We start from the raw sequence: 57671 nt of genomic DNA on the forward strand, positions 1-57671 counted from the left end.
CCTTCGGGTTCTGCCTAGGGGCGATAAACTCTTTGTTGCCTACATGGATGTAGGTAAGGGGCGTGAGCAGGACGCGGAAGCTTTACTCGATTTTTACTTAGCCCACTAGGTTACAAATCTCGCGCCGCGATTTAATCACCCCTAGATTGAACAAATTTCAATCCGCAAAGATCAACACGCCCTAACTACTCAATACACTCAAGGTTTTAGCTACACAATACAAAGCCAAGTATTAACAGTGCTATCCAAATGGTTTCGGCAACAATCATTATTATTGGCTTTAAACCTACCTCGGTGAGTTTGCCTAGGTTTGTTTTCATACCAATGGCGGCGATGGCGGCAATTAAAAAGAATCGAGAAAGCTCATTGGTGGTTTCAAGCACAATTGCTGGCAGGTTAAAGGTGCTGTTTATAATCATTAAAATTACAAAGCCAATTAAAAACCCCGGTACTTTTGGCAGCTCGCCATGGTTACTTTTGTTTGAGCGGTTAATCACAACCATCATAATAAGTACTACAGGCAACAGCATGGCTACTCGTACTAGTTTAGTCAGTGTTGCTATATCGCCTGCCTCGGGCGATACCGAATACCCCGCACCGACTACTTGGGCTACATCGTGTATGGTGCCACCTAAAAATACGCCGGCGTTGTGGGCGTCAAACTCAAGGTAGTTAACCACAATCGGGTATAAAATCATCGCTATGGTCGACATAGCCGTTACGCCAATTACAGTCAGTAACGTATCGCGCTCTTTATGCTCGCTATTAGGCATAATAGATGAAATAGCCAGTGCTGCCGATGCACCACAAATAGCGACTGACCCTCCGGTAAGTGCGCCAAAACGCTTTTGTAAACCAAATACTCGGGCAAGTACAACCCCTAAAATAATGGTGGTAAATATAGCGCCAGCTAGCATTAACGCGGTTTGCCAACCCAGTGTAATTAAATCACCTAACGCAATGCGAGTCCCCAGTAACACAATACCTACGCGTAAAACCGTGGTGCCGGTAAAGTCTATGCCTTTAGCGCACGGGCTATCACTTTGATATAAAAACGACACCGCCATGCCTAATAATAAGGCAAATAGCATAGCGGGTGCGCCATAGTGTTCACTTAAAAATAAAGCGGCAAGGCCAGTCATCGCTGCAATACTAGCGCCTTGCCATAACGGGGAAATTTTTACCTTTAGCGCATTGGTTAAGCTTTGCATTAGGCGTTAGCTGCAGTCAGAGCTACAAGTACTTGGCGTTTACGCTCGCCAGTAAATGGGCGACGGCCATGCATAGCCATTTCGTTATCAACTAAAGCTACATCGCCATCTTGCCAGGCTAAATCGAAGGTATAGTCTTTTGATAGCTCAACAATTTTCTCAAGTCCCGCTTTAGGAATAGCGCTGCCATCGCCAAAGGTAATAGCAACCGATGGATTTTCGCGTACGCCTTTCCAGCCCATGTAAGCGGCTATTAATTGGTTATAAAAAACCTGGACGCCGTTTTCTAGGGTAAGTACAGCGGGTAAAACAGGGGTAATTGCTTTTAAGGAGCCATCTTCTAGCCATTCCCACTCGTAACCTAGCTCAGTAAGTTTATTGTGCGCTTCTTCTTTGGTTTCAACACTTAGGGTGCTTTTCCAGCTGCGCCCTTGACCCGATGTAGCATCGTCGGCTGCGGGCATATAAGTGGTGTATTTTAAGCCTTTTTGCTCAAAGTCATCGGCTAATTGGCTATCATATTGCTTTAATGCGCTAAATAATTTATCTGAGCGACAAAGTGGCGTTGCGCCGCCTTCCTCAGCTGCCGATTTACAAAAAAAGAACAGCTTACTAGGCGAAATAGGTGTTTGCGCCATTTCGTGATGAAGGTAAATTTCTACATCTTTTGGGGCTTCATTAGCGGTAAATACACGCTCAGTAAAGTTAATACGTACCGCATTGGATAGCGACTCTTGGTACGTAAAGTTGTCGTAATCAAATCCTGCTGAAAACGTATCAAACGTCTCGGCGCTATTAATAGGAAAGCCTCTAAACAATACAGCGCCTGAGCTGCGAAGTTTTTTAGCCAGCTCACTTTTGTGAGCGCGAATAAAAGCTACCGCTTCTTCAACGGTGCTGGCGTTATTGTTATTAACCACAATGCACGGAAAAACCGAGTCATCAAACGTTAATTGTGTAGGCACTTGGGCATAGTTAAGTTCGGTAGCTGACATGTTATTATCCTAATCGTAAATAGGGTGAAAACGGTTAAAGGCAGCTTCACAAAAGTGCCCAGGGTCGTTAAAACGGCGATTGCTATTAAGCGCAGAAATTTGCGCCATTTCTTGCTCGGTTAATTCAAAGTCGAACAGCGCGAGGTTTTCTTTCATGCGCTCAAACTTAGAGGTTTTTGGAATAATGGCGGTGCCACGTTGCACGCCCCAGCGCAGCACAACTTGTGCGGGGGTTTTGCCATGGTTTTGCGCCGCAGCTTTTACAACGCTTTGCTCAAGCACCGACTCAGTTTGATCGGCCATTTCAAGCTCAAGGTACGAAAGCGCACCCAGCGGTGAAAACGCCGTAACCGGAATATCATACTGTTTGGCAAGCCTTACTAGTCGCTCTTGGGTTAAATAAGGGTGCGACTCAATTTGCAGCATCGCGGGTTTAATTGTGGCGTAGGTCATTAAATCGTGAATAAGTGCGCTTGAGTAGTTACACACGCCAATGCGTTTTGCTTTGTTGTTATGTACTTGCTCTTCCATTGCTTGCCACGTTAAATGCAGTGGCACTTTTGCCAGCTCCATTTGGGGATTTTGTGCATCTGGGTCTACAAACCATTCTGGCGGGTAGCGTGTTTCGATTGGCACAAACGTTTGCGCAATCGGAAAGTGAATTAAGTATAAGTCGAGGTAGTCGAGCTTTAAATCGCTCAAGGTTTTATCAATGGCAAGCTCTACATGCTCTGGCGCATGAAAGGTATTCCATAGTTTTGACGTAACCCATAATTCTTCGCGGGTACATAGGCCGTCTTTTATTGCTTGGGCTATGCCATCGCCCACTTGTTCTTCGTTGCCGTAGTCTGATGCGCAATCAAGATGACGGTAACCTGCTTTAATAGCTTGGTACACTGTTTGCGCGCAATCTTCTTGTGCTACTTTCCATAAACCGAACCCGACTGGCGGGATGTTATTTAATGAACTCATTGGGAATTCCTGTTAAAATTGCATAATGACTTTGGTCTTGTATAAGACATAAGTTATTATACGAATCTAACAGTGTCAACACTATGTTAACGCGTAAGGAATAAATGAAAGGGGCTAAAAACCTACAGGCAGCAAAAAGGCAGCGTTTGCTGCCTTTAAAAAATATTTAATAAGTGCGCGTTAATATGAACAGTATCAATCAAGTTCAATTTGGTAGTGGTAGTGATCGCTACGGCATTTGCTCAAACGGTATTCTATGCGTTTACCTTCGATTGATTCGGTAATGCGCGATACCAACAACAGTGGGTCACCGGCTTTAATAGCGAGTAGTTTAGCGTCGGTTTCATCTGCTAAAACGGCTTTAATGCTGTCTTGGGTTTTATGTACGGTTTGGTTAAATTTGGTTTGGTAGTAATGATACAATGTATGCGGAATATCACTACTTTGATGTATATCAGGAAAGAAACTTTGCGGTAGGTATATAGTTTCGGTCATGCAAAATTCGTTATCGAGAATACGTCTGCGGACAAGCTTAGTAACTTTGTCTTTTTTATTAAGTTGCAGGGCATCGATTACATCTTTTGGTGCAGGGCAAAGTTCAACCGACAATAGCTCGGCTTTAGGTAAGTCGGCACCTTTGCCGTCAGCCTGCAGCGGGAAAAACCTAAACAGGGCATCTTGCGCGGTGTGCTCAGATACAAACGTACCAACACCTTGGCGACGAGTAACTATTTTATCGTCGGTTAATAAATTAAGCGCTTTACGAACAGTGCCTTGGCTTACGTTAAATTCTTCAGCAAGGCGAAACTCGCTTGGTAATACTTCTCCAGGCACCCAGCGTCTTTCAACAATGAGCTGTTTAATATAATCAGCCACTTGTAAGTAAAGTGGTTGAAAAGCCAAGCTTGGGCCACTTAATTTGTGATCAAACATAGAGTTACTCATTGTTATTTACCATTAAATTTAATCCACCTGTATTTATATCATAGGTGAAAACTTTTGCGCAGCTTTGCGCAAGCTCAATTAATTGTGAACTATTGCCGTGTAGTTTGTTTTTACATTATGCCTAAAAACAAATCGTTACACTACAATAGCGCACATCTAGGATATTTAAAGTGCTCAGTATTTCGTTAGAACTCATCTTGCTTATGGCGCTGTGCCTAAGCCTAGCCACCATAATGCAAACGCTAAGCGGGTTTGGCTTTGGGTTGTTGGTGGTTGCAAGCTTTACGCTGCTAGATGTTTTACCGCTCACCGCGACTACATTTTTAGTCAGCTTATTAGGCTTGGTTAACTCAACCACTGTGGTGGTAAAAAACCGCAGTGCAGTAAAACTGCCCGAGCTTAAACTTATGTTGTATACCGGTATTCCGCTAATGCTGTTAGGTTTTATATTGCTTGAATATATGTCGGCGCATTTAACGCAGTTTTTAAACTTTATTTTAGGGATTAGTATTTTATTATGCTGTGGCTTAATGCTAATTGGTCGTGATAGAGCCAATAAGCAAAGCGGGCGTGGCTCATTTTTAATTGCTGGCGGCGTAAGTGGTTTGCTAGGCGGGCTGTTTTCAACGTCGGGGCCGCCGCTGGTGTTTCAGTGCTATAAACAAAGTTGGTCTATTGAGGCCATACGCAGCACATTACTTGCGGTATTTACCATTGGTGGCATAGTACGTGTAGGTATTGCGCTATTTGGCACCTTACCCGAGCTCGATATTATGTTTTTAATTGCTGCGGCCATACCTCTTGTGCTTTTAGTTACACACTTTGCCCGTAAATTAACGCCTTATGTTGATGCAAAATGGATTCGTATAATAGCAATTACTTTGCTGGGTTTAAGTGGGGTTTCGCTGGTGGCTACATCGGCACCGAGTATATTTTAAATCAAGGGCGTAAATTAACTTAACTTGAATTTATTTACGTTGACATGGGGATTACAATTATTTAACTTGTGTCTTATACAAGACTAATAATTGGTTAAGGAACTCCCATGAATGCATTTGAATTACGTGAGCCAGACTGGAACGCTATAGAGCCAGCACGCTTAATTGCAGAGCCTAAGCTACAAGGCCATGTGCTAGTTTTACCGACCCAATTTGGCGAGGTTAGCGTTACCATAAGCCAGTTTGGTTTACGTTTAAATGCAGGCTCCACGCATGACGAGACGTTTAAAATATTAACCACCACCCCTTCTAACTTACCGCTTTCACTTAATACATTAGACCACGGCTTTGCAGCCACTGCCGGTGACTACCGCTTAGAATTTTACAGCGACCCGTTTTACTTTAAGCTTTATAAAAACGACAAATTAGTACAGCAATCAGCAACCGATGGCCACTTTGTGCGCCAGCATCGTTTACCACCACTGGCTAAAACCAATAACGGCTGGATTTTAAGCCTAGAGCTAAACTACGACGAAGCCGTATACGGCCTTGGTGAAAAGTGGGGCAAGCTTGATAAACGCGGCCAACTTATTCGCTCATACAACCATGATGCACTGGGCGTAAACGCCGAAAAATCTTATAAAAATACGCCATACGCTTGGAGCCCTGAGGGCTGGAATTTATTTGTACACACGCCAGCGCCCGTTACACATGGCGTAGGTTACGCACTTTGGTCGCAACGTGCTTATGTGTGTTTAGTAGAAGACGACGCATTAGATGTATTTTTATACCAAGAGCAAACGCCTGCACAAAGCATTAATCGCTACTGCGAGCTAACTGGTTTTGCGCCGGTGCCACCACAGTGGAGCTTTGGTGTTATTTTATCAAAAGCATATTACAAAGACGCCGACGAGTTATTAAGTGTAGCCCGCGAAGTACGCGCTAAAAACATGCCGTGCGATGTAATTACCCTTGATGGTCGCGCATGGCAAGACACCGACACCCGCTTTGCCTTTGAATGGGACCCAACACGTTACGCCGACCCAAAACCTGTACTTGATGAACTAAAAGCCATGGATTTTAAAATTTGTGTATGGGAATACCCGATGATCTCGGTAAACAACCCATTATTTGCTAAAGCGGCCGAAAACGGTTGGCTAATAAAAGATAAACGCACAGGTAAAGCGTACCAATACGAGTGGGATTTAAGCCCCTTTGGTGAAGTACTTACGCCATTACCAGAGTCGGGTATTTTAGATTTTACTCATCCCGATGCTTACGAATACTGGCTCGAATCGCACAAGCCACTGTTTGAGCTTGGCGTAGATATGATAAAAGCAGACTTTGGCGAACAGCTAGAAGATGAAAACATGGTATCGCACAGTGGCGACAGCGGTATAAGATTACACAACGTATACAGCATGTTATACAACCGCTGCGTTTATGAAGCCGCCGAAAAATACTGTAAAACAGGGCCATTTTTGTTTAGCCGATCGGCATGGACGGGCAGCCAACGATTCCCTGCACAATGGGGCGGTGACCCACAGGCCGATTGGCAAGGTTTAGCAGCGAGCATTCGCGGTAGCTTAGCGTGGGGCATGTCGGGCGGGCCATTTTTTGCAACTGACATTGGCGGTTTTTACAAAGATACGCGCGATGCAGAGCTTTATGTACGCTGGGCGCAAGCGTCGGTATTTAGTGCGCATATGCGCTTACATGGCATTGGCCCTCGCGAACCGTGGTCATACACCGAGCAAGCAAGTGACGCCGTATTTGCAGCGCTTAAATTACGCTATCAGTTAATTCCGTACTTACAAGCGTGTGCAGAGCAAGCGCAGCAAACAGGGCTGCCTATTCAGCGTGCCATGGCACTGGCATTTCCTGATGAGGTATTGGCACATCGTTTTGATCAGCAATTTATGTGCGGCGAAAAACTTCTTGTTGTGCCATGTGTGGTACCTAGCGGTAAAGTTAAATTTTACTTACCGCAAGGGGAATGGTTGAGCTTTCCTGATGGGCAAACTTACGAGGGCGGTAAGTATTACGAAGAAACACTTGAGCTTACACAAATGGCCGTATTTGTTCGTAAAGGCGATACGCTCATGCTCGGCCCAGAGGTTCAACACACAGAGCAAGACATGAGCCAGCTAACAGCTTGGCCAAAATAAAACTCGGTAAATAGCAAACACACACAACACACGTAACACACACAATAATAAAGATATTAGCTTACTTTTTACCGAGTAAAGTAAGCTAAAAGGGGCGCAAGATGGAAGGTATGAACATTACCATGACACTGCTATCGTGCCTGGCGTTTATGGCGCTGGTAGGATATATCTCGTACCAAAAAACCAAAGGGGAAGTTAACACCCAAGACGGCTACTTTTTAGCGGGGCGTGGTTTAACAGGTACATTTATAGCGGGGTCAATGATCCTCACTAACTTATCGGCCGAACAACTTATTGGCCTTAATGGCTCAGCGTATGGTTACAACCTCAGTTCTATGGCGTGGGAAGTAACTGCTGGGATATCCACCATTATAATGGCGCTGATCTTTTTACCGCGGTATTTAGCCGGCGCGTTTTCTACCTTGCCTGAATTTTTGCGGGATCGTTTTGACGATACCGTACGCCGCATGACGGTGATCTTATTTATGGTAGGGTATTGTTTTATAACGATCCCTTCTGTTTTGTACTCAGGATCAATCGCTGTTCTTAGGTTATTTGATGTACCTACCCTATTAAACTTAAGCTACCAAGCAAGCTTAATTGTCACCATTATTATTGTAGGCTCCGTGGGCGCTATATATGCGGTATTTGGCGGTTTAAAGGCGGTTGCGGTATCGGATACCATTAACGGGGTTGGGCTATTAATTATTGGTATTTTAGTGCCAACTCTTGGCCTTATTGCCCTTGGCGATGGTAACTTTGCCGATGGCTTAAGCACCCTAGTAAACACCGATACCGAAAAGCTCAACGCCATTGGTAGCAGCGACGATCCCGTGCCATTTGGTACCATTTTTACCGGTATGATCCTCGCTAATTTATTTTACTGGGGCACCAATCAGTACGTGATCCAGCGTACATTGGGCGCTAAAAACTTAGTAGAAGGCCAAAAGGGCGTGTTGTTTTCAGGGTACTTTAAAGTACTAGTCCCTTTTATGATGATGATCCCAGGCGTAATTGCGTATCACCTTTATAAACACGAAAGCTTACAAACCATAGATTTAGCCTACCCACATTTAGTAAAAGATGTACTGCCTCAGTACTTATCTGGGTTCTTTTTAGCGGTGCTATTAGGTGCGGTATTTAGCTCGTTTAATTCACTGTTAAATAGTGCTGCCACATTGTTTTGTTTAGATGTTTACAAGCCAATGAAAAAAGACCAAGTAAGCGACGAAAAGCTAATTAAAGTGGCTAAAACCACCAGTATTGTAATTGCTATATTATCGTTTATTACTGCGCCGTTACTGATGTTTGCCCCAGAAGGTTTGTGGCACATAATTCGTGTATTTACCGGATTTTACAACATTCCGGTCATCACAATTGTGTTAGTGGGTTTATTTACTCGTAAAGTGCCTGCACTGGGCGCTAAAGTGGCGATTGTATTTCATGTTATTGCCTACACTTTGCTTAAATTTGTGTGGGACGTAGACATTAACTTTATCCATATTTACGCCATATTATTTTTTATTGAGCTGGCCATTATGTTAGGTATTGGTTATTACAAACCTCTTACCACTCCGTGGAAATTTACCCGCAAAGCCGAGGTAAACCTAAGCCCTTGGAAATACGCGTTGCCTTGCGCCATTGTATTGGTGAGCTTAATTGTAAGCCTGTACATACTGTTTTCTCCCCTTGGGCTTGTTGGTGGCACCAGCGTTTACTTTGTACCGAGCTTAGTTGCCGTTTGGACTAGCGCCTTTGTGCTTAGCTGGTGGAGCGTACGCCGATGGCATAAACGCTACACAAGCAGCTTGGCGCATATTGGCTTAGAGCGAGCATAACGCGCCGTTATATTCTTTATATAAATTTTAAATCACATTTTATTCACATAATGTTTGCAATAAAGGGTGAGTTTGTTTAAGTTTATATCTCTTATATAAGACATAAGAGATATAAGGAAAATAACTACAACACTCTGGCACCGCTTTTTAGCAACCCACACACTTGCTAGCGCGGTAATTTAACAGCACACACGCACAATTTGGAGAATGACATGAGAGCTAAAAAGTCCGTCTTAAGCTTGGCAGTCACGTTAGCAATGACAACGGGTTTAGCGCTAAGCACGCAAGCACATGCGCAGCAAGAGCAAACTGAACAACAAGCAGAGCAAAACGATAACGATAAGTTTGAAAAAATTGTTGTAACCTCACAAAAACGAACGCAAAGCCTAAACGAAGTACCGCTAGCGGTGTCTGTACTGAATAGTGATCAGATAGATTCGGCATTTGCTAATAACATGGAAGGCCTGCAGTCACTTGTGCCTTCGGTCAGTTTTAGAAAAGGCACCACAACCCGTAACTCTGCGCTAACAGTGCGTGGTATTGGTACTATTTCGTTTAGTATTGCTGCTGAGCCAAGTGTAGCAACCGTGGTTGATGGCGTAGTACTTGGCCGCTCTGGTCAAGCCTTTGCCGATTTATACGATGTATCTCGCATTGAAGTACTGCGCGGCCCACAGGGTACCTTATTTGGTAAAAATGCTTCGGCGGGTGTGGTAAACATTACAACCAAAGATCCTTCGTACGATACCACCGGCAGCGTAGAAACCTCGTTTTATCAAGACAACGAATACCGCTTTAAAGGCGTGGTAAGCGGCGGCTTAACCGACGACTTAGCAGCAAGCTTAACCGTGTTTAAAGGTAAGTTTGATGGCTACATTGATAACGTTTACAACAACGAAAAAGTAAACGGTTACGACCGTGAAGGCGCACGTGCTGTATTTAAATACGAGCCAAGCGATGACTTAAACGTAAAATTTATTGCCGAATTTTATAACGCCGACGACGACTGTTGTGCCGATTTAGAAGCCCTGCCAAGTGGCCGTAACCCAGATTCAGACGCAGCCCCTAACAGCAACGGTATTGTTGATGGTGTGGCCGATATTGACCTAGACCAGCGCAAAGTTGATCACGACTATGAGTCGCGCACCATTGACGAACACAGCGCGTTTTCGGTACAGGTTGATAAAACTATTGGCGACTACACATACACCTCTATTACTGCGCAGCGCTCGTGGGATAACACCGAATACCGCGAAGGCGACTTTACCTCAATTGCCGGCGACAGTAACGAACCGGTATTTGGCGCGCCCTTTCAATTACACGATTTAGGAGCCCAGCAGTGGGATCAGTTTTCGCAAGAATTTAGAGTTACTTCAAACCTAGCGGGTCCGTTTAACTATGTGGCTGGCTTATTTTACTGGAACATGGACTCGCAACGTAACTTTACCCGTGACGCGAGTTGTCAAAATAACGGTGGCCAATTAGACGCTGCAATGGCGTATTACGCACAAAATAACTTAACCGGTGCAGAGCTTGATGCCGCATTGGCCGACTTAGACGGCTACACACAAAGCTTAGGTGTAAGCTGTAATGCTAACGATATTGTATCGGCAACCGCGTACATGAGCACCGAGTTTAACAACTGGGCAGCCTTTGCCGATGGTACTTACGATTTATCGGAAGACTTACGTGTACTGTTTGGTATTCGTTATACCGACGATGAAGTGTCGTACACACACCGCCGCGTAAGCAATGACGAATTTGGCCGCACCGGTGTAGGTGTACGCTCAGCAGCACTAAATACTGACGAATCAGGCAGTGCAGAAGAAACCAACGTGTCGGGTCGTTTAGGTATGCAATACGACCTAGGTGATGGCCAAATGGTTTACGGTACTTACTCGCAAGGCTATAAAGGCCCTGGTTTTAACGTGTACTACAACTTTAATCCAGATAACGATAGCCGCGAAATATCGCCAGAAGAGTCAGATGCATACGAGTTAGGCTACAAATACGCAAGTCGCGACTTTGTATTTAACTTTGCTGTATTTAGAACCGAAATTGAAGGCTTTCAAGCCAATAACTTTGACTGTTCAGACGGTACCTGTATTACCCGTTTAACCAATGCAGGTGATGTAAGTACACAAGGTGCTGAGGTTGACTTTATGTGGGCGGCTACCGATTCACTTACTTTAACCGGTGGTATTGCGTACATTCAGGCCGAAATTGACGAGTTTAATTGTCCGGCAGAGGTAGAAGCAGGTTCATGTACTGACCGCTCTGGCTTAGATGTCCCGTTTTCGCCAGATTTAAAATACTCACTAAGTGCTGATTACTTTATTGAAACAGAGCACGACTTTAATATTCATATTAACGGCTCTTACATTTACACCGACGAGCAATACTCAGACCTACCAAACAATGTAGGCGAGTTTAACCCAGCTGCGTTACTGCCAGATTACGGTATTTTAAACGCAAGTGTGGGTTTATCGTTTAAAGATGATGCATTTAGAGTATCGCTTATTGCTAAAAACTTAACCGATGAAAGCTACGTAACCACCTACAGTGGCGACAACTTCCGTTACCAAATTCCGCGTGATGCAGAGCGCTACTTTGGCGTATCGTTTAAGGCGCGTTTTTAATTTTATAAATATATCCCTGTGAAAATTGTGCTAAGCGCAGCGTTTAACCCGCTGCGCTTTTTTGTGTCTTAATTTTGTCATGGTTTAGTCATTGTTTTTTAATTAAAAGTACTCTTAGAGGTCACATCTATTTTCTATAGTGCAGCGGTTACTTATTTGAGGTTTACGCTTCAAGCAAAAAATAACCACTACACAATGGGAATAATAAAGGATGAAAATTAAAAAAGTTGCTGCGGCAGTTGGCTTAACGTTTATGTTAAGTGCTGCAAGTCATGCCGATGTATTACCACAAAGCCAAACAGACAATGACTGGTATACAAATGCCCAAACTACACTCGCCACAAAAACTGCGCTTGCACAAAGCCAGCAAACAACAAAAGCTAAAAACGTTATTTTGTTTGTAGGCGACGGCATGGGTGTATCTACCCTTACCGCAGCACGTATCTTAAAAGGACAAAGAGCGGGCGATTTAGGTGAAGAAGGTTATTTAAGCTTTGAAGAGTTCCCGTACTCAGCACAAGTAAAAACATACAACGTAGATGCACAAACACCGGATTCTGCAGGCACAATGACCGCGATGATCTCAGGGGTTAAAACCGATGTAGGCGTTATTGGTGTAGACGAAGACATAGAGCGCGGTGTGTGTTCAACTGTATCGGGTAATGAGCTTTTAACAGCAACTGAACTTGCTGAAATTAAAGGCCTAGCAACCGGCATTATTTCAACAGCGCGTATTACCCATGCAACGCCAGCGGCAACCTATGCTAAATCGGCAGACCGTAACTGGGAAGATATCTCAGACATGCCAGAAACCGAAACTGCCTGTGAAGATATTGCCTCGCAATTAGTTAATTTTGAAAAAAACCTAGAAGCACGGTTTGTAGGTACCGACGTAGACGGCCTTGATTTTGTAATGGGTGGCGGACGTCGTCACTTTCTACCAAAAGATGAAGCAGCTAATTCAGCAGATGCACTTAGCGCTGTAGAAGGCGATCGTACTGATGAGCGTAACTTAGTTACTGAGTGGCAAACACAATACCCACAAGGTACTTATGTTATGGACCAAGCAGGCTTTGATGCCATTGCTGATGATGCCACTAAAGTGTTTGGCTTATTTAACGAATCGCACATGCAATACGAAGCAGACCGCGCAAACGATATTGCCGGCGAGCCATCGCTGAGCGAAATGACCAGCAAAGCAATTGATGTATTAGGTAAAAACGAAAACGGCTTTTTCTTAACCGTTGAGTCGGGCCGTATTGACCACGCACACCACGCGGGTAATGCCTACAACGCACTTAACGACACCATTGAATTTGCTAAAGCCGTGCAAGCTGCGGTAGATAATACCAACCCAGAAGAAACCCTTATTTTAGTAACCGCCGATCACAGTCACGTATTTACTATTGCTGGCTACCCTAAACGCGGTAACCCAATTTTAGGCCAAGTAGTTGCGGTAGGTGAAACCACACCAAGCCTTGCTGCCGACGATATGCCTTACACCACAGTAGGTTATGCAAATGGTTTAGGGTTTAGAAATTTAGTTGATGAAACAGATGCCGATGCAGCATATACAACTGGCCCAGTTGCTGGACGTGTAGAGCTTAGTGGTGTTGATACTACCAATGTTGGCTTTCACCAAGAAACCACTGTCCCTCTTGGCTCAGAAACTCATGCCGGTGAAGATATTTCGCTGCATGCAAAAGGCCCTGGTGCACAGCTAGCTCAAGGCGTAATTGAGCAAAACGTAGTATTTCATTTAATTAATCAAGCTCTTGAACTAACTCAGCAATAATGGCGGCTAACATGAACAAATTAACAGTACTTTCTTTAGCAGTAATGGTCGCGCTAGCAGGTTGTAGTGACGACGACAAAGACGAAAATAATATTCTCGCGGTAGATAACACCATTGCAGTAGGCTCTGAGCAATGTGTTAATGGCGGCGTAGAAACCCAAACTGGCGTAGATACAAACGGCAACGGCGTGCTAGATAGCGACGAAGTTACCTCTTCTAACTTAGTGTGTAATGCACCTGCTACGTCACTTACCAGCGAGCAACTTGCCACCCTAACTACTAACGCATGGTATGGCGATGCACAAACAAAGCTTGCGGCAACACAGCAAGCTAATAGCGAAGTGGTTACTGAATCTGGCAAAGCGAAAAACGTTATATTATTTGTTGGCGACGGCATGGGTATTTCTACCGTAACAGCTGCACGTATTTTAGCAGGCCAGCTTGAAGGCGGTTTAGGTGAAGACTACCAGTTAAGCTTTGAGAAAATGCCGTACTCAGGTTTTGTTAAAACTTACAACGTAGATGCACAAACGCCAGATTCTGCAGGCACAATGACGGCAATGGTTTCAGGTGTTAAAACCGATGTGGGCGTAATTGGTGTAGATGAAGACATTGAACGCGGCGACTGTGCCACGGTAACAGGTAACGAACTGGTTACCTCATTAGAGCTTGCTGAAATAGCGGGTAAAGCAACCGGCCTTATTTCAACCGCACGTATTACCCATGCAACACCTGCAGCAACGTATGCTAAATCGGCTGACCGTAACTGGGAAGATAACTCTGATATGCCAGAGGGCACAGAAGCCTGTGAAGATATTGCATCGCAACTTGTTAACTTTGAAGCCAACCTAGAGTCGCGTTATGCGGGTATTGATGTTGATGGCATTGATGTTGTAATGGGCGGCGGACGTCGTCACTTTTTACCAAAAGATGAAGCAGCAAATTCAGCCGATGCAGTAAGCGCAGTAGAAGGCGACCGTACTGATGGCCGCAACCTAGTAACCGAGTGGCAAACAACTTATCCAAGCGGCACTTACGTTATGGACCAAACTGGTTTTGATGCAATTAGCGATGATGCCACTAAAGTATTTGGTTTATTTAACGAATCGCACATGCAATACGAAGCCGACCGTGCAAACGATGTAGCGGGCGAGCCTTCGCTTAGCGAAATGACCGAAAAAGCAATTAACGTACTCGATAACAACGACAATGGCTTTTTCTTATCGGTAGAAGCAGGGCGTATTGACCACGCGCACCATGCGGGTAATGCCTACAATGCCCTAAACGACACAGTAGAATTTGCAAAAGCTGTGCAAGTGGCAATGGAAAACACTAACCCAGAAGAAACGCTTATAGTAGTAACTGCCGATCACAGCCACGTATTTACTATTGCAGGCTACCCTAAACGTGGTAACCCAATATTAGGTAAAGTTGTTGCCGTAGGCGAAACCGAGCCAAGCCTAGCTGCCGACGATATGCCATACACCACAGTTGGCTACACCAACGGTGGCGGCTTTAGAGATTTAGGCGATGAAACCGATGCCGATGCAGGTTATGCATTTGCACCTGTTACTGGGCGTGTAGATTTATCAAACGTTGATACAACTGCACCGGGCTTTCACCAAGAGGCACTTGTACCACTTGGCTCAGAAACTCACGCAGGTGAAGATGTAGGCGTATACGCAATGGGCCCAGGCGCTCATTTGGTAACTGGCACTAATGAGCAAAGCTTTTTATTCCATGTAATGGACTTTGCGGCTGATTTAGTTAAAACAGCTGACGAAAAAGTAACGCAGTAACGCACATAGCATGTGTATTTAAAAACAACTCGTACCCTGTGCGAGTTGTTTTTTTATGTCATAAAAATGCCATTGTAAGTCGTTATTATATGGCTATTACAGTGATGTTTAAAAAGAGATAATTTAATGAAACTTGCATTATTTTTAATGGCAACGCTTGCCAGTACCAGCACGTTAGCGCGGCAATGTGATATTGATAGCGCACAGTTAAAAGCCGACTATAAAATTACCAATACTCATAACCATGAGCAAAGCACACAGTCACTAACGCTTTGGCGTAATAACTCGCAAGTTGCGCACCAACGTGAGGTTATTACCGAGCTTTGGCAGCACTTAGCTAACAAGCAAATACGCCCAATTCGTTATTTTAATGCCCAGCAACGGGGTATTGAGTATCAGCCATCTGAGGTACGTGGCATACAAAATTGGAGTGCTAAAAACCAGCTGGTGGATGCGCATTTAATCGAAAAAATGACCCTTTTAAACACCCAAGGCACAGGCTGCGATGAAGTTAAAAACTACGCACTTACACAAGGCGACAACCAATTTAAACTCGCTTTACTTACCAAGTCGAATTTGGTTAAAAGCTTTAGCGTAACCAATAAAAAAAACCACACTCACACTGCGCTTAACTTAAATAATGTAAGCAGTAATAAAGCAGAAATAACTGCACAGTTTGCCAAATGGGATCGCTTCCAAACCACCGACTACGCCGATATTGGCGATAACGAAAACGACCCGTTTTTAGCAAAAATGATCAACCTTGGTTTTATAGAACACAGCGCAACGGGGTTTTATAACCAGCAAGGTAAAGCGATTCAAGGTGGTCACCACCACTAGGTTTTAGACTGTTTAAATGTAGTAGCTCATAGCTGGAAGAGTGAGAGGTTATGGCCTACTTAATGGGGTTAATAAAGTCACAACCATCAAAACACCGTCAGGCTGCTTTCTCTTACCTCTAAAGTAACTCTCGATTTTCAACATATTTATAGTTGGTAATAATTTATACTATTTGATACTAATACAGGTTCATAGAAATGCTTTATAAAACTAAATGATAGAGCACTTAAATTTATTCATTAGTTTTTATACAAAGGCATTAATGCCTCTTTGAGTAATTTAGCATGAACACATTTAGCCAGAAGACACGAAAAAACATACAGGCTTGTTGTATGGCTCCATTTGTAGTTTTTCCTGCACTATTGGTGGCATTTCTAATTTTATATAGTTATTCGCTTGCTACAGGTTACGTGGTCTCTACAACTGGCTTTGAACCTTGGATTATAATGACTTTTGTTGGCTGGCTTTTAGCTGCATTTTTAACTCTTTTTTATGGTTTGCCGATAGCTTTGTTGCTTCAACATTTTAATAAATTCAAACTTCGCTTTTTACTCCCTTTAAGTTTAGTTCCCACATTCATAGTATTGTTAACCAGTAAATCAGAACTCGGGGTGTTATTTATCTATGCTTATAGTTCAGCTATTGTGGCTGTGGCCTACTGGTTTATATTCACGAGGAAAAAGTGTGGAGACTAAAATAATGAAAAAAGTGAATGTGCCGGTAGATTGGGTTGAAAATTCAAACCCTGTTCAGCCTGGTTTATACTTTGTTGCGTCTAGTTATAAAACTGGGTTCGGTTCTTACGATTACCTTAACTGGGATGGTGAAAAGTGGCTTAAAGCTGACTCAATAAGAGTTGTTGGTTGGGTTTCCCTTGGGGATTTTTTAGGCTTAATAGATGCTGGTTGGCCTATGGGTGATGAGCCAGATAAAGAGCTTGAAGAGTTGAGCAATAAAAATAAAGAAAAATTCAAAGGAGACGAAGGTGGATTCGTTGAAGCTGAGTAACATACAAAATTAATTATTCAGAAGTTTTGCCTCTGAACGAGGCAAAACCATTATCTCTAATAATTCAAAACCAACTATTCAATATGAGCATCATCAGGCTTTTTAGGTCTATCAGCTAGCTCTGTTAGGCCGTCTTCACAGTCGCCGCTGTCGCAGGTATTTAAATCACTTTGTGCCTGCTTGTCTTGCTGCAGCACTTGTTTTAAATCTTCCATACGTTGGCGCACGGCTACGCCGTAGCTGGCGTCGTCGCCCCACAGCTCGGCAAGTTGCACAACCGCAGCGCGGTCGTGGTCTCTAAATAGTTTTCCGGCGCGCTGGGCATCTTCTTTATTGTTACCTAACAGTTCAAGCGCCTCTACTGCAAGGTTAATGGCGGAGTCGACCGTTTCGCGATTAAAGGCATCTACTTTTAAGTTAAGCATTTGATACGCATGGCGGCGGTCGATAGCGCGGGCAACTATTTTTAGCTGCGGGTAGTTTTTATGTGCGAGCTTAATTATTTCTATAGTTTTATCTGGGTCGTCTATTGCTACCACCAACATTTGTGCCGTGTGTGCGCCTGCGGCTTCAAGGAGTTCTTGGCGTGCGGCATCACCATAAAATACGGTATTGCCAAAGCGGCGAAGGAGTTCTATTTGGCTTGGGCTGTGATCAAGTACAGTAATGTCGTAGCCTTGCGCGTGCAGTAAACGGCCCATAATTTGCCCAAAGCGCCCGTAGCCCGCAATAATTACGTGTTTTGCTGTGCTAATTTGCTCAGGCTTGTCGAACTCAGGCGCGCTGTTACTGGTGCGTTTTTGTAGCTGCTCGTAAACCATTAATAACAATGGTGCAACCAACATTGAAACAGCCACCACTAACGTCACTAGGCTTGTTTGCTCTGGCGTTAATATGCTTAATGTAGTGGTTACACTTAAAAGTACAAAGGCAAATTCGCCGCCTTGTGCCAGCGCTAAGGCAAACAGTAAACGCTGCTTTTTACTAATATTAAATGTGATGGCAAGGGCAAATAAAATGCAGGCTTTTACTACAATAAGCAGCGCAACGAGTGCAATAACGGTTGTAAATTCATCCGCTAGTAATTCAAAGTTGATTGATGCGCCCACGGTAATAAAAAACAACCCTAAAAGTAGGCCTTTAAAGGGTTCTATATCGGCTTCGAGCTCGTGTCTAAATTCGCTTTCGGCAAGCACTACACCGGCTAAAAACGTACCGAGTGCAGGTGATAAACCAATACTTTGCATCACGAGCGCTATGGCCACCACTAAAAATAGTGCAAAAATAGTAAATATTTCGCGCATGTGAGTTTGTGCAATGTATCTAAATAGCGGCGCTGATACATATTTACCGCCAGCAATAATGGCGGCAATAACCGCTACCGATACGCCTACTTGCTGCCATACCGGCCAGCTTGCAATAATGGAGTCGCTAATTTCTTTTGAGCTACTTTGCGGCGCAAAAGCCAGTAGTGGTAGAAGCGCTAAAATAGGAATAATGGCGATGTCTTGAAACAGTAAAACCGAAAACGCATTTTGCCCGGCTTCTTGTTTTAGCCAGCCTTTTTCTTCAAGGCTTTGCAGCACAATAGCGGTTGATGACAGCGCCAGCATTAAACCAATCGCGAGGGCGGTTTGCCAGTGCATGGCAAAAAACCAGTAACAAAACGCAAAAATAGCCGCGGCGGTAAGTACGACCTGTAAGCCGCCAAGCCCTAATATTGAATGGCGCAGCTTCCATAAACGGGCGGGTTGTAGCTCAAGGCCAACCAAAAACAGCATCATCACTACACCAAACTCGGCAAAGTGCATTACATCAGTTTGATCCCCCACAATACCTAAGGCGTAAGGGCCAATAAGTATGCCTGCAATTAAATAACCAAGTACCGAGCCAAGGCCGACTCGCTTGGCAATAGGTACAGCCACTATGGCCGCCGCTAAGTAAATTAAAGCTATTTCTAACACGCGTATATCCTAATAACATCAAGGCTTTTAGCATGGCTTAGTGGCTTTAAAAATACAATGGGTCATGTGGCTGAAAATGGATCATTTAGTCATAATTAATCGGCTACTTTTACAGGGCCGCTAATATTATCAATGCTTACATCGCCAGAGCCCGATTCGGTAATGGTAAGCCCTTTAGCATGATTTACACGAATATTGCCCGAGCCATCTTCAATGGTTACGCTTGCTTGCACGTGCTCGATAACTAAATCGCCAGAGTTATCGTCAACATCAACCGCGCCATTAATGTTATTAATGGCAATGCTGCCTGAACCGTCTTCAACAGTTAAGGTGCCGCGCACATTGCTAATGCGCATATCGCCCGAACCATCATCAATATCTAAATTTAGATTGCTTGGCACGGTTACAACTACATCTATATGTGGAGATTGGCCGCTGTAAAAGTTAATGCCATTTTGGCTTTTATTTTGGGCAACAAGGTTTGCCTGTTTTCCGTTTTGCTCAAGGGTAAGTGTGTATTCGTCTTCAATGTCGGCTGTGTAAATTGTGGCATCTACACTTATGCTGGTGGCATTAGGCGAGCCTTTAATTTCAAGTGAGCCTGCACCGCTCAACACATTTAAGTATTCTAGATTATTGCTGGGCAGTGAAAGCTGCTGAGTTTGTTTTACTGACGCAACGCTTGGCGATATATGAAATACACAGCCGCTTAATAATAAAATGCCACCAATAAGTGAAAGTGGTTTTGTAATGTTAGATACAGTTGATGAGCTCATGCTTAGTCCTTTGTGTTTGTTATTTATGCTTGTTTTGTATAAGCATAGTAGAGCAAAAACGAGACCAACTATAAGTTATTGATTTTATTAAGGTGATAGGTATGTTTAAAACGCTGGTTTACTAATGATTGGTTAAAAACACTAAAAATTAGCAAAAAGGATGCACATGGCATCCTTTTTAAGTATTTGCTTTTAGGTTAATTATTAAAAGCTGTAAGTAATGTTACCGTATAGGAAACGCCCGTCTAATCCGTACGGTGCATATGGCGTGTACGGGAATATTTGGCCAAAGTCAGAGTAACCAATGTTATCTACCGTTGCTTGCGGGTACTGATCGAACAAGTTGTTTGCACCTACTGCAAATTTCCAGTATTCGTCTGGGCGGTAGGCTACTTCTAGGTCGGTGATCCATTTAGGGTCAATGTACTCATCGCGATCGGCGGTAGTTGAAATATCAGCCACTTCACCGTAGCGCGTTGCACGAAGGGTGGTTTGCCATTCGTTAAAGTTCCACACTGCTGATAGATTCCATTTGCTATCTGGTGTGCCTTCTTCAAAGCGGCCTACTTCACGGCGTGCAAATACCACGTAGTCATCGCCGAGTGAGTTTAGCTCGCTTGGGTTGTCGTCTACGTGTGTTACTTCGGTATCGTTAAAGTTAGCGGCTACGTTTAAGCGTAAGTCCCCTAAATCGCTTAAATCTAAGTTGTAGGTAGCAACAATATCAACACCTTGCGTGCGCGAGTCGATAGCGTTAGTAAAGTAACGTACACTTTCTGTATTTAGCTCGCCGGCATTTTGCAGTATTTCTACTACAGCATCACCTTCTAGGTTTTCAGACAATACAATACGGTCATCAATATCAATGCGGTATGCATCTACAGTTAGGCTAAAGCTGCCTTGCGTGTACATAAAGCCAGCCGTTACGTTTACAGACTCTTCGGCATCTAACTGCTCTGCACCAAGTGCTTGCGCCGCTGTTGAATCGGTTGGGAATAAACCAACTTCAAACGGTTGGTTGTTCTCAAGTACGGTAGAGATTTGGCGGTACGAGCTTTGTGCAAGTGATGGTGCACGGAAACCTGTACTAATTGCACCGCGCAGCGATAGGTTTTCGTTAATGCTGTAACGCGACGCAAGCTTTGATGTAAACGTATCGCCAAAGTCGGTGTAGTCTTCGTAACGTCCGGCTAAAACTACGTTCCAATCTTCTGTTAGGTAAGTATCAAATTCTACAAATAAAGCAACATTATGGCGGCTTCTATCAGTAACGCTTTGCGGGCTAAAACCTGCAAGTACTTGTGCGCCACCGGCTGCGATTGGGTTGCCGTCGCTATCAAGCGCAGTAATGTAAGAGGCCTCTTCACCTTGCTCAATTTTGTAGCTTTCGTGGCGGTACTCTGCACCTACTGTAAAAAATACGTCGTCAGGTAAGCCAAAATCAAAGGTGGTATTTGCTGTGGTGTTAACTAAAAATTGGTCATAAACCAGTGCGCCGTTGTCAAATTCGGTTGGGCTGTCGGCACCTAACGATGTATTTATACTATTTACAACGCCAAAGCCAAAGTCATTACGGCCGTAGTTAGTACTTACATCCCAAGTCCATTCGCCTGTTTCGCCTTGTAGACCTAAGGCAAATGAGTAATCTTGTACGTCGGTTTCAATTTGCGGTAAAAAGCCGTCTGGGTACACTTCTAACACGTTGCGGCTGTCTTTTGCACGACGGTAAAAACCACCTGAGTTGCCTTCGCGCTTTGAGTAGCTACCAAACGAGTACAGGTTATAGCCGTTATCAAAGTCGTAACCCATGTTGTAAAACAGTGCGTAGTCTTCAAGATCTGCTTTACCAAAACGGTGATTGTATCGGTCGATGGTAAATTCGCGTGGGTCTAGGCTGCCATCTTCTAGGCGGTCGTATTGCTCGCGCGGGTCAAAACCAGAGCGCTGTGTAGAGTCGTTATCACGGTACTCAATAGATACGTTTACAAAGCCGTTATCTAAAAGCTCAAAACCCGAGTTTGCGCTAATTGTACGGCTTGCGCCGTCGTTTACTTCGCGGTCGGCACCGGTATTAAAAGCAAGGTTGCCATCGGCGTCGGCGTAGGTGCTTTCTAGCTGAGGTACACCTGCCATTTGCGTATCGTATTCACCGTAGGTTACGCTTACGCTGCCGCCTTCGGTGGCATCTTTAAGTACAATGTTAATTACACCGGCAATAGCATCAGAACCGTATTGCGCTGCTGCGCCATCACGTAGTACTTCTACGCGTTTAATGGCTGATGTTGGGATCATGTTTAAATCAACCGCTGTAGAACCACGGCCTACTGTGCCACCTAGGTTTAATAAGGCGCCTGAGTGACGGCGTTTACCATTAATAAGTACTAGGGTGTGATCGGGTGCTAAACCACGTAGTACAGCAGGTTTTGCGTGGTCGGTGCCATCTGCAAGTGTTGCACTTGGGTAGTTAAAACTAGGCACTTGGTTTGCTAATACTTGGCTTATTTCTAGCTGACCCGTACTTTGCATATCGCCGCTGGTAATAATATCTACAGGTACGGTACTTTCGGCAACACTACGCAGGCTTCTGCGGGTACCGGTAACCGAAATCACTTCAATACTTTCTTGTGCTTGAGTGTCTTGTTCTGCGGCAATTGCAGGAGAATAAGACGCGCCAAGCGCAGAGGTAACGGCCAGACTAAGTGCTACTTTTTTAGCTGATAATTGCTTTAACATGATGTTGATTCCCTTAAGGGCTGCTGACTATTGATTTTAAAAGGAGCGCATAATATAGAAGGCGCTACTTGTGTGCAAAGATAAAAACTGTCTAAGTTATTCTAAGTTGTTAACAACTAAAATGACAATTTACGCCCGCTGTAGATGTTTAGATCGCTCGAGTTGCAATCTTGTGTCGAATGGCTGCAAATTCAAGGTAAGTTGTAGGTTTTTTGAAAAAACAAAAAAGGCCAAGTTTTTAACTTGGCCTTAATTTACACTATAAATTAAGGCCAAGTTTTTAACTTGGCCTTAATTTATAGTGTAAATTGCATGAAAAATTATTCAGGCGCTACTTCAAGCGTAGTAAATAAAGAGTAACGTCCTGCGTCTACACCTTCTTCGTTTACTTTAACTTTGTTAGAGGTTTCGATTAGGTATAGGCCTGGCTCTTTCCATGTTGTGCTAAACATGCCGTTTTTGTCGGTTGTTACTTTTACTTCGCCACGTTCGTTACGGTAGCGTGTATCACCTTTTAAAATACTTACTTCAATGCCAGAGCCTACAGGCTTACCATCTTGTAGTAACTGAAAACGTGCTTGCTCGCCAACAAATAAATCGTTTGGATGTGTTGGGCCGCTAAGCTCAAGGCCTAAACCTAGTTGTGCAGGCTTAGAAGTACCGTTACGGCTTACAAATGTATCTACTGTAGAAATAACCTTAGTTGTGGTTACATCTTTTGCGTTGCTTGGTAATTTAGCATCTGACTTTTTACCAAATACGCGCTTGCGCTTACCTTCTTCGTTTTTGTAGAAGGTCATGTACATTGGTTTTTGCGTCATGGCAATGTGGTAAGTGCCTTCTTCTTTTAGGCTTACCGCTGCTGAGCTTTTACGCTTTAGGTAATAAGCACGAATGGTGTCAGATACTTTTTCACCGTTTGGTGCAAGGGCCATTAGTAGTGTGTCGTCGTACTCTGCGCCTTTTTCTTTTGGCTTAAAGGCTTTGTCGGGTGCAAATATTTCGTTAGAAATACTCGCGTCAATCATTACGTAATGTGCTTTATCACCAGAAAGTGACGTGTGAGATGGCAGTAACCAGCGGCTATGCGCGTTTGCCGATGTAGATACCAGCGCCGATAAGCTAAGTGCGCCAATTAAAGCCGTTTTTAATAAATTAATTTTCATTGTATTTCCTTAAATTCAAGTGATTAAGTAGCAGCTACTTAGTGCTTACGGTGACAAAACTGGTTGAAAATTCTTTTTTACCTTCAATGGTCACTTTGCCAGCTTGTGATAAATCAAGTTCTATACGGCTGTAATCACGGCCGCCTTCTTCGCGTACAACTTCAATGTTTAAAAGGTATTTGCCAGGTTTTACGGCATTGCCGTCTAAATCTTTACCTTGCCAGTCAATGGTGTAAGTACCAGCACGCTTAGTTGCACCGCTTATACCGTCAAAGTTAATGTCGGTTTTACCCGCTTTACGCCACCATTGGCGTAAATCTTTAAACCATTCTGCTTTTTGTACCCATAGCGCAAGCGTAGTTACGTGTTTACGCTTTGGCGTTTCTAGCCAAACAGCTACGTAAGGGCGGTGGTAAGGTTGTACATCTAAATCGGGTAGGGTGAGTTCAATCTCTAACTGTGGCGTTTGCGCCTGCGCAGTTGCTTGAAATAATGCGGCAACCATTAATAATGCTGCGCTTAGTACCGTACTTGCTTTTAACATTAAGACACTCCTTTAATTTGTGGCACCCAACATAGGTAAATAACCAAAGGCGTTGCAATGCCTAAAACGGTTATCCATATTCCTGCTAAGCGTTTTTTTCTGTTTTGAAATAAAATAATCATCCCAGTGATTGAAAAAATAATCATCAATACTGCTGAAATATCAATAACCCAGCTCCATACCTCACCGGTGTAGCGACCTTTATGTAAGTCGCCAATTAGGCTTAAAAAACCACCGGTTTGGTAATCTAAATTTAGCTCGCCGGTTGTAAAATCAAGCTCTGCGTAAGCAAAACCTGCGGGTAGTGGGTAATCGAGCATAACCAGTGCGTCTTCTTTTTCCCACTCAATACTTTTAACGTTGGTTAAAGAGTATTGCTCAGCAAGAAACGTTTCTATGTCTGGATAAAGCGTTGGCAGGGAATCTAGTTGTGCATTCGCTTTTGTGACTAATTTTGCTGGAATAGTCGCAGTTACTTGCCCATTATTTTTATCGTTTTTAAGCCAATCAACATGGTTAAGCACAATGCCGCTAACACAAAACAAAATAAGCAAAAAAAACAAAGCTGTAGAAATATAAATATGCAGTGCACGGCTTGTGCTGTACAAAGCACGCTTATTAATAAACGCCATAAAAACAGTAATTAAGTTAAAGTTACAATATGATAATCATTTGCATTAACTATTACAAATTTACTTACTTAACTTTACATTAAATTTTTGGTTAAACGATGTGTGCAAACAAAAGGGGTGGCTATTTAGCGCTAGGCGGGTGCGAGGGCCTTAAAATTAGGTAAATCATTACAGCTATTTCAATTACGCCAACAAGGTAAATAACCCAAACAGGGGCGCTTGAGTAAAGTAAAAACACAAAGCCAATTAACATACCAATTGCGGCGTAGCATTTTGCTTTAACTGGCACTACTTTATGCGCTTGCCATTGTTGTAAGGTAACGCCGTAACGAGGGTGGTTAAGCAGCCAATGTTCAAGCGCCGGCGATGAGCGAGTAAAGCAGGTAAGCGCAAGAATAAAAAAAATGGTAGTAGGCATAACGGGCAGCACAATACCAATAATGCCAAGCGCAACAAGTAATAAACCAAGCGCTTTAAGCCATAAGTTTTTATAACAAATAAATACTGCTTTTATATTCACTTAGGCTCTTTTAAGTAATGGTTGTTAGTTAGGATTGTAGGCCAAATCGTTGTAAAATCTAACCCTATAAATGCAAAAAAGGGCAAACTAAGTTTGCCCTTTTAAAATACCAAATATGTTTTACTTATTTAGAAGTAGTAACCTACGTTGATGTTAAAGCGACGTTCTGTGTCGCCATCACCAATAATTGTTCCGCCAATAAATGGCTGGTTACGCGCTTGAATAAAGTCAAAGTAGGTAAATAACGGACCTGCCGATACACTCATACCGGTTACGTTCATCCACGTGTTTGCGCTGTCGTCAGACTTGTCGTAAATAATGCCGTAGTCGTTATAAAATTGCACGCCAGTTACTGGGCCCCAATCAAGTGATAGGTCGTATGCTACGTTGAAGTTAGTCATCGTTGCTTCGCTTGATACGGTATCGTAGTAATCAAATGCGCCAACTACAAAGCGGTTGCTGTTGTCGTCTAGGTCGTAGTCGTATTCGCCGTGCTGAAATTGAATATTCCAGTTATTAATTTGGCTGTTTACGTGGAACGCCCATGCACCGTAGTTACCAGCGCGGTCATTACCATCATGTAGGCCACCACTTAAAAGTGATATACCCACATCTGTTTTAGCGTTTTCGCCATGCTCAATTTGATACACTGTACGACCAGCAAAGGTGTTGTATTCACCAAGGCGAGAACCAGGGGCATCGTATGTGCCTTCGGTTGTTGCACGGCTACCTACAATATCGAAAGAATAACGTTCGTTAACTTCTGAGCTGCCATCAACACCGCCTACTTCATCATTTTTGAAAAAGCCCAGATCTAGTTTCCAATTGTCTTTAAGTTTGCGGTTTACTGTTACACCTAAATCGAAGTCGTCTTCTAGGCCAACGTAGTAGTTAGTGCTAAAAAAGTAGCTGTGTGAGTTGTATGGGCCGTTACCAAACGGTACAGGTGCAATACCGGCTTGCGCTTCCCAGCCATCTGTAAATTCGTAACCTAAGTATGCATACTTAACAATGGTCATGTAATCGTAAAAACGAAAATCACCATTTACAGAAATATCGCTAATTTCGCCTGATAAGTTAATGCGAAATACTTCAAAGTCTAAATCGCCGCCACGGTCTTGCGTGTCTTCATCGTATGAATTAGTGCTGTAGTTAAAGCGTACGGCACCGCCAATTTTAATGCCTTCGTCTTCTTGCTCAGGCGCAGCTTGTGCAACAACAACTTCTTTGTTGTCGGCTTTTTTACTGATTTCGGCAACTTGTTGTTGGTGTTGCTTGTTGATTTGGCTTTGCTTTGATTTTTCATCAGCGAGCTGCTGTTCAAGCAACTGCATTTGTTGCTTAAGTTGCTTTAATTGGTTTTGCAGTGTGTCAAGATCGGCTGCGTGAGAAGTGCTTGCTGCACCACCAAGCATAAGTGCTAGTGTTAATTTTGAGAGTTTAGTCATTGTTGATGCTCAGATTGTGTTTAAAAAATAAAAAATTCAAGGTGCCCAAAAGCCCCTTACGAATGATGTAAGAACTAATTTAAATTTATTTTTTTTATTTTTTATTTATTTGGTGTTTGAGTTAACGCGCCTACCTCTAACAGAGGTGATGCGTCTAACTTATCAGCATCCATCATTGCTGCAACGCGTTGCATAGATGAAAGCAATAAACTTTGCTCCCATTCTGCAAGTGCAGAAAACTTTTCAATAAAGTGTTCTTGCAGTGGCTGTGGCGCTTTTTCTAGTAACTCTTTCCCTTGCTCGGTGAGGTATAAGCTCACTCGGCGTTTATCCATTTGACTACGAACGCGTGTTACAAGGTTTCTGCTTTCTATTCTATCAAGAATATTAGTCACAGTAGCCGGGCTTAAATTAACATTCTGAGCTATACGGCTAGCGGTTATTCCATCGGTGTGCGCTACTTCTTGCATTATAAGCAATTGTGGGCCTGTTAAACCTGATGTTTTATTTAGCTGCTTAGAATGTAAGTCAATCGCGCGGATTACTTTACGTAAAGAAACTAATAATTCGTCATATTTTTGCATTTGCTTATCTCGTCGATGGGCCAAAGGTGTGCCGTAATCGCGAAATGTTACACATCAAATAAATTGAATTCAAATAATAAATTAAGCTTGAGCCCATGTTCATTGGTTTTTATTAGTTTGAGCAGAAACTAAAATAGTATAACTTTGTTTAAAACTTATTAAATGTTATTAGCATATTGTTTGCATTGTGGTGCGCACACTACGTATGTTGAGAATAATTGGCAAGTCTTATGGTGTAGACTTTAGTATTATTCATAACAGCTGTTGCTAATTAGTAATTGTTTGTAAGTTAGCTGTGTATGTATTAATCGCCAATGAACAAATTTCAAACCATAAAGGTCAACACGCCCTAGTGAGTATAGCGTATACTTTACACATGCATTATTGTTTATATGTACATGTTAAAAATCTTTAATATCAGTATTGTAGGGAAAAACATGAAATTATCGCCATCAGTTAGCATTGAACAAAGCGAAACCGGTCTAGAGTTTATAAAAGTAGCGAGCTCAAAGTGTGATGCAAAAATATTTTTGCAAGGTGGGCAAATTACCGAGTTTATCCCAAAAAATAACAAGCCACTTATTTGGGTATCTAACAATGAGACGTTTCAAGAAGGGGTAAGCATTCGCGGTGGGATTCCTATTTGTTGGCCTTGGTTTGGTAACCATGCAAACCAAGATTGGCCAGCGCATGGCTTTGCACGTACCAGTTTATGGCAAGCTGACGAAGTGCACGAAAGTGATGAGCACATTACAATTAGCTTAAACTTACCCATGAAATTAGTTAACCCAACGTATTGGCCTCATCACTCGGCGTTAAAGGTTGAGTTTGTTTTGAGCGAGCAGTTACAGGTGCGTTTAACCACAACTAACTTAAGTAATACTGCGTTTAGTTATACTCAAGCGCTGCATACTTACTTTCCTACCTCTGATATTAAAAATACGGTTGTTGATGGTTTGCAAGGCGCGCAATATATTGAATTTGGCGAAGGGCCTTTTGCTCAAAACGAACAAGTTAATTTTACTCGCGAAACCGATATGGTGTATACACAGGCCGCTGTCCAGCAGCACATTCATACCCCAGATGGGATTATTAATGTAAGCCGCGAAAACTCAAGCTCGTGTGTGCTGTGGAACCCATGGATAGAAAAGTCTAAGCGTTTATCTAATTTTGCTGACGATGAATACCTAAGCATGGTGTGTTTAGAAGCCGCCAATGTGTTAGAAGATAAGGTGACACTTGAGCCTAAGCAAAGCCATACGTTAGTTACTACGATCAGCTGGGCTTAACAGCCAGTAAAAAGGAAAGGTACATAAACGTGTTTAATAATCAGCAAATAATAGATTTACCAAAGCACAGTGAAATACAGCTCAATCCCTTGGCCGATAAAGCGTTATTACACGTGCAACTTAATTGGCTGGCGTTTTACATTCCTTTTTGCGCGGTATTGTTTGCTGTTTGTTACTTTAACGAAGCGTTTGCTAACAAAGCACAAACCTACTTGCTAATAGGTGTGCCCATTTTAATTTTGCTTTCAATGCTTTATAACGCCGTGAGTATAAAACTGCAGGGCTTTGCACTGCGCAATCACGATATTGCGTTTAAAAAAGGGGTTATTTGGCAGCAAATAACTATTTTGCCTCTCGCGCGTGTACAGCATATGGAAATTCACCAAGGCCCTATTGAGCGAAAACTAAAGTTAGCCAGTTTAAAGTTATTTAGTGCCGGCGGGGTCAGCGCTGATTTACAAATAAGTGGCTTAACCCACGAGCAATGTAAAAACATACGCCAGTTTGTACAAAACTATCGCCAAGACGACACACCCGCGCAGGTTGAATTAGCCAATGAGTAATACCATTAGCGAGGAGCAAAGTAGCTCACTACATTGGCAAAAAGTATCGCCTTGGGCGGTAGTGTATTTTGTGGTGTATTTTAGTGTGCGCTTTGTAAAAGACGGGCTTTTAAACCTACTACCCATGCTTGTGGTGTTTGTTACACAAGTAGAAAACAAGCTGTTTTGGGCGCAAGTAGCTGGTGCTACTGCATTAGTAACACTGCTAATCTATTCAATTTTATATTACATAAACTTTAAGTTTTGCATTAGCGACGATCACGAAATTTTGCTTAACAAAGGGGTGTTTAAAAAAGAGCGCCTAACACTCAAGTTTTCGCGCGTGCAAAATGTAAATATTGCTGAGCCCTTTTATTTTACTCCCGTTAATTTAGTTAACTGTATTTTTGATGCCGCAGGCAGCGTAACGCAAGAAGCGGTATTGCCAGGTGTTACCAAAGCCTATGCTCAGCAAATGCGTAAACAAATTTTTGCCTTTAAAGCGCAGCAGCAACCCGACGAGCAAACCACCTCAAGTGAGCATTTTGAAGCAGAAAATAGCTTACGTATCAGTAATAAAGAAATTGCTAAATTTGGCTTAATGTCAAACATGGCTATATTAGCCATGGCCGCTATTGCGCCTTTTATAAATGTGTTGGTTGATTTTTTAGAGCAACAAATTATTGCTAAGGTTGAGGGATTTTATCAGCAAGAGCTTGGTTTACTGGCAAGTGCAGCAACCTTTGCCATGATCACGCTTATTGCTTTGCTTGTTTTAATTGCTGTGATGCTGTCGGTAGGCATGTCGCTTATTCGTTTTTATAATTTTGAGCTTTACTTTAAAGGCCAAAAATTTAAACGCATTGCTGGTTTATTAGAGCGCCATCAGTTGTCTATGAGCATGGATAAGGTGCAATCGATTGTTATAAAACAAAACCTAATGGGGCGATTACTAAAGCGTTTTACCGTTGAGTGCTTACAAGCAAGTAGCGGCGGTATAGCGGCGGGCGTGGCTGCTAAAAAAAATAAACAAACCTTAGTGTTACCCGTTTTAAATAGCGAGCAAGTAGATAGCGTATGCCAATGGATTTACCCGTGGTTTAATAGCAAAAAATTGCAATTTAACGGCGCAGAACGTGCCTTACTTTATAAAAACTTGAGCTTTTATGCGTTAATTCCAAGCGCTATTGTGCTGCTAGGGTGCTACTTAGGTGACTTTAACCTTTGGTTTAGCGTGGGCGTATTACTTATTTTAGCGGGATTGGTAACGCTTGCTTATCAGCGTTATGGCTATTATTTGCATGAAGACAACGGCCGTTTTTACATGGTGGTACGCAAAGGGATGATAGGTGTGCATTACCGTGTATTTGAGTTGTACAAAGCACAAAGTGCACGCAGTATTAGTACCTACTTTATGCGCCGCGCAGGGCTCAAAAGCCTGTATATACAACTTGCGTCAGGGTTTGCATTTATGCCCTATATAAAGCAGCAAGATGCTGATTATATAATTGATTTTACACTTTATCAGGCCGAGTCAACGCAGCGTAGCTGGATGTAGTTATACCAATTGACTTATACCAATCCGCATAATTAAGTGTTCTATTTTGAGGGTGGATAAACGTGTTGATAGCAAGGCAAAAAATTCGCTATTGAGAACAAGCTATTACTTAATTTAAAAGTTTATAAAACATACACTTTTATAAGCTTTGTTACATTTTTTTACTGCAACGTTGGCTGGTTTAATAATACTCTAAGTGGTATCAATCATTTAAAGGATTATTATGAAAAAATCACTCATCGCTGCCTCTTTGTTATTAGCCACACCTACCTTAGCTGCTGATTGGCAAACTATTCATACCGAACACTTTAATGTGCATTACAGCACCGAAAATGCCGATTATGCTAAATCGACAGCGGTAGAACTTGAAATAGTGCGCAGTAAAGTGCTTGAGCAGCAAAACCGAGCGCTCGATAAAGTAGTTGATGTGGTGGTGTTTGATCCCCTAAATGCGCCCAACGGTTTTGCTTTACCTACTTCTAATAATCCCTTAATGGCCCTTTTTACCACGCCCCCACAATCAGACACGGTGGTTTCTAACATGAGTGGCTGGCAGCAATTACTTATATTGCACGAATATATTCACTTAGTGCATTTAGCGCAGCCAACACGTAACACATGGCAGCAAAAAATAAGGGGTGTGTGGGATATTTACGACTTAACTTACAGCGATATGCCGCGCTGGGTAGCCGAAGGTTATGCAACCTTACTTGAGTCAAAAATGACGGGCCGAGGGCGACTATTTGATAACTACACCGAGTCAATGCTAATTGAGTTTGCTCAGCAGGGGGCACTGCCGAGCTATAGCCAACTAAGCGCCACCGAGGGCGGTTTTATGGCAGGCTCTATGGCGTATTTAATGGGCAGCCGGTTTTTAAATTGGCTAGAGCAAACGTATTCAACGCAAATGCTCGATGCTGTTTGGACGCGCATGCAGGCTGTTAAAAAGCGCGATTTTAACGAGGCCTTTACTGGGATATTTGGCCAAAGTGCCGCTAAGCTATATGGCCGCTTTATTGCTCAATATACTTATAAAGCTATGGCAAAAGAGCAGTTAGAGCCTGCGCTTAACAGCGAGCTGTGGTTAAAGCTCAACTTATATGCAAGCAACCCTGTGCTTTCAAAAGATGGCAGTAAACTTGCGATTGTTGAGCGCGATAAAGATAAAAAAACCAAGCTTATTATTTACAGCACGCAGGAAAATACCAAAGCAGAGGAAGCATTTACAAAAGCACAAAAAGCGCTATTAGAAAACGATGCATTGGATATACCCGATAACCCCCCGAGTGTATTTCAGCGTGAGCAAAAACACATATTAAATCAAATAAACAGAGCGGGCATTGCTAATCCACAATGGGTAAATAACAACACACTTTACTTTAATGCTTATACGCGTGAAGAGACGGGTATTTATAACAAGGTGTCTGATATTTTTAGTTATAACACCGAAACCGGAAACGTTGAGCAGTTAACTAAGCTAGCTGGCTTACGTCGTTTTACTGTTACAAACAATGGCGAAACCCTTTACGCTGAGCAAGTACGCGGTGGCTACTCAGAGTTAGTAAAAGTAGATTTAGCCACGCAAACCATTACCCCTTTGTTTTCAAAAAGCTTAAAAACAGCCTACGACTATCCAACTTTTAGCCCTGATGAAACCCAATTAGCTTATGTATCCGCCAATTTAAATGAGAATTGGCAATTGTATATACAAGATATTGCCAATAAAACTCGCCAAGCCGTGCCTATGCCCAACGGGTACCAATACCTAAGCCAGCCCAGCTTTAGTAAAAACGGTGAAAAAATTTACTTTGTAGCCGGCTTAAAAGGCTCAACTGATATTTATAGCTACCATATTGCAAGTAATACATTAACTAAACTTACCCAGGGCCAAGAGGCCGTTGCTCACCCCCTAGAAACAAGCAACGGAGCATTACTTTATTTATCCATTACTGCTGATGGGCCTAATGTAAAGCAATTACCAAGTACAGTAGAGGGCGAAATAATTACTGATTTGGCACAGGATAATAATGCGCCACTGCTTTTGGTGGAACAGTACACTTTGCCTAAAGCAAAAATATATAACGACAATGTAGGTAAGCAAAGCAGCTACGATGTGCTTGATCAGCATGGAAGTTTAGCGCTAGGCGCACAGTATTACTCTGCCGCTACAAGTGCTTTAAATATTAATATTAAAAGCAGTGACTTACTTAAACAGTTAGACCTTCAAGCGGGATATAGTGTTGATTTAAATGATGATGCTTTGCACGGTGGGTACGCCCAAGCAAAATACAATGCACTGCCAGTTAAGCTTAAATTGAGTGTATTTGATTATGATTTAAATACTGCAAAACAATACCAAGCGAGCGAAAATGCAGAAGTACCTGCACGAGGTGGTTTTGCAGTCTTAAGTTACCCAATTAAATACGCGGCGTTTAGCCTAACGCCAGAGCTTGCCTTTAACTATACCGATTATAAGCAAGACTATAATAAGTGGGCGCGCATAGGCATTACCCAAAGCTGGCAGTACGACCGTCAAGCATTTGCTATAGGGCAAAGTGTTAATGCCCAGTATTACGATGGCAGCAGTAAAAACATTAATTGGGACGGCTACGATTTAGCGGCCAACGTATTTGGTAAAGCGTTTGATGTGCCGCTTTATATTAATTTTACTCAAAAGCAGCGCGATAATAGTAGTTTAGCGCTAGGCGGATTTAGCTCAAACCTAATTAGCGAGCACCAAAATAGTGAGTTTGTGCTGTCATCAGAGCTGCCATTTTATAGCACAACTGCTGAGCGCTATATGGGTTATGGCGGTGGCTTTAGCTTTAAAGAAGGCATGCCGTGGCTTTATTATAAACAGCACCAGGTAGATGATGCGGTATACGCACAAAGTTATGGTTTAAAGTATCAAGGCAATTTTAGCTTTGGACTAGGTCCAGCCGGTGTGAACGATTTAACCTTTAATATGGGGTTATCGCGCGTAGAAGGCGATAGCTTTGAGGATGAAATGCGCGGCTGGTTTAGTTTTTACTACTCGCTATAAGTAAATTACGATAACACGCTAATGCACTTGTGTAATAAGTGCATTAGTAAAAGCTGCGTTTAAACTAATTTAAAGTATTGGTGGTTAATTGGGCTTGTTTAGCGATGCAAGCTTAGCTTGATACACGTTTAGTCTTTCTTTATTACGCTCATATTGGATGGCTTTTTCAAGCAAGCTTTGTGTTTGCGCTGTGTGACCTTGTTGGTAGCGAATTTTAGCCAGCTCTAAATAGAGCTCCGATATATAAGGAGCTTTTGCAATGGCGAGTTCAAGTTGCTTTTTAGCTTGGGTGACCTTGCCCTGATGTAAGTTATTTTTAGCAATCACGAGTAGCTCGTAGGGGTCTTTCTCTTTATCAACAAGCTGGCTTGTTAGGCGTTTTTCTAGTGTTTTATCTCCTAGCTCATTTGCTAATATTCGATAGTTATTAATTAAATTTATACTTATATCGTTTCTATCAAGCGCGGTTTGATAAATCATGTGAGCGCTTTTTAGATCGCCTGCGCGGCGGTGCAATACGCCGGCTATATTAAAAAGCTCTGCATCGTTTGGGGTAAAGCGGTTGGCTTGCATAATTAAAGAGTAAGCCTTATTAAGATTGTTTTCGGCTAATGCCGCGGCGGCTAAGTTACTATAAAACTTACTGAGTAAATCGTTATACGTTGCACTACCGGAATAAAAGCTGCCACGTGTGGGAAAGTAGTCTATTAACGTGCCAGGGCGAATAAATACAATATAGTTACCATCTATTTCTTCTTCTGGCGCATACACTTTGGTTCTAAAGTGATTGGCGATGTAGACTAAATTACCTTCTTTGGCATACACAGGTTCACTGGTCATTTCTTGAAAGCTGGTATCGAGGCCTAAAAGTGTGGCGTAGCTTTGGGTTAATACAGCTAAACTAATACAGTTGCCTTGTGCGCGTTTAATAACTTGTTTAGATGTTAGTGTATCGCCGTGATACTTAAAGTTGGTAAGTTGGCTTTCTAGGTAGTTAAAAATAATTTCATCAGCGCGAACTTCATTTAAGTGTTTATGCGCGTATGCTAAAAACTTTTCTTGTTCGGGTTTTGGCAGCTCAAAAATGCTCTGCTCATTAGGTGTTTTAACTTGCTCGAAAAGAGAGTGGTTAATTACGTGTGTTAGCTGCACCTTTTTAATGGGCATTGCAGGCGGCGTGCTATTACAGGCAGTTAAAAAAAGGCTAAGAGTAAAAACTAGATATTTCATATATCACCTCACTGTGATTGTTAACATTACAGTGAGGTGATTTTTTAATCAAGCACTTGCAGTGCGGTGTTTACTTAAGCGGTTTTTTTGAGACTGCTTTTTGCGCTTACGGCGAGTAAACCACAAATAAAAGCCAGTACCACCAAGCCAAACAGGGCTTAAACCAATAACACACCAAATTATTTTACTAATGAGCCCTGCAAAATAACCAAAGTGAAGTTTTCTAAAGCTATCAATTACTTGCCAACCTACACCCACTTCGCGGATGTCCCAGTTTGCCATATGCTCGCCCGTTAGCTTGTTGTAAGTAACGGTATTGGCATATTCGCTGGCAAGTGGGTTACTGGTATCTACTTCTCCAAATAGCGTTATGTTTTCGTCTGGCTCAAGCGGCATGACTAAAAATGTGCCATTAAATGTGGGTATTTGCTTTTGGCTATCATCAAGCACGTGTTGAAAAAAAATCTCTTCATTGTATAAATTTTTAGTAAGTACGAAGTGTTCTTCTTCTGCGTGTTCAATGACTTCGTGATACCACACAGCGCCGTTAAAGTAGCCGCCAGTGATGGCTAAAATTATAATAATGGGCGAGCCAATTACACCGGTCATTTTATGGATGTCGCTAAGCACTATTTGCAGTGTGGCGCGCCAGCGTACGCTAAATAAACGCTGCCAAAACTTACGATAAATAATAAGACCTGTAATACCTAGTACTAAAAAAAACACCGCAAAAAAGAAGCCTAAAACGGTACCAGTTTGGCCTGGTAAATTTTTTAAATCATTGAGTAAAAAGGTGTAGTGTAAATCTAAAAACCAGTCTGTAAAGTAGTGGCTGGTTCCCACTGGCTCTGAAAGAATATTGCCAGTGTATTGATCTAAATGAAATTTATACCAGTCTTCTGTACCGCGCTTTATTAAATAAACCCGATCAGCAGTATCATCGTTAAATATTTCCCAGCTACCTACGACATACTCAGGGTACGCTTTTTGCGTTTTTGTTATAAGTGTATCCATAGGTAAGCGGTTGGCTTGTTGTTGTACAACAAAGTGACTGTCTGGCATTAATAAGCCGTCAATCTCGCTTTTAAATACCAAAACGCTACCCGTTATACTAATAACAAACAGCGGGACAAGCGCGATAAGGGCTACCCAACTGTGAATTTTAAAAAGTGTTTTTCTCATAGTTTATAATTGTGTAATTGCCACAGACCTGCGCATGATAACAATTATCAGTAGCATTTCATAGTTGTGCGACAAATACACACTCGTTGTTTAAGACAGGGTGCAAAGTGTTCAGCCTCCAATATACAAGTACGATTTGGTGTCCACTTAAAGTAACGGTTTTTGTACAGCTATCTTGCCAGTGCCTAATATAGGGTTACGCTAATTTGTTGAGTAAAATATATTCACCATTACAATGCGCGCTCACTTTAAAACTCATTTAAAAACAGATGTTTATTTATTGTTTCTAGCGGGTTTTATATTAACATTTAAGTAACGAGCGAGGTTGTTTTGGCGCACTATCTACCTATTTTGTCGGCTTTTATTTTAGTTTTTAGCTTTTTACCGCTATTGAGCAAAATTAGAAAGAATCGCAGTGTGTCGGGGTTATCACTATTAATGATGACTTTTGGTTTAGCGCAAAGCCTCTACTTTATTACTTACAATATTTATTTTGAACGCTACTTTATAGCACTACCGTTTTTTGTAACTGGAGTGCTAAGTGGTTTAATTTTATATTACTTTGCCCGCTATAACGCCGCAAAAGCTGAACGTATACAGCTTGTGGCTATGCTTGGCTTTTCGTTATTACCTTTTTTATTGCTGTTAAATAAAAGCCTAGAAACAGCATCGGTACTTAACGCACTTACATACGTAGGGCTAGTAATGAGCTCAGTACGGGTAATGCCGCAAACGTATAAAACCTTACGCAGTGGCAATATTAGCAATTTAAGTGCTCGCTACTTTAGCTTGCAGTTTGTAGCAGGTACCTGTGGCTTGTATGTAGAGCTAAGCAGTGCTATGACCAGCACCTCACATATTTTAATGTTTGTTATGCTGCTGCTTACAAATGCTGTGCAATTTGCGTGTATGCAATATTATAAAATGCGCCTCGCAATGGCTTAGCTATAAAATTAATAGTGATTATTTAATGACTATGTGGCAGGTTTAAACTCTAACTAATTTAGGGGGTCAACCTATGCAACTCACTATCCATCAAATTGATGCATTTACAAGCTCTTTATTTAAAGGCAATTACGCAGCTGTGATCCCGCTAGAGGCGTGGCTTAGCGATGAGTTAATGCTAAATATAGGCGCTGAAAATAATGTGTCTGAAACTGCGTTTACTTGCCCTCAGGCTGATGGCAGTTTTGCAATACGGTGGTTTTCACCATTAATGGAAATAGATTTTTGCGGCCACGCCACGCTCGCTGCTGCGTATGTTTTATGCGAGCAACACAACCTTAGCCAAGTGCGCTTTAACGCCACGGCCGTAGGGGAGCTTGTTGTAAACAAAAATAGCGATGGTAGTTTTACTATGACCTTTCCTAAACAGGCGCCAGTAGAAGTGAAAACTATACCCGAAGCGCTGTTAAAAGGGTTGTCTATACAACCAATAAAGGTGCTAAAAAATCGTCAAGCATATTTTGCTATTTACGAAAATGCGCAACAAATCCATGATTTAACTACTCAGCCTGATTTATTAAAAACCTTATACCCACTTGATGTTGTCGCCACATCAAGTTCTGCTGAGTACGATATGGTGTCTCGTTATTTTTGGCCTGCAAGTGGCGGCGAAGAAGATTTTGTTACGGGTTCTATTCACACTGGCCTTGCCCCTTACTGGGCACAGCAGTTAGGTAGAAATAAATTAAACGCGTATCAGGCTTCAAGCCGTGGTGGTTTTATACAATGCGAAGTAGGCGAGGATACCGTCAGGTTAACTGGTAACGCTGTACGGTATTTGAAAGGTACAATTTATTTATAAATTCGCATTAAAAAGGCCACGTATTACGTGGCCTTTTTGATTGAGTTTATTAAGCTTCTAACGCTTTAGCAATTAAGTGATCAATATACTTTTTATGTGCTTTAGTAGCTGTATCGGCTCCCCATCCTACGCTTGTATCAGCTATTTGTGTTAGCTGATACAGCGCGGCAGTTTTTGCCAAATTATCGTGTTTACTTGCTTTGCCTAGGCCTGCAATAGCAATAAGCTGATTTACATACTCTATTTGTAGATTGCGGCTAATAGAGGTGCTCTCTTTGCTATCAACAAAAATACTGGCCGTTAGGTCGTCCATAAATTGCGTTAGGCTATATTCATTACCATACAGTGCGGTGTCTGAAATACGTAGCATAACAGCCGGGTGCAGCAATTGCGCAAGTACCGTTTTTTGCATGCCTAAAATCATTTTGTGCGCTTTAGGGTCTTCATTTTTACCATAATGGTTAAAGCCACGGCGTTGTTGCTGTAAATAGTTGTATAAAGGCTGCATGCTGATTAGCACATCAGGTGCAAATACATATTTAGCAAGTATGTTCATTGCTTGCGTTTGGCGCTCAAGTGGTACTGGCATAAACGGCTTACTTGCATGTGTATCACCTACTACTGCACGTTCAACATATACGCCACCTATTTGGCGAGAAATAACACCTGCTTGTCTACGGTATTGACCGAACAAACTATTAGCCGAGGTAACCAGCTGTTGATAAGACTCACCTTTTACTGTGGCTTTATCTTTTAGCTCCGTAAATAGTTTATCAATTAGCGCCATGCGGTCGGCGCCATAGGCTGCTGGATTTGACGATAAGTCGCCAATCATTACACGGGGGTCTATGTGGCGGCCCGGGGCACGCATATCATCGGCATCATTACCGAAGGCAAGGGCATGTTCGCTTGAGCGAGCGAGTATGTTTTCAAGTCGTGCTTGTTCGGCAGCTTTATCTTCTAAGGCGCTGCTATAGCCATAGTTGATAGCCCAATCATCATAAGGACCCGGCTTAGTTTGAAAAATATCACCTTGCTGTACACCGATTGGCGCGATGTTAGCGGGTGCATAATCCATCACAGAACCGGTTACTATGCCTTGAGTTTTATTTTTGTCATGAACCTCTTTTTCATCCCACAAAATAGACGATTTCATATTGTGGTTTAAGCCTAATGTATGACCCACTTCATGAAGAATTAACTGGGTTAAACCTTGGCGAATCATTTCATTGTCATCAATCGAGGCACCTGTTGCTAAGCCTTTAGCAACCAGCAGGTTTTGTTGAATTTCATGGCCTAGTGAGCAATTTAACTCACCTTGTGTAGGCAGGTGTTGGCCGTGGCTCATTGTGCCTTGGGTGTATAGCGTGTCGTAAATCCAGCGGTTTTTCATAAATACAAACTCAAGCATAATGTCTGAGCCGAGTATTTCACCTGTTAGTGGGTTGGCAAGAGCCGGTCCGTAGCCGCCAAATGGCGGTTTTGGCGATGAAGTCCAACGTAGTACGTTGTAGTTAATATCACCAGCATCCCACGTTGCGTCATCGGGTTGTACTTTAACTTCGAGTGCGTTTTTAAAACCGGCTTTTTCAAACGAGCTATTCCATGTAAGCACAGCATCGCGTATTGTGTCGCGCCACTCTACAGGGGTGGTGTTTTCTATCCACCAGGTAATTGGTTTTACCGGCTCAGAAAGTTCAGCATCAGGGTTTTTCTTTTGTAGATCCCAGCGCTTAATAACATCGTCATAGGGCGCCCAATCGGTTGAGGTCATTAGATCAAATTGATTGGTGAAATAACCTATGCGCGCATCATCTTTACGTGGTTGGTAATCGTTTTTAGGTAATGCCACAAAAGAGTGCTGGACCTTTACAGAGATATTACGCGGGTCACTTACGGCACTTGTACCACGCACGGTGGGACTGGCATTACTAAATACGTAATCAACGACTATATCTAAGTTGTTTGGGTAGGGGCGCTGTTTAACAATACGCGACTTTTTAGTATTTAATTTACCTACTTTAAAGCGTTTTTTAGCGTTTTTATCGGCTGGGTTTAGCGTTGGCGATACCTTGTGTAGCGCTTCACTTAAAAATAGCTTGTTGACCTTAAAGGCTATTTTACCTTCTTCTTCTTTTTCTATTTTAATGCTGGCTAAAACGGCTTCGCTGATGTTGGCATTGCTTGCTTTGGCAATGGCGCTGTTTTGATCAAATTTATAGCGAGGTGTTTTGCTCACTATATCTATGCGGTCAAAGTATTTTCTAAACTCAATGAGCTTGGTTTCTCTATAGGCGCCGCGATAATGCCCGGCATCAGTGACACCGTCGATTGTATGGGCAAAGTATACAAAAGGGGTATTAAGCTGCGACTCGGTGATCACCATTAAGTGTTCACCGGTTTTTTGGTCTTGGTATAAATTAAAAATACCTGAAAATTCGGTTTGTCCTTCGACCATTTCGCTCAGGGTTTTTGATTTTTTGTCTTCTTTTTTATCATCAGCCACTGCGTGGCCGCTTAGCGCTATACTCAGTGTTAGCGCAAGGGTTGTTAATTTCATTTTTATAATCTATTTCGCTGTTATTTATTTAGTGTGACTGTACGTAAATTAAAAATTGTTCGCACATGTTCTCGATGAAATCATAGCTCTAATTTGTAATGCACTGATTTTAAATAGTAAAAATTTGTAACAAAATATAATAAATGCGATGAGTTACAGGTATTTGTAAACGGCTACGTACCTTAACTGAGTTTTTAAATTTATTTGTAACAGTTGCTTACAAATGTCAGGTTAATGTTTTATTGCGCTCTGTTATTATAGTGTTAGTAGAAATATGAGGTAATTAGGATATGCAATCAAATTCACTGAGATGGGTGTTCCCATTTGTAGCATTAGCCATTGGTGTAGTGGGCTTTATGGGAATAAACGCTATTGCACAAGAAGATCAAAATAAAACAGCAGTAGATACACGACCCACCGTGCAAGTTGAGCCTGTAGAAGCTAATAATCACCAAGTAATAATAAACAGCTACGGCGAAATAAAACCATTAGAAAACACACAGTTGGCGGCGCAGGTGTCGGGGGAAGTAATTAGCTGGCATCCTAGCTTTGTAGCTGGTGGCGTGGTTTCTCGTGGCGATACACTGATTAGTATTGAAAAAGACAACTACGAAGCAGCCGTTTTAGTTGCCGAAGCCGATTTAGCGCGTGCCAAAGCAGCCTTAATTGAAGAGCAAGCGCAGGCAAAAGTAGCCGAAGACGAAGCAAAGCGTTTTCCGAATAAAGCACGTACAGACTTATTTTTACGTAAACCGCAGGTGTTAAGCGCCCAAGCAGCGGTTAAGTCGGCGCAAGCCGCATTAAAAAGAGCACAACGTGATTTAGAAAACTGCGATATAAAAGCCCCATACGATGCGTTAGTAGTGAGCCGTAATGTAGGCGTTGGCCAGTTTGTGGCTATGGGTGCACAAGTGGCTGATTTAAATAATATAGAAACAGCAGAGGTTATTATTCCTATTGCTGGTTTTGATAGCGTATTTTTACCGGAGCGAATTAAGGGCATTAAGGCCACTATTATTCAAAAAGGGTTAAACAGTTTTACACGTGAAGGCGTGATTGACCGCGACCTAGGTATTGTAGATAACGCGACGCGCATGAGCAGCTTAGTGGTACGTATTGAAGACCCATACGGCTTAAAAACACAGCAACCGGCTATTAAATTTGGCAGCTACGTGCAGGTTAATTTTGCAGGCGCCATGCTTAATAATATTTACCGTTTGCCGCAATCATTAGTAAATAACCAAACGGTGTGGATAGTTAACGAAAACCAAGAGCTTGAACCGCGCAAAGTAACCGTAGTGAGAGAAGAAGGCGAGTACTTTTATATTAGCAGCGGACTTAATGCCGATGATAAGTTGGTTACCACGTTACCTGAGTACCCACAAAAAGGCATGCAGGTAAAAGTGGCTGGCATGAGCGAGCCAAGTAACGCTAATACAAACACCGAAAGTAGCGCTGAAGCGCAACAGTTGTAAGGTGTAAATTAATGAACGAATCAATTGAAAAAAAACAAACAGGGTTAATAGCTTATTTTGCTAAAAACTCTGTTGCAGCCAACCTAATGATGGTTTTTATCATCATTATGGGGGTTATTAGCTACTTAACTATTCAGCGCCAAATGTTTCCTAATGTAGAAATTAACTACATTAATGTTGAGGCCAATTACCCCGGTGCCTCACCACAAGAAATTGAAGAAAGCATTCTTATAAAAATTGAAGAATCACTAAAGGATGTGACCGAAATTAAAAAGGGCGTGTACCGCGCCTTTAGAAATGGCGGTAGGGCAAGCCTTGAAATTAACACCGATGCAGAGCTTACCGATGTGCTTGATAAGGTAAAGCTGCGTGTTGATGGTATTGCAACCTTTCCTGCGGGCATGGAACCGGTCACCATAAGTCAGATTGAGTTTAGGCAAGATGTTATAGGGATGACCTTAGTTGCCGATTTGCCGCTGACAGAACTCAAACCAATTGCTAATCAAATTGAAGATGAGCTATTACAGCTATCTAACGTATCGTTGGTAGAAAACGATGTGCCGCTTGATGAAATTGCCATCGAAATCGACCCTGATACGTTACGCCAATACAATTTAACCCTAAGCGATGTAATGAACGCGGTGCGCAGTTATTCTGCTAACTTTTCGGCGGGGCAACTAACAACCGATGCGGGGGTTATTTCTGTTCGGGTTGAAAACCAGTATTACTCTGGTGATGAGTTTAGGCAAATACCGGTAAAAATAGGCGAATACGGCGCTAAAGTGTTGCTTCAAGACGTTGCCGTTATCAAAGACCAATTTACCGAAGGCGAGCGCTACTTTAAATTTAACGGCGAAAACGCAGTGTATATGTCGGTAAAGGCTACGCAAGATCAAAACATGATTCCGGTTGCCGAGTCGGTTAAAGCATATATTGAGCAAAAGAATACCCAGCTACCACCGGGTGTTAGGTTAGAGCCATTAATGGACATGACGTACTACCTAAATGCGCGCCTTGATATGATGAAAGCTAACTTGTTTCAAGGGGCAATATTAGTCGCTATTATGCTTTCGTTATTCTTGCGCTTTAAATTAGCGCTTTGGGTAATGATTGGCTTACCGGTGTGCTTTTTAGGGGCAATGATGCTAATGCCGTTATTTGGTATAAGCATTAATATAATTTCGTTGTTTGCATTTATTATGGTGCTCGGCATTGTGGTTGATGACGCCATAGTAATAGGAGAAGCCGCTTATACTGAGGTAGAAAAAAGCGGAGGCGGAGTTGAAAACGTCGTTCGTGGTGCAAACCGTGTAGCAACCCCTGCTACATTTGGTGTATTAACAACCATTGCGGTGTTTGCCCCATTTACACTATCGAGTGGGCCAGAAAGTGCCTTCTTTTACGCGATTGCTGTAGTAGTAATACTGTGTTTAGTATTTAGCTTAGTTGAGTCAAAACTTATTTTACCGGCGCATATTGCCCACACGCACTTTTCACCTATTAAAAAAGGTGGCTGGCGCGATAGGTTTAATATGCGCTTTTTTGGTTTTGTAAATGGCCCTTATAAGCGTTTTATATCCCGCTGTGTAGACTGGCGCTGGACGGTATTGTTTGGCTTTATTGCTATGTTTTTTATAAGCATTGCGCTTATCACATCAAATAAAGTACGTACTGTACCTACGCCAAAAGTGCCACATGATTTTCCGCAAATTCATATAGAAATGAACGACAATGTGTCTGACTTACAAACTATTGCAGCTATTCGTGAAGTAGAAGCCATGGTGTTGCGAGTTGATGAAGAAACAGAGCGTGAATTTGGCCAAAAAATAATTCGTGATGTACTGGTATTTAATCAAGGCAGAACCGAGTCTCAGTTACTTGCGCCGTTAGTTGATGAAGAATTACGCCCTTATAACGCGTTTGAACTTTCGCGCCGCTGGCGAGAAGCCATGCCTACCATTGCAGGCATTAAGTCACTCACTATTGAAGATGATGTTGGCGGTGGTGGCGGCACTGGCGAAGGCGAATTTGGTTATTTACTATTTGGCTCTGATATAGATACGCTTAATGCCGCAGGCCGTCGTTTTATTCAGCTACTGCAGCAACAAAAAGGCTTGTTTGATATAAGCTCGACCATTGACCCTGCTAGCAAAGAAGTGCAAATGAGCTTAAAACCTGTCGCTTACGATTTAGGGCTCGACCTTGCTAATATTGCAAACCAGGTAGGCGCCAGTTTTTATGGTGGCGAAGCGCAGCGTGTAATACGTAACGGCGAAGAAGTAAGAGTAATGGTACGTTACCCTAAACTGACTCGCGAAGCGTTTTCATCGCTAAAACACACAGTAGTTACAACACCGCAAGGGCGTGAAGTACTTTTAGGTGATGTAGTTGAGCTAACCGAAACGCCAGGGATTAGCTATATTCGCCGTGAGGGCGGTTATCGTACAGTGTATGTGTACGGCAGTATTGATGAAGAAGTTATAGAGCCAGGCGAAGTGGTTTCACAAGTAAAAGAAAACTTATTGCCACAGCTTAAAGAGGAATACCCAAGCGTTAAATCAGAGTTAGGTGGTGCAATAGAAGAGCAACAAGCGCAAGCTAATGAGCAGTTTCTGTTTTTTGTAGGCGGCATGATTTTAGTTTATATATTACTTGCCGTACCACTTAAAAGTTACGCCCAGCCGCTTATTGTTATGTCGGTTATTCCGTTTAGTTTAACGGGGGCTATTTGGGGTCACTTTTGGTTTGATTTAGACATTAGCTTAATGTCGGGCTTTGGTTTAATCGCCGCGGCCGGCGTAGTAATAAACGACTCGTTGGTAATGACCGACTACGTAAACCAAGTACGCCGAGAGGGTGTAAGCGTTAAAAACGCGGTAATAGAAGCCGGTTGCGCACGCTTTAGGGCAATATTACTCACCTCAATTACCACCTTCGCAGGTGTGTTGCCCATAATGTTTGAAACCAGCTTACAAGCTAAGTTTGTAATCCCTATGGCTGTAGCGCTTGGCTTTGCTGTGATGTTCGCAACACTTATTACGCTTATATTGGTGCCATGTTTATACATAATTTTAGGCGATATTGGTAACGTGTTTAAAATGGTTTTTCGAAAAGTTTTTAGACGAAAAGCGCCTATAAATCAAACATCTTAAACCACTTAAAGCCAACTCTAGCGAGTTGGCTTTTTAATTATTAAGGATTGCATAAAAATCTCGGTTACATTCTTTTGTTTGAATAAACCATGCGCCCGTTTTATAATCATTTTTCTGTTGGCAAATTAGTCGAAAGGCTAAGACGCAAAGTTTCCGGTCTAAGGTTTAAACTATGATAGCGGGGCTGCTGGGTGATTATTGTACGGTATCGCTTGCTCTCAGTGTCGTTTTTGTGTATCCATATGAAATGGATAAAATTTTGTGACTCTTAAGGTGTTACTGTGTTTATGCATACGTCGTTGGCCTGTGGAAAATGGTCAACTATAGGTTGTTTAAATCATCATACCCAATTATTCATTGGAGATGTGATTAGTGTAACCTTTTCAGACATGCAAGGAGAGCTCGTTGATTTATCGTTTGAATATAAAATTACCTCTTTGGAACAAGGTGAGCCTCATGCTTGGCCACGGTTAGTTGCTGAATATATAAACGTGCATGTCCCTTTAGTAAGTGCAGGCAGAATGACCAAGCAAGGTTTGGTTGTAGCTTATCGAAATAACGAAATATTTGCCCTAGAAAGTAGCGGTATTAATAAAGCACAGGTTGAGTTTCATTGTGTAGCAAAGTGTGACAACTTAATACAATACAACGACCAAGAATATGATTACGTATACCCTCAGTGTAGCGAAAAATACAATGCGGGCACTAAGGTACTACAACTTAAAACAGGTTACATATACCAGTGTAAGGCATGGCCATTTAGCCAGTTTTGCAGAACCAATAATGATAAAGACCCAAGCTTTGAACCTGGTGTGGGAAAAAGCTGGGCGATGGCGTGGACTAAGGTCTCTTAGCGCTTTTAAAATAAAAACCAACTTCCCATGGGTGTAATGACAAGAATAAAATTGCAGTAATTTTAAAATTTGGACTTATACCTCAAGCCCACTCACTATGAGTGGGCTTTTTTATTTTTATGATAAACTGCCCGCATTGTTATTTTTTATACGGTTTTGTTGTGTCATTAAGTGAATTTTCTTCTCAATCATTAGCTCGTTTTCCTGTTGCTAAAAAGCAGCCCCATCAATTAACTATGCACAATAAAACGCGCACCGATAACTACTACTGGATGCGTGATGATGAGCGCGAAAACGAAGAAATACTCGCCCATTTAGCAGCCGAAAATGCATATTGCGATGAGCAACTAGCCGCGATAAAACCGCTACAAAACAGTATTTTTGAAGAACTAAAAGGGCGCATCGTAAAAGATGACAACACGGTACCGGTAAAAGATGGTCAGTACTGGTACCACTCAGAGGTTCGGGGCGATGATGAGTATTCACGCCATTACAGAAGCACGAGCATTAATACTGATAACAAGCAGTTACTACTTGATGTAAATGTTTTAGCCCAAAACCATGAATTTTATGAACTAGGTGAAGTAGCGCTAAGCCCATGCGAGCAATTAATGGCCTACAGTGAAGATACCGAAGGGCGTAGAATTTACAGCGTACATTTTAAAAATTTGCAAACCGGTGAAATGCTCAGCGATGTTTTAGAAAATACCGAAGGGCAAATTGTTTGGGCTAACGACAATAAAACCGTATTTTACGTTAAAAAAGACTTACAAACGCTACTGGGTTTTCAGGTGTTTAGGCACGAGTTAGGCACAGCGCAAAGCCAAGATGTCATGGTGTACGAAGAGCACGATAAAAGCTTTTTTATGGGCTTGGGTAAAAGCCGCGATGAGAGCTTAATTATTATTGATTTAGCCACCACCGAAACAAATGATACGTGGGTGCTTGATGCCAATAACCCGCAAGGAGAGTTTTACCCCTTGCTGCCGCGTGAGGAAGGTCATGAGTTTGATATTGATAAACATGGCGATACTTTTTACATAGTAACCAACTGGCAGGCTAAAAATTTCAGACTGATGACGGCAACAAGCGAAACAATCGCAGATAAAACGCAGTGGCAAGAGCACACCGCGCACCGTGAGCATGTGTTGCTTGAAGGCGTAGAAATATTTGATGACTTTTTAGTATTAACTGAGCGCGAACAAGGCCAAGCTCGCTTTGTTGTGATTAATAAAGCCCAAGCACGCATGGCGCTTGAATTTAGTGACCCGTGCTACTATGCCGCTGTAGCGATGAATCCCGAGCCCCAGGCGCGCTCGGTCCGTATTTATTATTCAAGTCTCACCACGCCAGGAACGTTGTACAATGTTGATTTAGCCTCGGGTGAAAAAACATTACTTAAACAGCAGCAAGTACTGGGTGGGTTTAATAGTGCACTTTATGCCTCTGAGCGCTTACTTGTGACAGCACGCGATGGCGTGCAAGTACCTGTTTCTTTAGTTTATAGAAAAGACACCTTTACCAAAGATGGCACTAACCCGCTGTTTCAATACGGCTATGGCGCATATGGTTACACGATAGATCCGAGCTTCTCGAGTACTTCATTGAGTTTGCTAGACCGCGGCTTTGTGTATGCTATTGCACATGTTAGAGGCTCCGAAATGCTAGGACGCCACTGGTACGAGCAAGGTAAAAAAGAGCATAAACAAAATAGTTATAACGACTTTATTGATATTACAAAGGCTCTTGTTGAGCAAGGCTACGGTGATAAAAACAAAGTGTTTGCCTCTGGCGGCAGCGCAGGAGGCTTATTGATGGGGGCTGTTTTAAACCAAGCGCCAGCGCTTTATTTAGGTGTAGGGTGCCATGTGCCATTTTTAGATGTGTTAACCACCATGTTGGATGAAAGTATTCCACTTACCACTAATGAGTATGATGAATGGGGCAACCCAAACGATGAACATTTTTATGATGTTATAGCTAAGTACTCACCGTACGATAATATCAGCGCCAAAGACTACCCGCATATTATAGTGACCACAGGCCTGCACGACTCTCAAGTGCAATATTGGGAGCCTATGAAATGGGTGGCGAAAATGCGAGAGCTAAAAACGGATAATAACATATTGGTTTTTAAAACGGATATGGATGCCGGCCATGGCGGCGCATCAGGCCGCTTTAAAAGTTTAGAGGAAAAAGCGCTCGAAATGGCCTTTTTTATTGCACTAATAAATTAGCTGCAAAATACGCAAAATGTATTAAGCTTTAATGAAGCACTGATAAATATAAGGTTATTTATGTTTGGAGCACACGGAGAGTTTCAGATTTGCTCTCAGCCACCCACTATGTATTTAAAGCTCTTTGGTAGTTTTAATAACGAAGGAATTAATTTACTAACCAATGGTGTGGTTAACGAATTAAGTATGCACCCTAAAGGCGCAGTCAAGTTTGTTGTAGTTAACTTAGAAGAGTTTGAGTTAATAACGGTAGATAGTATGGACTCGCTAGAGACGTACTTTGCCAGCGTTAAAGAGCGTGGCTACGAACGCGTAGATTACTTGTATGCAAACATTATCGCTAAAAACATGTTTGAAAAAGTCTGGAACAGCAGTGATGTAGAGGTAAATTTTTATAAAGACTCAGAAAATTACCTACAACAACACCCAGACGATGAATACATAAAAAACTATTGGTAAAAAGCCATTATAAGCCCTATGCAACAGGGCTTATAATGCTCTCTAAGCAGTTTTTGTATCTTCTTGATAAATTTAATGAGATGTTGTTTTTAAGCTTAACTTTATAGTCGCCGCTATCTGTTGGCATAAGCTCCTTAATGGCATGTTTTCTAACAAGCGTGGAGCGGTGAATGCGTATAAAACCTTCAGGCTCTAGCTGTTGTTCAATGTTTTTCATTGTTTCACGATGTAAAACAGGGGCGCTGCTGCCATTAAAGTGTAGCTCTACATAATTACCCGCGCCGTTTATCCATACAATATCGTTAATATCTATTAAACGTACTTTTCCTACATCTTTAACAACAATATGTGCAGCAATAGGTTGCTCGTTTTCATGTGCTGTTTTTAACAGGCGCTCTGCTTGTGTAGCTAATGGACATAAATGAATAAGCTTCTCGAAACACTTTTCAAGCCTAGAGGTGGTTACATCGGTCGTTAAAAAATCGACTGCGCCGACTTCAAACGCAAAATTAGCAAACTCAGCCGACCTAGCAATTATGACCACTTTCATTGTTTTAGTCAGTTCAGTTAGGTGCACTATCTGAGTGGGATCATTTAAATTAGATAATTCGTAAAAAAGTACATTAAAACGAGTGGTATCTATTTGATCTAAACGCTGCTCGGGCAGTTGCGTTTGTGAGTCAAAATGGCGATGAGCTTGTACTTGTTGAGCTAAGAATGTTGCAAGTTTGCTCGTGTTAACTCTAATTAGTGCATGAAAGTAAGTAATCATAGAAAATTCCATCTCTAAAGTGTGTAGTTATAAAGACCGTGTATTTAATAAAAAATGTTAAAAAAAATTCAATCTAACCTATAACAATCTGGGATAAATGCCTTCATCCCATAAATCCTGCTGCTTATACCAAACTAAACGCCAGTTAAATAATGCACATAGTGTCTTAAAATTATTCCACTTAATGTTTAATTGTTTGTAACTAGCTAGTTACAAAAATAACAATTCAGGGACATTATAGTATGAAAAAAATAAATAACTCAGGTTGTCGTACATTTAAACGATCTTCTTTGTCTTTAGCGCTTAGTGCGACAGTGCTAGCTGGCTTCTCTTTTCAAGGTGTAGCTGCAGAAGAAGACGAACTTGAAAAAATAGAACGCGTGCAAGTAACGGGTTCTCGTATTCGTTCAGCAGAGGCAATGTCATCAGCACCTATACAGGTGGTAAGTGGCGAGGCAATTGATGCATCAGGTTCTCTAAATATTCAAAACCTATTGCTAGAAAACCCGGCATTTGGCTCTCCGGCTATTAGCCGTACTAACTCTAACTTTTCAACGGCAAGCGCGGGTGTAGCTACTGTTGATTTGCGTAACTTAGGTTCAAATCGTACTTTAGTACTTGTTAATGGTCGCCGTTACGTATCGGGTGTGCCAGGTAGCTCGGCAGTTGATTTAAATACTATACCTAGCCAATTTATTGAGCGTGTGGAAATTATGACTGGTGGTGCCTCATCAGTATATGGCTCTGATGCGGTTGCGGGTGTAGTTAACTTTGTACTCAAAGATGATTTTGAAGGCGTAGAGTTTGAAGGCCAGTACGGCGAATCAAGCGAGGGCGATGATGAATCGCGCCAGTTTTCTTTTACCTCGGGTTTAACTACGGGTGATGGCAAAGGTCAAGCCATGTTCCACTTAGGCTACTCAGACCAAGGCGCTGTGTTTTCACGTGACCGTGAGCGCTCTGCAGTAGACCAGTTTTCAGGTATTTATTTTGAAGACGATCCGGCGGCAAATCCAGGTTCTATTTTTGAAGCTGTAAATCCGTTTTTCTCATCATTTCCTCCGCAAGGGCGTTTTGATGCAGGCGATACACGCTTTACTTATGACCCAAACAACAACTTACAAGACTCGTTTAGCACCAATGGCGGTGACGGTATAGATGCTAACGGCTTTAACCGAAGTGGTGTACGTACTATCGCTATACCTACAGAGCGCTACCTGTTCGCCTCAAATGGTAGTTATGAGCTTACTGATAAACACAGTTTCTTTTTTGAAGGGACGTACGCTTCTAGTACCACTATTTCAGAATTAGAGCCTTTCCCGTTCGCCTCAGATGACATTTATGCTAATGGTCGTGTGCCTATTGAATTTGATGTAAATGGTGAAATGCTCAGAAACGCTTTTGTACCAGATGATATCTACAATGCAGCAACAGACACTGATGGTGATGGTGCGCGTGATATCTTCTTTGCAAAACGCTTAAGTGATGTAGGTAATCGTGGTGCTCGTGCAGAGCGTGATACATTCCGCTTAGCGGTGGGCTTTCAGGGTGAAATTAACGACAGCTGGTTTTACGATACCTATTATGTGTACGGTAAAACGAAAGAGTCGCAAGTCTCTGGTGGCTTAGTAAATGTACAAAGCTTTCGTCAAGGTTTAGAGGCCGTCATTGATAGCCAAGACTTAGATGGTGACGGCATTACCGACGAAGCGATTTGTATTGATGCAACAGCGCGTGGCTTTAATTGTGCGCCAGTGAACATTTACGGATTTAATTCACTATCGCAAGGTGCAATTGATTTTGTAAGTGCACCAAGCACGCTTTCTACATCGGTAGAACAAGAAATTATTGGCGGTAACGTTTCAGGTGATTTATTTGAGCTGCCTGCAGGTATGGTAGGTATAGCAGCTGGTTTTGAGTACCGCGAAGAGTTTTCTCGTAGTGAATTTGATGCTCTACAGCAGGCAGGCTTAAATGCCGGTAATGCAATCCCTGCAACCGAAGGCTCTTTTGATGTAACTGAATACTATGTTGAGGCGAATATCCCAGTGTTGGATGCCGTAACAATGAACGCAGCAGTGCGTTTATCTGACTACTCAACAGTGGGTAATACAGAAAGCTGGAACGTAGGTGTTGATTGGGAAGTGATGGATAGCTTACGCCTTCGTGCTACCCGCGCCCGCTCTACACGTGCGCCTAATATTGATGAGTTATTTTCACCGCCTTCGCAAACCTTCCCAAGTGGTTTAAATGATCCATGTATAGGTGTTACAAACAGCGGCGGTGGCGCTGTTGGTGATGCATGTCGTGCCGATGTGGGTGTTGCAAATAATATTGCATCAAACGGGGAGTTTACCCTTAATCAATCTGATTTACAGGGCATTAGTGGTTTTAACCGTGGTAACCCAGACTTAAAAGAAGAGGTTGGTGACTCAGTGACTGTAGGTGTGGTATTTACTCCAGAGGAGCTAATTTCAGGCCTTGACGTTACCCTAGATTATTTTGACATAGAAATCACGGATGCGATTGTATCTACACCACGTCAGTTTATTTTAGACCAGTGTTACGGTGGTGGCGATGATAGTTTCTGTAGCTTTATAACTCGTCGAAGCGGTCCATCAGGTAATAACAGTGCAGGCTCGCTTGAGTTTATCGATAGCGGTGTATCAAATAGTGGTGGTTTAGGTACAGAGGGTGTGGATTTAACACTTACTTACTCTGCCGATATTGGCCCAGGCGCATTTAGAACTCGCCTTGCATACACTTACTTGATTGATGGTTACACCATTCCGTTACCTGGTGCAGATAAAGATGAATTTGCTGGTGAAATTGGCGCATCTGAACACAAAGCTAACTGGAACTTAGGCTATAAGCTTGATGACTTTGACTTTAACTGGAGCATGACTTACATAGGGGCTGCTGACTTTGATGATCAATTCTTAAGTGGCTTTGGTATTCCTGCTGGTGGTGTGGGTATTGGCTCAGTAACCTACCACGATGTACAAGCAAGCTACCATATAAGTGACGCGGTAGAGCTATACGCCGGTGCTAACAACTTATTTGATAAAGAGCCTCCGCGTATACTGTCAGGTGTAAGTGGCTCAAGCACAGGTACTGAAACCGACGCAGGTACATATGACCCAATCGGACAAACCTTCTACATTGGTTTTAGAAGTAAATTTTAACCTTTAATACTGTTAACAAAAGCCTCAGCCATTGCTGGGGCTTTTTTATGCAAGTGCGATAAGGGTGGGCTGGATTACTTTAAAATGGTTTACGTACCGCTTAAACCAAAAACAACGCCACTGGTAACAGTGGCGTTGTTTAGTCAGTAGGGGGCGCTACTATAGTATCCGAATCGCAAAGAAATTTACGATTCTCCCTATTTGTAGCCCTCGCCTTTTGAGGGCTTTTTTTTGGCCTAGTCTAAGTACGCTTTTAACATCCATACTAGCTTTTCTTGCTCTGAAATATAATCACCCATTAATGACGCTGTACCTTCATCATCTGCATCACCTGCTTGAGTAAGTACTTCACGTTGCATTTTAATTAGTGTGCTGTAACCAGCTAATAGGTTTTCTACGGCTGCGGTACCATCGCTAATGTTTTTAGCTTCTTTAATTTCACTGACTTCTAAGTAATCAGAAAACGCATGTAATGGTGCGCCGTCTAACGTTAAAATACGTTCAGCAATTTCATCTACTTTTTCAAGCAGAAGGTTGTAAATCTCTTCAAATTTAATATGTAATTCAAAAAAGTTACGGCCTTTAATATTCCAATGAAAACCGCGCGCATTCATGTATTGAATTTGGTAGCTGCTCAATAATGTATTGAGTGACTTAACAATGTCTTCGCTTTTTGCGCTGTTTAAACCAATTGCATTTACCTGTGACATACCTTGCTCCTTGATGAACCGTTTATTTATGAACTGATGATCATTATTGCTTAGTGCTGTTAATTAGTAAAATCGTTTAAACCACTCGGTGTAATAGGTCTTAACTATTAGTAACGTAAAGCACAACAAATGACGCATACAATATAGATGGGACGAATTTATTAAAATTCTACCCCTTAACAATAAAATAAAGACAAAACATGGATAAATTATGATCTAAAACAAGTTTTCTACAAGGTTGAATATTGGCTATTTGATGTATTGATCTAAATCAGTAAATGCCTGTGGCTGTAGCGCATAATTCTCTCGAGCTATATAAATATTTTAAATTTATTGGAGAGCAATTATGGATGCAAAAACAGTAAAACAAAATAAAGCAGAATTAATAGTGGTAGGTATAGCCGTTATAGCCTTTGTGTTAGGGCTGGTGGCGCACTTGGCTGGCGCAAGCTTTGCCAATGCTGACACGTTTGGTTACATTGCCGCGCCAATGCCACTTATTTTAGGGGTAATATTTTTAATCAGTTATAAAATAGCAGAGGCGGGAGAAGGCTAGGCTGCTTCGTTAAGACACTTAATAATGTATTCAAGCACTTGGCGAGAGTAAATCATACTGGTGTGGCTTAAATGAAACACTTTATGCTCAGCCATGCCTTTAAGCTTGGTTTCATCAAGTAGTACAGTGCCGTCTGATTGGCTGCCTTTTACAATTAACGGCATTAAGCCAATGGGCAAATCGCCAGCAATACTGTAAAGCTTGGCCTTAAACGGCCAATTACCATTTTTGGTGAGTAAAAATTCAACGCTGTTTTTTAAAAAGGTTTCAAACCCTTTTTGCTTCATTTTTTTCGCTATGTGGCTGCCTTGGTGAGGCGTGCCGAGTGTAATTACTTTAGTGACGCACTGGCTCGCTTGCGAGCCTGCCTCTAAGTAAGCGCGCGCAATTAAACCGCCCATAGAGTGGCATACCAATGCAGAAGGCTCATCACCAATAAACTCATCAATTTGTTTAAATATGGTGCTTAAATTAGGGTCGAGCGTATTGTAAGTGAGATTAAGTACTTTAACGCCAGACTGTTCAAGACGAGAGCACAGCGGGCGCATAACAAAGCCCGACATATAAAGGCCGTGTAATACAATAACGTGGTTTATTTTCATACGCCCTTACCTACAATTTACATTAACTGTTGTGGTTTTATTTCAATATTAGCCGTATTAGAGCTGACCCACACATCACCATCTTGAACGGTAATGGTAAGTTTTATATTGCGGTCTGCTAAATCTGCAAGTGCCTGAGTAGCGGCGTAATCAAGGCTAAAAATACTTAAGTTTTTAAAATCGTACAACTTAGGTTGATGTTTTTGCCACCAAATAGCTTGGTTGTTTTCGCCATAGGTATAAAGCACTACTTTTTTAGCTTTATTACAGGCTTTTTTAAGGCGCTTTTCATCTGGCAAACCCAGCTCAATCCACAGCTCTATTTCCTCACTGTAGTTTACATGCCAAAGCTCAGGTTCATCGTCGGCACTTAAGCCTTTGGTAAATTCTAAGCCATCACAACTGTTTAGCGCATAGGCTAATAAGCGAATCATCAAGCGTTGTTCGGTTTCAGAGGGATGCTGTGCCAACGTTAAATTAAAGTCTTGGTACACGTGGCGGTCCATATCGCTTAACGATAATTGCGCTTTAATAATGGTAGATTTAAGAGCCATAATATCTAATCTAAAAAAATTTGCGCCAGTATAGCGCAATTAAATGAATTGCCAGTTAAAATAGCGTCAAATTATATGTTAGGAGTTAAAAATGGCTATCCAGTGGTTCCCTGGGCACATGAATAAAGCCCGTAATGAGATTAAAGAAATAATGCCGCAAATGGATGTGATCATTGAAGTGCTTGATGCACGCATTCCTTACAGTAGTGAAAACCCGATGGTAGCCACGCTTCGTGAAGGCAAGCCGGTCATCAAAATTTTAAATAAGGCTGATTTAGCCGACCCTAAAATGACCCAAGCGTGGAAAGACTATTTTGAGCAAGAAAGTGGCGTAAAAGCCATTGCGTTTGGTCATGATAAAGCCGCTGAGGTACACCGCATTAATGAGCTGTGTAAAAAATTGGTGCCACACAAAGTAGGGGCTGATAAGCAAATTAAAGCCATGATCATGGGTATTCCAAATGTGGGTAAATCGACATTAATTAATGTACTAGCCGGTCGTATAGTGGCAAAAACAGGGAATGAACCTGCGGTTACCAAGGCGCAGCAGCGCATTAAGCTTGAAGACGGCATTATGCTTTACGATACGCCAGGCATGCTTTGGCCAAAAGTAGAAAACGAGAACTCGGGTTATCGCTTAGGCGCTACCGGTGCGATACGTGATACCGCGCTTGAATACGAAGATGTGGCAAGCTATACGGCAGAATATTTATTGAAAGCCTATCCTGAACTTTTAAAAGCACGTTATAAAATAGATGAACTGCCAGAAAGTGATTGGGAATTTGTTGAAATGGCGGGCAAAAAACGTGGCTGCATTCGTGGTGGTAATCAAATAGATACTTATAAAATGTCTGAAATACTCATAAACGAACTTCGTGATGGCATTATTGGCCGCATTACCATGGAAACCCCAGCCATGCGTGAAGAAGAAGAAATAATGGTCGCCGGTTTACGCGCCGCGGCAGAAGCTAAAAAATCCGCTAAAGAAGAAGAGAAAAAACAGCGCCGTGCACGTGCACGTAAAAACCGCCGTTAATGGATTAATTTATGTGAGCATGTTGTTCACTAAATTACAGACATAAAAAAAGCCCGTAAGGGCTTTTTTAGTTTCATATCTACCGTCACCGATATGAGCAATGTAGCAAGTAAAATAGTAGGGCGGTTACTCATCATCAACATCAAGGGGCGTTGCGGTTCATAACAAGTAACCATAGCTGTTTACGTGCGCCACACGTTGTTTCAGGGTCGAGAAACAAATTAGTTCATTCCGTCACAAGTGGGTATGCATTCCCGCCTTGTTGATATTGATTATCAGTTAGATCTAATAAACTGTCAACACCCAAATGCAAATAATTCTTATTTTATTTAGTTTGTTTTTTATTCATCTTTTATGGCGATTACTTGTGTTGGTTTTTAGTCATTCAAGAGTTTGATATATAATTTGGAAGCATCGAATATAGGCAAGCCGACTCGAGTTGATTTATAAAAAAGTATTTTCTGCTTAATAAAAGGCAATTAAATAGCTATAAAGAGGCGAAATATTTATGGTTTTAAGAGATTTTAATCAAAATAAACGCGCTAGCGGGAGATTAATACGGCGTCAGTATTATGCACTACGAAGGTGGTTACAAAATAATTAAATAACTAAGTGCACTTCAGTTTACCAGAATAAAATTCCACATTATTAATGGGTTACATAATAATCAGTGCTATTTAACCAGTGCTGAATGTAAATCTAAAAAAATTTTATTGAATTGATTGCATTTTAATCGACTTGTATGGTGATGTTCGCTTTAAGTAATGCTATACTCCCGCCGAATAATTTATCGACTTTATTAAGAGTAAAATAATGGCAGATTTATCGAAGTACAGAAACATTGGTATTTTCGCGCACGTTGATGCGGGTAAAACTACCACCACTGAGCGTATCCTAAAGCTTACGGGTAAAATTCATAAGACTGGTGAGGTACACGACGGTGAGTCAACAACTGACTTCATGGAGCAAGAAGCTGAGCGTGGTATTACTATCCAGTCAGCAGCTGTTACGTGTGAGTGGAAAGATCACCGTTTTAACGTTATCGATACTCCAGGACACGTTGACTTCACAGTTGAAGTTTACCGTTCATTAAAAGTTCTAGACGGTGGTATTGGTGTATTCTGTGGTTCTGGTGGTGTTGAGCCGCAATCAGAGACTAACTGGCGTTATGCGAATGAGTCAGAAGTTGCGCGTGTAATTTTTGTAAACAAATTAGACCGTATGGGTGCAGACTTCTACCGCGTTGTAGGCCAAGTAGAAAAAGTACTTGGTGCGAACCCACTAGTGATGACTCTACCAATTGGTATTGAAGATCAGTTTACAGGTGTTGTAGACGTACTAGAGAAGAAAGCG

General features: G+C 42.1%; 44 protein-coding genes and 1 riboswitch (1 of these 45 running past the window's edge). Of the genes, 24 read left to right on the forward strand and 20 right to left on the reverse strand.

All coding sequences use genetic code 11. From position 1 onward, the window contains the following. Window positions 1-206: 206 nt before the first annotated feature. The 4 genes from AN391_RS11390 to AN391_RS11405 form a co-directional block, all read right to left on the reverse strand. Entirely contained in the window at window positions 207-1211 is a 1005-nt protein-coding gene (locus AN391_RS11390) for a YeiH family protein (RefSeq protein WP_055015511.1), read from the reverse strand. Next, on the reverse strand, window positions 1211-2206 hold the full coding sequence (locus AN391_RS11395) for a TauD/TfdA family dioxygenase (RefSeq protein WP_055015512.1): 996 nt from the start codon (window positions 2204-2206) through the stop codon (window positions 1211-1213). Before AN391_RS11395 ends, AN391_RS11390 begins: the two co-directional genes overlap by 1 nt. Window positions 2207-2215: 9 nt before the next feature. Continuing rightward, on the reverse strand, window positions 2216-3178 hold the full coding sequence (locus AN391_RS11400) for an aldo/keto reductase (protein ID WP_029773103.1): 963 nt from the start codon (window positions 3176-3178) through the stop codon (window positions 2216-2218). Window positions 3179-3373: 195 nt separating this feature from the next. After that, window positions 3374-4123, reverse strand: a complete 750-nt coding sequence (locus AN391_RS11405) for a GntR family transcriptional regulator (protein WP_055015513.1) — start codon at window positions 4121-4123, stop codon at window positions 3374-3376. A gap of 170 nt (window positions 4124-4293) precedes the next feature. On the opposite strand from AN391_RS11405, the gene AN391_RS11410 reads away from it, so the two are divergent. The 9 genes from AN391_RS11410 (at window position 4294) to AN391_RS11450 (ending at window position 17148) form a co-directional block, all read left to right on the forward strand. Next, entirely contained in the window at window positions 4294-5061 is a 768-nt protein-coding gene (locus AN391_RS11410) for a sulfite exporter TauE/SafE family protein (protein WP_235576193.1), read from the forward strand. A gap of 107 nt (window positions 5062-5168) precedes the next feature. Further along, complete coding sequence (locus AN391_RS11415) at window positions 5169-7229, forward strand: alpha-xylosidase (RefSeq protein WP_055015514.1); 2061 nt, start codon at window positions 5169-5171, stop codon at window positions 7227-7229. Between the two features lie 101 nt (window positions 7230-7330). Then, entirely contained in the window at window positions 7331-9067 is a 1737-nt protein-coding gene (locus AN391_RS11420) for a solute:sodium symporter family transporter (protein ID WP_200910095.1), read from the forward strand. Window positions 9068-9279: 212 nt separating this feature from the next. Next, window positions 9280-11706, forward strand: coding sequence for a TonB-dependent receptor (locus AN391_RS11425; protein ID WP_055015515.1), 2427 nt, complete (start codon window positions 9280-9282; stop codon window positions 11704-11706). 211 nt (window positions 11707-11917) lie between these two features. Continuing rightward, window positions 11918-13501, forward strand: a complete 1584-nt coding sequence (locus AN391_RS11430) for an alkaline phosphatase (protein ID WP_055015516.1) — start codon at window positions 11918-11920, stop codon at window positions 13499-13501. An 11-nt stretch (window positions 13502-13512) separates the two neighbouring features. Then, window positions 13513-15300 (forward strand): alkaline phosphatase, encoded by a 1788-nt coding sequence (locus AN391_RS11435; RefSeq protein WP_055015576.1) that lies wholly within the window; start codon window positions 13513-13515, stop codon window positions 15298-15300. A gap of 126 nt (window positions 15301-15426) precedes the next feature. Beyond that, window positions 15427-16140 (forward strand): hypothetical protein, encoded by a 714-nt coding sequence (locus AN391_RS11440; protein ID WP_055015517.1) that lies wholly within the window; start codon window positions 15427-15429, stop codon window positions 16138-16140. Window positions 16141-16472: 332 nt separating this feature from the next. Then, window positions 16473-16835 (forward strand): hypothetical protein, encoded by a 363-nt coding sequence (locus AN391_RS11445; protein ID WP_055015518.1) that lies wholly within the window; start codon window positions 16473-16475, stop codon window positions 16833-16835. A 4-nt stretch (window positions 16836-16839) separates the two neighbouring features. Further along, window positions 16840-17148, forward strand: coding sequence for a hypothetical protein (locus AN391_RS11450; RefSeq protein ID WP_055015519.1), 309 nt, complete (start codon window positions 16840-16842; stop codon window positions 17146-17148). Window positions 17149-17222: 74 nt separating this feature from the next. Here the strand turns inward: AN391_RS11450 and AN391_RS11455 are convergent, their stop codons facing one another. The 9 genes from AN391_RS11455 to AN391_RS11495 form a co-directional block, all read right to left on the reverse strand. Further along, window positions 17223-19112 (reverse strand): monovalent cation:proton antiporter-2 (CPA2) family protein, encoded by a 1890-nt coding sequence (locus AN391_RS11455; RefSeq protein ID WP_055015520.1) that lies wholly within the window; start codon window positions 19110-19112, stop codon window positions 17223-17225. Window positions 19113-19207: 95 nt separating this feature from the next. Next, the gene (locus AN391_RS11460; RefSeq protein WP_055015521.1) at window positions 19208-19888 is read right to left on the reverse strand and encodes a DUF4097 family beta strand repeat-containing protein; all 681 of its coding nucleotides are present in this window, start codon (window positions 19886-19888) and stop codon (window positions 19208-19210) included. A 204-nt stretch (window positions 19889-20092) separates the two neighbouring features. Then, window positions 20093-22621 (reverse strand): TonB-dependent siderophore receptor, encoded by a 2529-nt coding sequence (locus AN391_RS11465; RefSeq protein ID WP_055015522.1) that lies wholly within the window; start codon window positions 22619-22621, stop codon window positions 20093-20095. A gap of 320 nt (window positions 22622-22941) precedes the next feature. Beyond that, the gene (locus AN391_RS11470) at window positions 22942-23787 is read right to left on the reverse strand and encodes a DUF4198 domain-containing protein (protein WP_055015523.1); all 846 of its coding nucleotides are present in this window, start codon (window positions 23785-23787) and stop codon (window positions 22942-22944) included. A 34-nt stretch (window positions 23788-23821) separates the two neighbouring features. Continuing rightward, window positions 23822-24331 (reverse strand): DUF2271 domain-containing protein, encoded by a 510-nt coding sequence (locus AN391_RS11475; protein WP_055015524.1) that lies wholly within the window; start codon window positions 24329-24331, stop codon window positions 23822-23824. Next, window positions 24331-24963: a PepSY-associated TM helix domain-containing protein gene (locus AN391_RS11480; RefSeq protein WP_055015525.1), complete on the reverse strand. Its 633-nt coding sequence runs from the start codon at window positions 24961-24963 to the stop codon at window positions 24331-24333. The genes AN391_RS11475 and AN391_RS11480 overlap by 1 nt, the downstream gene beginning before the upstream one ends. A 121-nt stretch (window positions 24964-25084) precedes the next feature. After that, window positions 25085-25483, reverse strand: coding sequence for a YbaN family protein (locus AN391_RS11485; protein ID WP_055015526.1), 399 nt, complete (start codon window positions 25481-25483; stop codon window positions 25085-25087). Between the two features lie 128 nt (window positions 25484-25611). Beyond that, complete coding sequence (locus AN391_RS11490; protein WP_055015527.1) at window positions 25612-26931, reverse strand: hypothetical protein; 1320 nt, start codon at window positions 26929-26931, stop codon at window positions 25612-25614. Window positions 26932-27032: 101 nt separating this feature from the next. Next, complete coding sequence (locus AN391_RS11495; protein ID WP_004586011.1) at window positions 27033-27515, reverse strand: MarR family winged helix-turn-helix transcriptional regulator; 483 nt, start codon at window positions 27513-27515, stop codon at window positions 27033-27035. Between the two features lie 437 nt (window positions 27516-27952). Between AN391_RS11495 and AN391_RS11500 the strand changes: the two genes are divergently transcribed. The 4 genes from AN391_RS11500 (at window position 27953) to AN391_RS11515 (ending at window position 33947) form a co-directional block, all read left to right on the forward strand. Then, window positions 27953-28804 (forward strand): D-hexose-6-phosphate mutarotase, encoded by an 852-nt coding sequence (locus AN391_RS11500; protein ID WP_055015528.1) that lies wholly within the window; start codon window positions 27953-27955, stop codon window positions 28802-28804. 29 nt (window positions 28805-28833) lie between these two features. Continuing rightward, the gene (locus AN391_RS11505) at window positions 28834-29367 is read left to right on the forward strand and encodes a PH domain-containing protein (protein WP_055015529.1); all 534 of its coding nucleotides are present in this window, start codon (window positions 28834-28836) and stop codon (window positions 29365-29367) included. Then, the gene (locus tag AN391_RS11510) at window positions 29360-30904 is read left to right on the forward strand and encodes a PH domain-containing protein (protein WP_055015530.1); all 1545 of its coding nucleotides are present in this window, start codon (window positions 29360-29362) and stop codon (window positions 30902-30904) included. The genes AN391_RS11505 and AN391_RS11510 overlap by 8 nt, the downstream gene beginning before the upstream one ends. Before the next feature lie 223 nt (window positions 30905-31127). Then, window positions 31128-33947, forward strand: a complete 2820-nt coding sequence (locus tag AN391_RS11515) for a PD40 domain-containing protein (RefSeq protein ID WP_055015531.1) — start codon at window positions 31128-31130, stop codon at window positions 33945-33947. Between the two features lie 84 nt (window positions 33948-34031). On the opposite strand, the gene AN391_RS11520 is transcribed toward AN391_RS11515, so the two are convergent. Beyond that, entirely contained in the window at window positions 34032-35177 is a 1146-nt protein-coding gene (locus AN391_RS11520) for a lipopolysaccharide assembly protein LapB (protein ID WP_055015532.1), read from the reverse strand. A 48-nt stretch (window positions 35178-35225) separates the two neighbouring features. Then, complete coding sequence (locus AN391_RS11525; RefSeq protein WP_055015533.1) at window positions 35226-36359, reverse strand: PepSY domain-containing protein; 1134 nt, start codon at window positions 36357-36359, stop codon at window positions 35226-35228. A 330-nt stretch (window positions 36360-36689) separates the two neighbouring features. On the opposite strand from AN391_RS11525, the gene AN391_RS11530 reads away from it, so the two are divergent. Beyond that, complete coding sequence (locus AN391_RS11530) at window positions 36690-37304, forward strand: SemiSWEET family transporter (protein WP_055015534.1); 615 nt, start codon at window positions 36690-36692, stop codon at window positions 37302-37304. Window positions 37305-37377: 73 nt separating this feature from the next. Next, window positions 37378-38166 carry a PhzF family phenazine biosynthesis protein gene (locus AN391_RS11535; RefSeq protein ID WP_055015535.1) on the forward strand — a complete coding sequence of 263 codons (789 nt, stop codon included), beginning with the start codon at window positions 37378-37380 and terminating at the stop codon, window positions 38164-38166. A 49-nt stretch (window positions 38167-38215) separates the two neighbouring features. On the opposite strand, the gene AN391_RS11540 is transcribed toward AN391_RS11535, so the two are convergent. Then, window positions 38216-40726, reverse strand: a complete 2511-nt coding sequence (locus AN391_RS11540; RefSeq protein ID WP_055015536.1) for a zinc-dependent metalloprotease — start codon at window positions 40724-40726, stop codon at window positions 38216-38218. 290 nt (window positions 40727-41016) lie between these two features. Between AN391_RS11540 and AN391_RS11545 the strand changes: the two genes are divergently transcribed. The 5 genes from AN391_RS11545 (at window position 41017) to AN391_RS11565 (ending at window position 48903) form a co-directional block, all read left to right on the forward strand. Beyond that, window positions 41017-42201: an efflux RND transporter periplasmic adaptor subunit gene (locus AN391_RS11545; protein ID WP_055015537.1), complete on the forward strand. Its 1185-nt coding sequence runs from the start codon at window positions 41017-41019 to the stop codon at window positions 42199-42201. 11 nt (window positions 42202-42212) lie between these two features. Then, window positions 42213-45353: an efflux RND transporter permease subunit gene (locus AN391_RS11550; protein ID WP_055015538.1), complete on the forward strand. Its 3141-nt coding sequence runs from the start codon at window positions 42213-42215 to the stop codon at window positions 45351-45353. A 109-nt stretch (window positions 45354-45462) separates the two neighbouring features. Continuing rightward, a riboswitch (cyclic di-GMP riboswitch) is annotated at window positions 45463-45545 on the forward strand. A 95-nt stretch (window positions 45546-45640) separates the two neighbouring features. After that, complete coding sequence (locus tag AN391_RS11555) at window positions 45641-46207, forward strand: hypothetical protein (RefSeq protein ID WP_055015577.1); 567 nt, start codon at window positions 45641-45643, stop codon at window positions 46205-46207. 119 nt (window positions 46208-46326) lie between these two features. Beyond that, entirely contained in the window at window positions 46327-48444 is a 2118-nt protein-coding gene (locus AN391_RS11560; RefSeq protein ID WP_408003233.1) for a S9 family peptidase, read from the forward strand. A 60-nt stretch (window positions 48445-48504) separates the two neighbouring features. Beyond that, window positions 48505-48903 carry a hypothetical protein gene (locus AN391_RS11565; protein WP_055015539.1) on the forward strand — a complete coding sequence of 133 codons (399 nt, stop codon included), beginning with the start codon at window positions 48505-48507 and terminating at the stop codon, window positions 48901-48903. 16 nt (window positions 48904-48919) lie between these two features. Here AN391_RS11565 and AN391_RS11570 read toward each other — a convergent pair whose 3' ends face one another. Then, on the reverse strand, window positions 48920-49675 hold the full coding sequence (locus AN391_RS11570; protein WP_055015540.1) for a LytTR family DNA-binding domain-containing protein: 756 nt from the start codon (window positions 49673-49675) through the stop codon (window positions 48920-48922). Window positions 49676-49917: 242 nt separating this feature from the next. Here AN391_RS11570 and AN391_RS11575 point away from each other — a divergent pair, with 242 nt between their 5' ends. Continuing rightward, complete coding sequence (locus AN391_RS11575; RefSeq protein WP_055015541.1) at window positions 49918-52860, forward strand: TonB-dependent receptor domain-containing protein; 2943 nt, start codon at window positions 49918-49920, stop codon at window positions 52858-52860. A 236-nt stretch (window positions 52861-53096) separates the two neighbouring features. Here the strand turns inward: AN391_RS11575 and AN391_RS11580 are convergent, their stop codons facing one another. Further along, on the reverse strand, window positions 53097-53570 hold the full coding sequence (locus AN391_RS11580; RefSeq protein WP_004585992.1) for a Dps family protein: 474 nt from the start codon (window positions 53568-53570) through the stop codon (window positions 53097-53099). Window positions 53571-53916: 346 nt separating this feature from the next. On the opposite strand from AN391_RS11580, the gene AN391_RS11585 reads away from it, so the two are divergent. Beyond that, window positions 53917-54126, forward strand: coding sequence for a hypothetical protein (locus AN391_RS11585; protein ID WP_055015542.1), 210 nt, complete (start codon window positions 53917-53919; stop codon window positions 54124-54126). Here the strand turns inward: AN391_RS11585 and AN391_RS11590 are convergent. Together AN391_RS11590 and AN391_RS11595 are read right to left on the reverse strand one after the other, a co-directional pair. Then, the gene (locus AN391_RS11590) at window positions 54123-54728 is read right to left on the reverse strand and encodes an alpha/beta hydrolase (protein WP_055015543.1); all 606 of its coding nucleotides are present in this window, start codon (window positions 54726-54728) and stop codon (window positions 54123-54125) included. The genes AN391_RS11585 and AN391_RS11590 overlap by 4 nt on opposite strands. Before the next feature lie 17 nt (window positions 54729-54745). After that, entirely contained in the window at window positions 54746-55282 is a 537-nt protein-coding gene (locus AN391_RS11595; protein WP_055015579.1) for a YaeQ family protein, read from the reverse strand. 91 nt (window positions 55283-55373) lie between these two features. Here AN391_RS11595 and ylqF point away from each other — a divergent pair, with 91 nt between their 5' ends. Both ylqF and fusA read left to right on the forward strand, forming a co-directional pair. Further along, window positions 55374-56318 (forward strand): ribosome biogenesis GTPase YlqF, encoded by a 945-nt coding sequence (gene ylqF / locus AN391_RS11600; protein ID WP_055015544.1) that lies wholly within the window; start codon window positions 55374-55376, stop codon window positions 56316-56318. A gap of 813 nt (window positions 56319-57131) precedes the next feature. Next, window positions 57132-57671 carry the 5' portion of an elongation factor G gene (gene fusA / locus AN391_RS11605; RefSeq protein ID WP_055015545.1) on the forward strand. Its footprint extends 1548 nt past the window's final position, so the window shows 540 of its 2088 coding nt (coding positions 1-540); its start codon is at window positions 57132-57134; the stop codon falls past the right edge of the window.

The organism is Pseudoalteromonas sp. P1-13-1a, assembly GCF_001401875.1.
Classification (GTDB): domain Bacteria; phylum Pseudomonadota; class Gammaproteobacteria; order Enterobacterales; family Alteromonadaceae; genus Pseudoalteromonas.

Coding starts and splice junctions, on each gene's coding strand:
- AN391_RS11390 (WP_055015511.1), bottom strand. CDS start 1,211: ATGCAAAGCTTAACCAATGCGCTAAAGGTAAAAATTTCCCCGTTATGG.
- AN391_RS11395 (WP_055015512.1), bottom strand. CDS start 2,206: ATGTCAGCTACCGAACTTAACTATGCCCAAGTGCCTACACAATTAACG.
- AN391_RS11400 (WP_029773103.1), bottom strand. CDS start 3,178: ATGAGTTCATTAAATAACATCCCGCCAGTCGGGTTCGGTTTATGGAAA.
- AN391_RS11405 (WP_055015513.1), bottom strand. CDS start 4,123: ATGAGTAACTCTATGTTTGATCACAAATTAAGTGGCCCAAGCTTGGCT.
- AN391_RS11415 (WP_055015514.1), top strand. CDS start 5,169: ATGAATGCATTTGAATTACGTGAGCCAGACTGGAACGCTATAGAGCCA.
- AN391_RS11420 (WP_200910095.1), top strand. CDS start 7,331: ATGGAAGGTATGAACATTACCATGACACTGCTATCGTGCCTGGCGTTT.
- AN391_RS11425 (WP_055015515.1), top strand. CDS start 9,280: ATGAGAGCTAAAAAGTCCGTCTTAAGCTTGGCAGTCACGTTAGCAATG.
- AN391_RS11430 (WP_055015516.1), top strand. CDS start 11,918: ATGAAAATTAAAAAAGTTGCTGCGGCAGTTGGCTTAACGTTTATGTTA.
- AN391_RS11435 (WP_055015576.1), top strand. CDS start 13,513: ATGAACAAATTAACAGTACTTTCTTTAGCAGTAATGGTCGCGCTAGCA.
- AN391_RS11440 (WP_055015517.1), top strand. CDS start 15,427: ATGAAACTTGCATTATTTTTAATGGCAACGCTTGCCAGTACCAGCACG.
- AN391_RS11445 (WP_055015518.1), top strand. CDS start 16,473: ATGGCTCCATTTGTAGTTTTTCCTGCACTATTGGTGGCATTTCTAATT.
- AN391_RS11450 (WP_055015519.1), top strand. CDS start 16,840: ATGAAAAAAGTGAATGTGCCGGTAGATTGGGTTGAAAATTCAAACCCT.
- AN391_RS11460 (WP_055015521.1), bottom strand. CDS start 19,888: ATGAGCTCATCAACTGTATCTAACATTACAAAACCACTTTCACTTATT.
- AN391_RS11465 (WP_055015522.1), bottom strand. CDS start 22,621: ATGTTAAAGCAATTATCAGCTAAAAAAGTAGCACTTAGTCTGGCCGTT.
- AN391_RS11470 (WP_055015523.1), bottom strand. CDS start 23,787: ATGAAAATTAATTTATTAAAAACGGCTTTAATTGGCGCACTTAGCTTA.
- AN391_RS11475 (WP_055015524.1), bottom strand. CDS start 24,331: ATGTTAAAAGCAAGTACGGTACTAAGCGCAGCATTATTAATGGTTGCC.
- AN391_RS11480 (WP_055015525.1), bottom strand. CDS start 24,963: ATGGCGTTTATTAATAAGCGTGCTTTGTACAGCACAAGCCGTGCACTG.
- AN391_RS11490 (WP_055015527.1), bottom strand. CDS start 26,931: ATGACTAAACTCTCAAAATTAACACTAGCACTTATGCTTGGTGGTGCA.
- AN391_RS11495 (WP_004586011.1), bottom strand. CDS start 27,515: ATGCAAAAATATGACGAATTATTAGTTTCTTTACGTAAAGTAATCCGC.
- AN391_RS11500 (WP_055015528.1), top strand. CDS start 27,953: ATGAAATTATCGCCATCAGTTAGCATTGAACAAAGCGAAACCGGTCTA.
- AN391_RS11510 (WP_055015530.1), top strand. CDS start 29,360: ATGAGTAATACCATTAGCGAGGAGCAAAGTAGCTCACTACATTGGCAA.
- AN391_RS11515 (WP_055015531.1), top strand. CDS start 31,128: ATGAAAAAATCACTCATCGCTGCCTCTTTGTTATTAGCCACACCTACC.
- AN391_RS11520 (WP_055015532.1), bottom strand. CDS start 35,177: ATGAAATATCTAGTTTTTACTCTTAGCCTTTTTTTAACTGCCTGTAAT.
- AN391_RS11525 (WP_055015533.1), bottom strand. CDS start 36,359: ATGAGAAAAACACTTTTTAAAATTCACAGTTGGGTAGCCCTTATCGCG.
- AN391_RS11535 (WP_055015535.1), top strand. CDS start 37,378: ATGCAACTCACTATCCATCAAATTGATGCATTTACAAGCTCTTTATTT.
- AN391_RS11540 (WP_055015536.1), bottom strand. CDS start 40,726: ATGAAATTAACAACCCTTGCGCTAACACTGAGTATAGCGCTAAGCGGC.
- AN391_RS11545 (WP_055015537.1), top strand. CDS start 41,017: ATGCAATCAAATTCACTGAGATGGGTGTTCCCATTTGTAGCATTAGCC.
- AN391_RS11550 (WP_055015538.1), top strand. CDS start 42,213: ATGAACGAATCAATTGAAAAAAAACAAACAGGGTTAATAGCTTATTTT.
- AN391_RS11555 (WP_055015577.1), top strand. CDS start 45,641: ATGCATACGTCGTTGGCCTGTGGAAAATGGTCAACTATAGGTTGTTTA.
- AN391_RS11560 (WP_408003233.1), top strand. CDS start 46,327: ATGATAAACTGCCCGCATTGTTATTTTTTATACGGTTTTGTTGTGTCA.
- AN391_RS11565 (WP_055015539.1), top strand. CDS start 48,505: ATGTTTGGAGCACACGGAGAGTTTCAGATTTGCTCTCAGCCACCCACT.
- AN391_RS11570 (WP_055015540.1), bottom strand. CDS start 49,675: ATGATTACTTACTTTCATGCACTAATTAGAGTTAACACGAGCAAACTT.
- AN391_RS11575 (WP_055015541.1), top strand. CDS start 49,918: ATGAAAAAAATAAATAACTCAGGTTGTCGTACATTTAAACGATCTTCT.
- AN391_RS11580 (WP_004585992.1), bottom strand. CDS start 53,570: ATGTCACAGGTAAATGCAATTGGTTTAAACAGCGCAAAAAGCGAAGAC.
- AN391_RS11585 (WP_055015542.1), top strand. CDS start 53,917: ATGGATGCAAAAACAGTAAAACAAAATAAAGCAGAATTAATAGTGGTA.
- AN391_RS11590 (WP_055015543.1), bottom strand. CDS start 54,728: ATGAAAATAAACCACGTTATTGTATTACACGGCCTTTATATGTCGGGC.
- AN391_RS11595 (WP_055015579.1), bottom strand. CDS start 55,282: ATGGCTCTTAAATCTACCATTATTAAAGCGCAATTATCGTTAAGCGAT.
- ylqF (WP_055015544.1), top strand. CDS start 55,374: ATGGCTATCCAGTGGTTCCCTGGGCACATGAATAAAGCCCGTAATGAG.